Source organism: Allobosea sp. (assembly GCF_017308015.1).
In the GTDB taxonomy this organism is placed as follows: Bacteria; Pseudomonadota; Alphaproteobacteria; order Rhizobiales; family Beijerinckiaceae; genus Allobosea.
In genome coordinates this window covers 57672-113306 of the sequence record NZ_JAFKFW010000012.1, presented here as the reverse complement: position 1 = coordinate 113306, position 55635 = coordinate 57672, and the positions used below count along the sequence as shown (strand labels likewise).

Annotated in this window: 56 protein-coding genes and 1 tRNA gene (1 of these 57 cut by a window edge); 18 read left to right on the top strand and 39 right to left on the bottom strand. The window is 65.6% G+C overall.

Features of this window, described 5'->3' with window-relative positions:
• Both J0I42_RS12210 and J0I42_RS12205 read right to left on the bottom strand, forming a co-directional pair.
• Positions 1 to 1210: the 5' portion of a tyrosine-type recombinase/integrase gene (locus tag J0I42_RS12210; protein ID WP_291655105.1), read on the bottom strand. It extends 158 nt beyond the left edge of the window; only the first 1210 of its 1368 coding nucleotides appear in the window; it begins with the start codon at positions 1208 to 1210; its stop codon lies off the left edge, out of view.
• Between the two features lie 120 nt (positions 1211 to 1330).
• Entirely contained in the window at positions 1331 to 1624 is a 294-nt protein-coding gene (locus J0I42_RS12205) for a hypothetical protein (RefSeq protein WP_291655104.1), read from the bottom strand.
• A 394-nt stretch (positions 1625 to 2018) separates the two neighbouring features.
• Between J0I42_RS12205 and J0I42_RS12200 the strand changes: the two genes are divergently transcribed.
• From J0I42_RS12200 to J0I42_RS12190, 3 genes are all read left to right on the top strand, one after another.
• Positions 2019 to 3806: a peptide ABC transporter substrate-binding protein gene (locus J0I42_RS12200; protein WP_291655103.1), complete on the top strand. Its 1788-nt coding sequence runs from the start codon at positions 2019 to 2021 to the stop codon at positions 3804 to 3806.
• Positions 3807 to 4029: 223 nt separating this feature from the next.
• Positions 4030 to 5004 carry a Bug family tripartite tricarboxylate transporter substrate binding protein gene (locus tag J0I42_RS12195; RefSeq protein WP_291655102.1) on the top strand — a complete coding sequence of 325 codons (975 nt, stop codon included), beginning with the start codon at positions 4030 to 4032 and terminating at the stop codon, positions 5002 to 5004.
• A 53-nt stretch (positions 5005 to 5057) separates the two neighbouring features.
• The gene (locus tag J0I42_RS12190) at positions 5058 to 5222 is read left to right on the top strand and encodes a hypothetical protein (protein ID WP_291655101.1); all 165 of its coding nucleotides are present in this window, start codon (positions 5058 to 5060) and stop codon (positions 5220 to 5222) included.
• 17 nt (positions 5223 to 5239) lie between these two features.
• Here the strand turns inward: J0I42_RS12190 and J0I42_RS12185 are convergent, their stop codons facing one another.
• Together J0I42_RS12185 and arfB are read right to left on the bottom strand one after the other, a co-directional pair.
• On the bottom strand, positions 5240 to 5620 hold the full coding sequence (locus J0I42_RS12185) for a regulatory protein RecX (RefSeq protein WP_291655100.1): 381 nt from the start codon (positions 5618 to 5620) through the stop codon (positions 5240 to 5242).
• 193 nt (positions 5621 to 5813) lie between these two features.
• The gene (gene arfB / locus J0I42_RS12180) at positions 5814 to 6233 is read right to left on the bottom strand and encodes an alternative ribosome rescue aminoacyl-tRNA hydrolase ArfB (protein WP_291655099.1); all 420 of its coding nucleotides are present in this window, start codon (positions 6231 to 6233) and stop codon (positions 5814 to 5816) included.
• Positions 6234 to 6332: 99 nt separating this feature from the next.
• On the opposite strand from arfB, the gene mazG reads away from it, so the two are divergent.
• The gene (gene mazG / locus J0I42_RS12175; protein WP_291655098.1) at positions 6333 to 7169 is read left to right on the top strand and encodes a nucleoside triphosphate pyrophosphohydrolase; all 837 of its coding nucleotides are present in this window, start codon (positions 6333 to 6335) and stop codon (positions 7167 to 7169) included.
• A 12-nt stretch (positions 7170 to 7181) separates the two neighbouring features.
• On the opposite strand, the gene hflX is transcribed toward mazG, so the two are convergent.
• From hflX to dusB, 7 genes are all read right to left on the bottom strand, one after another.
• Complete coding sequence (gene hflX / locus J0I42_RS12170) at positions 7182 to 8510, bottom strand: GTPase HflX (RefSeq protein ID WP_465247677.1); 1329 nt, start codon at positions 8508 to 8510, stop codon at positions 7182 to 7184.
• Positions 8511 to 8583: 73 nt separating this feature from the next.
• The gene (gene hfq / locus J0I42_RS12165) at positions 8584 to 8832 is read right to left on the bottom strand and encodes an RNA chaperone Hfq (RefSeq protein ID WP_038365847.1); all 249 of its coding nucleotides are present in this window, start codon (positions 8830 to 8832) and stop codon (positions 8584 to 8586) included.
• 328 nt (positions 8833 to 9160) lie between these two features.
• The gene (gene ntrX, locus J0I42_RS12160) at positions 9161 to 10528 is read right to left on the bottom strand and encodes a nitrogen assimilation response regulator NtrX (RefSeq protein WP_291655097.1); all 1368 of its coding nucleotides are present in this window, start codon (positions 10526 to 10528) and stop codon (positions 9161 to 9163) included.
• Positions 10525 to 12816, bottom strand: a complete 2292-nt coding sequence (locus J0I42_RS12155) for a sensor histidine kinase NtrY-like (protein WP_291655096.1) — start codon at positions 12814 to 12816, stop codon at positions 10525 to 10527. The genes ntrX and J0I42_RS12155 overlap by 4 nt, the downstream gene beginning before the upstream one ends.
• A gap of 122 nt (positions 12817 to 12938) precedes the next feature.
• Positions 12939 to 14390: a nitrogen regulation protein NR(I) gene (gene ntrC / locus J0I42_RS12150; RefSeq protein WP_291655095.1), complete on the bottom strand. Its 1452-nt coding sequence runs from the start codon at positions 14388 to 14390 to the stop codon at positions 12939 to 12941.
• Positions 14391 to 14406: 16 nt separating this feature from the next.
• On the bottom strand, positions 14407 to 15549 hold the full coding sequence (locus tag J0I42_RS12145; RefSeq protein WP_291655094.1) for a two-component system sensor histidine kinase NtrB: 1143 nt from the start codon (positions 15547 to 15549) through the stop codon (positions 14407 to 14409).
• A gap of 18 nt (positions 15550 to 15567) precedes the next feature.
• Positions 15568 to 16557 (bottom strand): tRNA dihydrouridine synthase DusB, encoded by a 990-nt coding sequence (gene dusB / locus J0I42_RS12140; RefSeq protein WP_291655093.1) that lies wholly within the window; start codon positions 16555 to 16557, stop codon positions 15568 to 15570.
• Between the two features lie 176 nt (positions 16558 to 16733).
• Here dusB and J0I42_RS12135 point away from each other — a divergent pair, with 176 nt between their 5' ends.
• Positions 16734 to 17939: a bifunctional 2-C-methyl-D-erythritol 4-phosphate cytidylyltransferase/2-C-methyl-D-erythritol 2,4-cyclodiphosphate synthase gene (locus J0I42_RS12135; protein ID WP_291655092.1), complete on the top strand. Its 1206-nt coding sequence runs from the start codon at positions 16734 to 16736 to the stop codon at positions 17937 to 17939.
• Positions 17940 to 17941: 2 nt separating this feature from the next.
• A complete protein-coding gene (locus J0I42_RS12130; protein WP_291655091.1) occupies positions 17942 to 18439 on the top strand; it encodes a CinA family protein in 498 nt (165 codons plus the stop codon).
• Here the strand turns inward: J0I42_RS12130 and J0I42_RS12125 are convergent, their stop codons facing one another.
• The 11 genes from J0I42_RS12125 to J0I42_RS12075 form a co-directional block, all read right to left on the bottom strand.
• Complete coding sequence (locus J0I42_RS12125; protein ID WP_291655090.1) at positions 18440 to 18913, bottom strand: type II toxin-antitoxin system RatA family toxin; 474 nt, start codon at positions 18911 to 18913, stop codon at positions 18440 to 18442.
• A 91-nt stretch (positions 18914 to 19004) separates the two neighbouring features.
• Entirely contained in the window at positions 19005 to 20018 is a 1014-nt protein-coding gene (gene lipA / locus J0I42_RS12120) for a lipoyl synthase (RefSeq protein ID WP_291655089.1), read from the bottom strand.
• Positions 20019 to 20119: 101 nt separating this feature from the next.
• Positions 20120 to 20398: a GlsB/YeaQ/YmgE family stress response membrane protein gene (locus J0I42_RS12115; RefSeq protein WP_291655088.1), complete on the bottom strand. Its 279-nt coding sequence runs from the start codon at positions 20396 to 20398 to the stop codon at positions 20120 to 20122.
• 81 nt (positions 20399 to 20479) lie between these two features.
• Positions 20480 to 20818: a GlsB/YeaQ/YmgE family stress response membrane protein gene (locus J0I42_RS12110; protein WP_291655087.1), complete on the bottom strand. Its 339-nt coding sequence runs from the start codon at positions 20816 to 20818 to the stop codon at positions 20480 to 20482.
• 60 nt (positions 20819 to 20878) lie between these two features.
• Complete coding sequence (locus tag J0I42_RS12105) at positions 20879 to 21652, bottom strand: alpha/beta hydrolase family protein (protein ID WP_291655086.1); 774 nt, start codon at positions 21650 to 21652, stop codon at positions 20879 to 20881.
• A 67-nt stretch (positions 21653 to 21719) separates the two neighbouring features.
• On the bottom strand, positions 21720 to 23159 hold the full coding sequence (lpdA, locus tag J0I42_RS12100) for a dihydrolipoyl dehydrogenase (protein ID WP_291655085.1): 1440 nt from the start codon (positions 23157 to 23159) through the stop codon (positions 21720 to 21722).
• A 9-nt stretch (positions 23160 to 23168) separates the two neighbouring features.
• Positions 23169 to 23870 carry a hypothetical protein gene (locus tag J0I42_RS12095; protein WP_291655084.1) on the bottom strand — a complete coding sequence of 234 codons (702 nt, stop codon included), beginning with the start codon at positions 23868 to 23870 and terminating at the stop codon, positions 23169 to 23171.
• A 32-nt stretch (positions 23871 to 23902) separates the two neighbouring features.
• Positions 23903 to 25243: a pyruvate dehydrogenase complex dihydrolipoamide acetyltransferase gene (locus J0I42_RS12090; RefSeq protein WP_291655083.1), complete on the bottom strand. Its 1341-nt coding sequence runs from the start codon at positions 25241 to 25243 to the stop codon at positions 23903 to 23905.
• A 15-nt stretch (positions 25244 to 25258) separates the two neighbouring features.
• Positions 25259 to 26668 (bottom strand): pyruvate dehydrogenase complex E1 component subunit beta, encoded by a 1410-nt coding sequence (locus J0I42_RS12085; protein ID WP_291655082.1) that lies wholly within the window; start codon positions 26666 to 26668, stop codon positions 25259 to 25261.
• A gap of 59 nt (positions 26669 to 26727) precedes the next feature.
• Entirely contained in the window at positions 26728 to 27810 is a 1083-nt protein-coding gene (gene pdhA, locus J0I42_RS12080; protein WP_291655081.1) for a pyruvate dehydrogenase (acetyl-transferring) E1 component subunit alpha, read from the bottom strand.
• A gap of 173 nt (positions 27811 to 27983) precedes the next feature.
• On the bottom strand, positions 27984 to 28262 hold the full coding sequence (locus J0I42_RS12075; protein ID WP_291655080.1) for an FtsB family cell division protein: 279 nt from the start codon (positions 28260 to 28262) through the stop codon (positions 27984 to 27986).
• A 174-nt stretch (positions 28263 to 28436) separates the two neighbouring features.
• On the opposite strand from J0I42_RS12075, the gene J0I42_RS12070 reads away from it, so the two are divergent.
• A tRNA-Lys gene (locus J0I42_RS12070) sits at positions 28437 to 28511 on the top strand.
• A 55-nt stretch (positions 28512 to 28566) separates the two neighbouring features.
• Here J0I42_RS12070 and J0I42_RS12065 read toward each other — a convergent pair.
• Positions 28567 to 28845 carry a hypothetical protein gene (locus J0I42_RS12065; RefSeq protein WP_291655079.1) on the bottom strand — a complete coding sequence of 93 codons (279 nt, stop codon included), beginning with the start codon at positions 28843 to 28845 and terminating at the stop codon, positions 28567 to 28569.
• 216 nt (positions 28846 to 29061) lie between these two features.
• Here J0I42_RS12065 and J0I42_RS12060 point away from each other — a divergent pair, with 216 nt between their 5' ends.
• Positions 29062 to 29229: a hypothetical protein gene (locus J0I42_RS12060; RefSeq protein WP_291655078.1), complete on the top strand. Its 168-nt coding sequence runs from the start codon at positions 29062 to 29064 to the stop codon at positions 29227 to 29229.
• A gap of 24 nt (positions 29230 to 29253) precedes the next feature.
• Here J0I42_RS12060 and J0I42_RS12055 read toward each other — a convergent pair whose 3' ends face one another.
• Positions 29254 to 29457: a hypothetical protein gene (locus J0I42_RS12055; protein ID WP_291655077.1), complete on the bottom strand. Its 204-nt coding sequence runs from the start codon at positions 29455 to 29457 to the stop codon at positions 29254 to 29256.
• Between the two features lie 271 nt (positions 29458 to 29728).
• On the opposite strand from J0I42_RS12055, the gene J0I42_RS12050 reads away from it, so the two are divergent.
• Complete coding sequence (locus J0I42_RS12050) at positions 29729 to 30265, top strand: PRC-barrel domain-containing protein (RefSeq protein WP_291655076.1); 537 nt, start codon at positions 29729 to 29731, stop codon at positions 30263 to 30265.
• 94 nt (positions 30266 to 30359) lie between these two features.
• Here J0I42_RS12050 and J0I42_RS12045 read toward each other — a convergent pair whose 3' ends face one another.
• Positions 30360 to 31889: an NAD(P)H-hydrate dehydratase gene (locus J0I42_RS12045; protein WP_291655075.1), complete on the bottom strand. Its 1530-nt coding sequence runs from the start codon at positions 31887 to 31889 to the stop codon at positions 30360 to 30362.
• A 279-nt stretch (positions 31890 to 32168) separates the two neighbouring features.
• On the opposite strand from J0I42_RS12045, the gene J0I42_RS12040 reads away from it, so the two are divergent.
• On the top strand, positions 32169 to 32507 hold the full coding sequence (locus J0I42_RS12040; RefSeq protein WP_291655074.1) for a P-II family nitrogen regulator: 339 nt from the start codon (positions 32169 to 32171) through the stop codon (positions 32505 to 32507).
• A 94-nt stretch (positions 32508 to 32601) separates the two neighbouring features.
• Positions 32602 to 34011: a type I glutamate--ammonia ligase gene (gene glnA, locus J0I42_RS12035; RefSeq protein WP_291655073.1), complete on the top strand. Its 1410-nt coding sequence runs from the start codon at positions 32602 to 32604 to the stop codon at positions 34009 to 34011.
• A gap of 137 nt (positions 34012 to 34148) precedes the next feature.
• On the opposite strand, the gene J0I42_RS12030 is transcribed toward glnA, so the two are convergent.
• The 4 genes from J0I42_RS12030 to J0I42_RS12015 form a co-directional block, all read right to left on the bottom strand.
• Positions 34149 to 35366 carry a glycosyltransferase family 4 protein gene (locus J0I42_RS12030; protein WP_291655072.1) on the bottom strand — a complete coding sequence of 406 codons (1218 nt, stop codon included), beginning with the start codon at positions 35364 to 35366 and terminating at the stop codon, positions 34149 to 34151.
• Positions 35367 to 35378: 12 nt separating this feature from the next.
• Positions 35379 to 36284, bottom strand: coding sequence for a glycosyltransferase family 2 protein (locus J0I42_RS12025; RefSeq protein WP_291655071.1), 906 nt, complete (start codon positions 36282 to 36284; stop codon positions 35379 to 35381).
• Between the two features lie 6 nt (positions 36285 to 36290).
• Positions 36291 to 37670 (bottom strand): polysaccharide biosynthesis protein, encoded by a 1380-nt coding sequence (locus tag J0I42_RS12020; RefSeq protein WP_291655070.1) that lies wholly within the window; start codon positions 37668 to 37670, stop codon positions 36291 to 36293.
• Between the two features lie 245 nt (positions 37671 to 37915).
• On the bottom strand, positions 37916 to 38185 hold the full coding sequence (locus tag J0I42_RS12015) for a hypothetical protein (RefSeq protein ID WP_291655069.1): 270 nt from the start codon (positions 38183 to 38185) through the stop codon (positions 37916 to 37918).
• Between the two features lie 209 nt (positions 38186 to 38394).
• On the opposite strand from J0I42_RS12015, the gene parE reads away from it, so the two are divergent.
• The 3 genes from parE to J0I42_RS12000 all read left to right on the top strand — a co-directional run bounded on the left by parE (position 38395) and on the right by J0I42_RS12000 (position 41936).
• On the top strand, positions 38395 to 40476 hold the full coding sequence (gene parE, locus J0I42_RS12010; protein ID WP_291655068.1) for a DNA topoisomerase IV subunit B: 2082 nt from the start codon (positions 38395 to 38397) through the stop codon (positions 40474 to 40476).
• Between the two features lie 156 nt (positions 40477 to 40632).
• Positions 40633 to 41574 carry a LysR family transcriptional regulator gene (locus J0I42_RS12005; RefSeq protein WP_291655067.1) on the top strand — a complete coding sequence of 314 codons (942 nt, stop codon included), beginning with the start codon at positions 40633 to 40635 and terminating at the stop codon, positions 41572 to 41574.
• A gap of 101 nt (positions 41575 to 41675) precedes the next feature.
• Positions 41676 to 41936, top strand: coding sequence for a hypothetical protein (locus J0I42_RS12000; protein ID WP_291655066.1), 261 nt, complete (start codon positions 41676 to 41678; stop codon positions 41934 to 41936).
• Positions 41937 to 41942: 6 nt separating this feature from the next.
• Here J0I42_RS12000 and J0I42_RS11995 read toward each other — a convergent pair whose 3' ends face one another.
• Positions 41943 to 42638: an alpha/beta fold hydrolase gene (locus tag J0I42_RS11995; RefSeq protein WP_291655065.1), complete on the bottom strand. Its 696-nt coding sequence runs from the start codon at positions 42636 to 42638 to the stop codon at positions 41943 to 41945.
• A 162-nt stretch (positions 42639 to 42800) separates the two neighbouring features.
• Here J0I42_RS11995 and J0I42_RS11990 point away from each other — a divergent pair, with 162 nt between their 5' ends.
• Positions 42801 to 44276, top strand: coding sequence for a DEAD/DEAH box helicase (locus J0I42_RS11990; RefSeq protein ID WP_291655064.1), 1476 nt, complete (start codon positions 42801 to 42803; stop codon positions 44274 to 44276).
• Between the two features lie 186 nt (positions 44277 to 44462).
• Positions 44463 to 45521, top strand: coding sequence for a GGDEF domain-containing protein (locus J0I42_RS11985; RefSeq protein WP_291655063.1), 1059 nt, complete (start codon positions 44463 to 44465; stop codon positions 45519 to 45521).
• Positions 45522 to 45536: 15 nt separating this feature from the next.
• Here the strand turns inward: J0I42_RS11985 and J0I42_RS11980 are convergent, their stop codons facing one another.
• Positions 45537 to 45926 carry a HesB/IscA family protein gene (locus J0I42_RS11980; RefSeq protein ID WP_291655062.1) on the bottom strand — a complete coding sequence of 130 codons (390 nt, stop codon included), beginning with the start codon at positions 45924 to 45926 and terminating at the stop codon, positions 45537 to 45539.
• A 230-nt stretch (positions 45927 to 46156) separates the two neighbouring features.
• On the opposite strand from J0I42_RS11980, the gene J0I42_RS11975 reads away from it, so the two are divergent.
• Both J0I42_RS11975 and J0I42_RS11970 read left to right on the top strand, forming a co-directional pair.
• Positions 46157 to 47224 carry a malate/lactate/ureidoglycolate dehydrogenase gene (locus tag J0I42_RS11975; RefSeq protein WP_291655061.1) on the top strand — a complete coding sequence of 356 codons (1068 nt, stop codon included), beginning with the start codon at positions 46157 to 46159 and terminating at the stop codon, positions 47222 to 47224.
• Between the two features lie 3 nt (positions 47225 to 47227).
• Positions 47228 to 47584, top strand: a complete 357-nt coding sequence (locus J0I42_RS11970) for an MmcQ/YjbR family DNA-binding protein (RefSeq protein WP_291655060.1) — start codon at positions 47228 to 47230, stop codon at positions 47582 to 47584.
• Here J0I42_RS11970 and J0I42_RS11965 read toward each other — a convergent pair.
• The 8 genes from J0I42_RS11965 to J0I42_RS11930 form a co-directional block, all read right to left on the bottom strand.
• Positions 47579 to 48466 (bottom strand): PhzF family phenazine biosynthesis protein, encoded by an 888-nt coding sequence (locus tag J0I42_RS11965; RefSeq protein ID WP_291655059.1) that lies wholly within the window; start codon positions 48464 to 48466, stop codon positions 47579 to 47581. The genes J0I42_RS11970 and J0I42_RS11965 overlap by 6 nt on opposite strands.
• Before the next feature lie 101 nt (positions 48467 to 48567).
• Positions 48568 to 48951, bottom strand: a complete 384-nt coding sequence (locus J0I42_RS11960) for an SUF system Fe-S cluster assembly protein (protein ID WP_291655058.1) — start codon at positions 48949 to 48951, stop codon at positions 48568 to 48570.
• Between the two features lie 15 nt (positions 48952 to 48966).
• Positions 48967 to 50205: a cysteine desulfurase gene (locus J0I42_RS11955; protein ID WP_291655057.1), complete on the bottom strand. Its 1239-nt coding sequence runs from the start codon at positions 50203 to 50205 to the stop codon at positions 48967 to 48969.
• A 4-nt stretch (positions 50206 to 50209) separates the two neighbouring features.
• The gene (locus J0I42_RS11950) at positions 50210 to 50419 is read right to left on the bottom strand and encodes a tautomerase family protein (RefSeq protein WP_291655056.1); all 210 of its coding nucleotides are present in this window, start codon (positions 50417 to 50419) and stop codon (positions 50210 to 50212) included.
• On the bottom strand, positions 50419 to 51768 hold the full coding sequence (sufD, locus tag J0I42_RS11945) for a Fe-S cluster assembly protein SufD (RefSeq protein WP_291655055.1): 1350 nt from the start codon (positions 51766 to 51768) through the stop codon (positions 50419 to 50421). Before sufD ends, J0I42_RS11950 begins: the two co-directional genes overlap by 1 nt.
• The gene (sufC, locus tag J0I42_RS11940) at positions 51768 to 52520 is read right to left on the bottom strand and encodes a Fe-S cluster assembly ATPase SufC (RefSeq protein ID WP_291655054.1); all 753 of its coding nucleotides are present in this window, start codon (positions 52518 to 52520) and stop codon (positions 51768 to 51770) included. The genes sufD and sufC overlap by 1 nt, the downstream gene beginning before the upstream one ends.
• Positions 52521 to 52666: 146 nt before the next feature.
• Complete coding sequence (gene sufB / locus J0I42_RS11935) at positions 52667 to 54139, bottom strand: Fe-S cluster assembly protein SufB (protein WP_291655053.1); 1473 nt, start codon at positions 54137 to 54139, stop codon at positions 52667 to 52669.
• A 61-nt stretch (positions 54140 to 54200) separates the two neighbouring features.
• A complete protein-coding gene (locus tag J0I42_RS11930; protein WP_291655118.1) occupies positions 54201 to 55406 on the bottom strand; it encodes a cysteine desulfurase family protein in 1206 nt (401 codons plus the stop codon).
• Between the last annotated feature and the right edge of the window lie 229 nt (positions 55407 to 55635).

The window sequence follows — 55635 nt, the reverse complement described above, 5'->3', positions numbered from 1 at the left end:
GCTTCGATAAGGCATCACCGCGGCGATAGGCGCGCTCCGTTTCGTCGCCGACGATGTGCGCAAGGGCCGCCTCTGCCACCTCGCGCGGAAAAGCCGTCTCCTCGCCTGCCCAATCTCGGAAGCTCGATCGGAAGCCATGCACAGTGGCGTCATGCTGCCCCATGCGTCGGAGCAGCATCGCCATGGCCATATTGGACTGCGGCTTGCCGCGCTTCATGCCCTGAAACACGAGCGCGGTTGGCCCGTCGACTTCTCGGATCTCACGCATATCGTTCAGGATAACGAGCGCGCGATCGCAAAGCGGGACACGATGGGGGCGCCCGCCTTTCATGCGCTCTCCGGGCACCGTCCAGACCTTCGCCTGCAGGTCGATCTCCGCCCATGTCGCACCGAGCGCCTCTCCCGACCGGGCGGCCGTCAGGATCGTGAACTCGAGGCAAGGCGCCGCCCTTCCCTCTTGCTCGCTGAGGCGCTTCAGGAAGGCCGGGACGTCCTTGTAGGGCATGGCCGCGTGATGCCCTGCCAAGGCCTTCCGGCGCCGCGAGAGTAGCGTATCGAGATGATTGCGCCACTGAGCCGGATTCGGGCCTGAGCGGTGCCCCTTGGCCGTTGCTGCGGCGAGGACGGCTTCGATCCGCCCGCGGAGGCGGGAGGCAGTTTCGGGTTTGAGCTGCCAGATGGGCGAGAGGACTTGCAGGACGTGATCCGTCCCGACCTCGCTGACAGAGGTTGCGCGTAAAGCCTTGAGCCCGACCAGGTGCTCGGCCTGCGCCTTTGCGTTGATCCTGATTTTGCTCTCGACTGCTTCCACGATCCCGAGCGTCGATTTCCATTGTGCGATGTGCTTCGGGTTTCGCCAGCCGGGAGACATCGTCTCGACGTAGCTCTCCGCGAATTCGCCAAACGTCGGGATTTCGGGGCTGATTGAGCCGGAGCGCCTTGCGTCCAACGGATTGATGCCGGCGGCAAGAAGCTTGCGGGCCGAATCAGCAGCCGCCCTGCCCCGCTCCAGTACCGCCTTGGGATCTTCGGCGGGCCTGATGCCGCCCAGGCCCATTTCCCTCTGCTTGCCCTGCCAACGGAACATAAAGAGCCAGCGACGGGCGCCGCTGGCGTCGACTACGAGATAGAGGTTTCCGCCGTCTGCGTGCCGACCCTGGCTCAGGCTAAACACGTTCTTGAGCGTGAGTCGCTTCAGGCTCTCAGCCATTTCTACCCCAGCGGTTACCCCAGCGAGAATGTTTGTAGGGCCCGATGCCGCGTTGAGCAATGGCGTATAACGACGGAATTTAAATAGCTGATATTACTCCAATAAATTGGATTATACCGTTCAATCGCGAATGACGGCGGAACGCAGATATGCGGACACCCCTTCCGCCAACGCGTCGGGTGCCGGCCGCCGTGGAAAGAAGGGTTTGCCGCGGAAGAGCCGCTGCCGGTCTTCCTGGGCCCGCGCGGTCCGCGTCATGCGGCCCTTCTGATTCCCGCTGCCGAACGACGCAGCATCGACCTTGCCGAGATCGACAGGTTCGACTTCCGCTTGTCCGTCATCAAGCCGGCGGAAGCGGCACCGGCCCCAGATCCGACGTCGTGACACTGTCGAGCGGATCTTTCCGGGCACCATCGCCCATCGGGGCAGAGCGCCCGCTGGTAAAGAACAGTGCGCTCAATCCGATGAGGAAGATGAACGTAATATATCGCGTGAACATAAAACCCCGCAGCCAGATGTTCGCGGGAAGATGATTGGGCCTGAATTCTCAAATTGCATTCAATCCAGAGCGTAAAATTGCGCTCATCCGGCCTTTTCCGCGTTCGATAGACGCTCCTTCCGGCCGTGTCACCGCGCTGCGATAGCGCCGGCCACTACGTGCTTAGTCGGGTGACGTAACGCATTGCCGGCATGGTCGCTCCACTCGCAGACTGGACGCCTGCGCCCGGCCATGCATTGCTGACGCGCCAACAACGACACGGCATCGAATGCCGGAGGCACCAATTCGCTGAAAAGGTGGAGGGAACCCATGAAGGAAGAGGAAATCCGCGGCCTGGTCGCAGGCGTGAAGGACGGTTCGCTATCGCGACGATCCTTCATCCAGAAGATGGCAGCGGTTGGCATCACGGCGCCGATCGCAACCCAGATTCTCGCCTGGAACGACGTCGCGATGGCCCAGCCGGCCGATACCTACAAGCCGACCAAGGCCGGCGGCGGAGGGCCGCTGAAGATCCTGCTCTGGCAGGCTCCGACCCTGCTCAACCCGCATTTCGCTTCGGGCACCAAGGACCAGATCGCGTCGCGCATCTTCTACGAGCCGCTCGCCGGCTGGGACAAGGAAGGCAACCTGATCCCGCAGCTCGCCGCGGAAATACCGAGCAAGACCAATGGCGGCCTCTCCGCCGACGGCAAGGAAGTGACCTGGAAGCTGAAGAAGGACGTGCAATGGCATGACGGCAAGCCGTTCACGGCCGACGACGCCGTCTTCACCTGGGAATATGCCGCGGACCCCGCGACTGCCGCCTACACCACCGGCTCCTATGCCAATATCAAGGTCGAGAAGATCGACAGCCACACCATCAAGGTGATCTTCAAGGAAGCCACGCCGTTCTGGGCCGATCCCTTCGTCGGCGTCGCCGGCATGATCATCCCGAAGCACCATTTCGGCGAGTACAAGGGTGCGAAGTCGCGCGAAGCTCCGGCCAACCTGAAGCCCGTCGGTACCGGCCCCTACAAATTCGTCGATTTCAAGCCCGGCGATATCGTGCTCGGCGCACGCAACGAAGGCTATCACGTCAAGAACAAGCCGCAGTTCGACACGCTCGAGGTCAAGGGCGGCGGTGACGCGGTCTCGGCGGCGCGCGCCGTGCTGCAGACCGGCGAATACGACTATGCCTGGAACCTGCAGGTCGAGGACGAGGTCCTCAAGCGCATGGAGGCCGGCGGCCGCGGCAAGGTCGTGGCGGTCAAGGGCGGCGACGTCGAGTTCATCATCCTGAACACGACCGATCCGTGGACCGAGGTCGATGGCGAGCGCTCCAGCGTCAAGACCAAGCATCCCTCGCTCAGCGACCCCGCCGTGCGCCAGGCGATGAACCTGCTGATCGACCGCGACTCGATCGAGAAATTCATCTACGGCCGCGGCGGCGTCGCGACGGCGAGCTTCGTCAACGAGCCCAAGCAGTTCAAGTCGACCAAGCTCAAATACGAGTTCAACATCGACAAGGCGAACAAGATCCTCGACGAGGCCGGCTGGAAGAAGGGCGCCGACGGCATTCGCGAGAAGGACGGCAAGAAGCTCAAATACGTCTTCCAGACCTCGATCAACGCCCCGCGCCAGAAGACCCAGGCCATCATCAAGCAGGCCTGCCAGCGCGCCGGCATCGACCTGGAACTGAAGTCGGTCACCGCTTCGGTGTATTTCTCGTCGGACGTTGCCAACCCCGACACCTACACCAAGCTGTACTGCGACATGGAGATGTATACCACGACGCAGCCGCAGCCCGATCCGGAGCGCTTCCTCAACCAGCTCGTCTCCTGGGAGATCGCCAACAAGGAGAACAAGTGGCTCGGTCGCAACGTCTCGCGCTGGTCCGATCCGGCTGCGGACGAGGCCTACAAGGCCGCGCAGAAGGAACTCGATCCGGCCAAGCGCGCCGCGCTGCTGATCAAGGTCAACGAGATCTTCTGCGAGGCCAACGTCATCCTGCCGATCCTGTCGCGCACGGTCGTCGGTGCCTCTGCCAACAACCTCACGCCCGACATCTCCGGCTGGGAGGTGACGACCTGGAACCTGGCGAGCTGGTATCGTAGCTGATCGCGGCCCAGGCCGGGGAGGCCGGGTTATCCGTCCGGCCTCCGTTCCAATCCTGCCCCCGGCCCGATGGGCCGGGGATGCTTCCAGGCATCCGGATGGCGTCAGCCAGACCCGGCATGAGTCCGTGCGACGATCCGCTCCGCATCCCTGCCCTCTGCTCCGGAACCCTGCCCGCCACGAAGGCAGGGCCGACACACGCCGCCTCAAGGGAGAAGCATCCACAATGACGACGAAACGGGACCTGATCCTCGCGACCGCCGCCTTTGCGCTGCTCGCGGCTGCGCCGGCGCTGGCCGATACCTGGCCGCAACGGCCGATCACCTTCATCGTGCCCTTCCCCGCCGGCGGCGGCACCGACACCTTTGCCAGACCTCTCGCCGCCCAGCTCGACCAGCAGCTTGGCCAGCGCATCGTCATCGAGAATCGCGGCGGCGCCGGCGGCACGGTCGGCGCATCCGCCGCGGCGAAGGCCAAACCGGACGGCTACACCTTCTTCGTCGGGGCGGCTCATCATGCCATCGCGCCGGCACTCTATCCGAAGCTCGACTACAACATCCGGACCGACTTCATCCCGATCGCGGTCATCGCCCAGCCGCCGCAGGTCATCGTGGTCCACCCCGGCAAGGTCCAGGCCAAGACGGTGGCGGAACTCGTCGAGTTCGCCCGGAAGAACCCGGAGAAGCTGAACTATGCCTCCGCCGGCAACGGCACGACGCATCACCTCGCCGGCGAGCTCTTCCAGATCTCGACAAAGACCAAGCTGACCCATGTGCCCTATCGCGGCGCCGGACCGGCGCTGCAGGACACCATTGCCGGTCAGGTCGACCTGCTGTTCGATGGCCTCGGCTCTTCGGCCGCGCAGATCCAGAGCGGCGCGTTGCGGGCACTGGCCGTCGCCGCCCCAACCCGCTCCGAAGCCGTACCGGACGTGCCGACAGCCAGGGAAGCCGGTCTGGAAGGCTTCGAAGTCTCGACCTGGTACGCGCTCTGGGCGCCCAAGACCACGCCCCCGGAGATCGTGACGAAGATGCGCGAAGAGGTGCAGAAAGCACTCAGGACGCCGACGATCGAGGCCGTCTGGAAGAAGAGCGGTTCGCCGATGCCCACCCTCTCCGGTGAGGATTTCGGCAAATTTGTCACGGCCGAGGTCGAGCGCTGGGGCAACGTCGTCAAGGAAGCGCAGGTCAAGCTGGAGTGAGGCTTGCGGTTGCGGGCCCCTTCCTTGTCGCATTGGCCTGAATGCGGAGCGCGATGCCTGAGGGCTGGAGCGTGGTGAGGCTGGCCGTGATCGGCATGCTGATTGCGCTCGCCGCTTTTGCCGCGCTGCTGGCGGTGGGGTTCCTCATCGACTTCGCGACAGTACCCTGTCAGGACGGTGTCTGGGATGCGACGAAGCAGCGTTGCATCCCGGCCTGACGCGACGCGCCAGACCTTCAGAGCAGCGCGCCGTTTGCATCTTCCTCCTCCCAGCCGTCGATCACGGCGCGGGCGACCGCGATCGTGAAGCCGGCTCGCGCCATCGCGGCGAGATCCTTCTGGCGGCTCGCGGCGCGGTCACCACGAGACCACGGACCGAGCCGCTTGCGCTTCGCGGCCTTGCGAGCCGCGGCCAGTTCCTCCTCCTCGCCGGTGCGGCTGGCCCGTTCGGCGAGTTCGCGGCCCACGCCTTTCGCGGCCAGCGTTGCGGCAACGGCGCGCGTCGAACGTCCCCGGCGCCTGAGTGTCGCCGCCCGCGCCTCGGCGAAACGGCGATCGTCCACAAGCCCGGAGGAGATGCACCGCGCCACCACATCGTCGAGAGCAGCAGCGTGCATGGCCGGCTCTTCGCCATGATGGCGACAGCTCAAGGCGATCTTGCGTGCCAGAACCCTGCGCAATTGCGCCGCCGGCGCGGAATAGCGCTCAAGATAATGCATCGCTGCGCGCTGGAGATATTCGGGTGTGATCCGCCGCGGCGTTCGGGCAGGGCGTGCGCCCTGCCCTCGCCGATCTTCCTGCTCCGGCATGCTAGTCGGATACCGGCTTCTGCCGGCCGGCCTTGACGCCGGAGCGCTTCTCCTTGGAGGCGAGCCGGCGTTCCTTCGAGGCTTTGGTCGGCTTCGTCGCGCGCCGGACCTGCGGGCGCACGGCGGCCGCCCGAATCAGTTCCAGCAGGCGCTCCACCGCCTCCTCGCGGTTGCGCTTCTGGCTGCGATGCGTCTGGGCGACGATGACGATCACGCCGTCCTGCGTCAGCTTGCTGCCGGCGAGCTTCATCAGCCGGATCGCGACATCGTTCGGCAGCGACGGAGAGCGGCGCGCGTCGAAGCGGATCTGCACCGCGCTCGACACCTTGTTGACGTGCTGCCCCCCCGGGCCGGAGGCGCGCACGAAGCTTTCCTCGATCTCGCTCTCATCGATCGCGATGGACGGGGTGGCTTGAATCATGGGAGGAGGATTATCAAAGTTTTGCGCATTGCCTCAGCGAAAAACCGGTCTCCGCCTTTTCGCGCAATGCTCCGCCTGATTTCACGGAGATATGCAGCGTTGAAGCCTTCTCGCGAGATCGATGGCCTGATCGCGATCATGGCCGCGCTGCGCACGCCGGGGACCGGCTGCCCCTGGGACCTTGAGCAGGATTTCGCCTCGGTCTCGCCCTATACGGTCGAGGAGGCCTATGAGGTCGCGGATGCGATCGCCCGCGGCGACAGGCTCGACCTCAAGGACGAACTCGGCGACCTCCTGCTGCAGGTGGTGTTCCATGCCCGCATGGCGCAGGAGGAGGGCTCCTTTGCCTTTCCCGACGTGGTCGAGGCTATCACCGGCAAACTGATCCGCCGGCATCCGCATGTGTTCGGCGACGCGCGCGATCTCTCCCCGGCCGAGGTGAAGACGCTCTGGCACCGGATCAAGGCCGAGGAGAAGGCCGCCAAGGCGGCGGCGCGGGCAGCCACCGGCCTGCCGCCGCAGACCGAGGAGCGCGGCGTGCTGGCCGGCGTGCCGCATACCCTGCCCGCCCTCACCCGCGCCTGGAAACTGCAGGCGAGGGCCTCCACCGTCGGCTTCGATTGGAACGATGCCCGTCTCGTGCTCGACAAGATCCGGGAAGAGACGGCCGAAATCGACGAGGCCCTGGCTGGAGGCGACAAGGCCGCGATCCATGAGGAGATCGGCGACCTGCTCTTCGTCGTCGCCAATCTTGCCCGCCATGCCGATGCCGATCCGGAAGGCTGCCTCGCCGCTGCCAACGCCAAGTTCGAACGCCGCTTCAGGGCGATCGAGGAGGCGCTGGAAGCCGAGGGTCGGACAGCGAAGGAGGCCCGCCTCGACGAGATGGAAGCGCTCTGGCAGGCGGTGAAGAAGCTGGAGAAGGCCGCCGGTTAGCCGCAGCAGGGCTTATCCCTGCCGCTCAGCCTCGGGAAACCGCGCTGTGAAGGCCCCTTCCCGCTCGAGCGGCAGGCGCACGACAAGCTTCAGCCCGCCCTCTTCGCCATCCTCGCGTTCGAGGATTTCGCCATTGGCATGCAGCCAGGCGAGCGACTTGCCGTCTCCGGGCTCGAGCTCCAGCCTGTAGACCGGTCGGCTCAGTGCGATCCGCGCCTCGATCGCGCGTGTCAGTCGCTCGATGCCTTCGCCGGTCAGCGCCGAGACGAGAACCGGGCGCGATCCGTCCGGCCGAAGCGTCGCGATGCCGAGCTGGCGCTCGCGCTCGGCCGGTTCGAGCAGGTCGGCCTTGTTCCAGACCTCGATGACGCGTTGGCCATCATCCGGATTGATGCCGAGATCGCGCAGGATCGCCTGCACGTCGGCAGCCTGAGCCTGGGTATCCTCATGCGCGACGTCGCGAACATGCAGAAGCACGTCGGCCTCGATCGCATCCTCCAGCGTGGCGCGAAAGGCCGCGACGAGCTGCGTCGGCAGGTCCGAGATGAAACCGACCGTGTCGGAGAGCATGATGCGGGCGCCGTGGGGCAGCTTGATCGCGCGTGCCGTCGGATCCAGCGTGGCGAAGAGCATGTCCTGCGCCAGCACCTCCGCGGAAGTCAGCCGGTTGAACAGCGTCGACTTGCCGGCATTGGTGTAGCCGACCAGTGCAACGATCGGATAAGGCACGCGTTTCCGGCTGGCGCGATGCAGCGAGCGGGTGCGCTTCACCTGCTCCAGATCGCGCTCGATCTTGGTCATCCGCTCCTGGATGATGCGCCGGTCGGCTTCGATCTGGGTTTCGCCGGGGCCGCCGAGGAAGCCGAAGCCGCCGCGCTGGCGCTCAAGGTGGGTCCAGGATCGCACGAGCCGGCTTTTCTGGTAGTTGAGATGCGCCAGCTCGACCTGAAGCGCGCCTTCCTTGGTGCGGGCGCGCCGCCCGAAGATTTCGAGGATCAGGCCGGTGCGATCGATGACCTTGCAGCCGAAGGCCTTTTCGAGATTGCGCTGCTGGACCGGCGACAGGGCGCAGTCCATGACGACGAGCCCGATATCCTCGATCTCGATCCGTTCGGCCAGCTCCTCGACCTTGCCCTTGCCGAGATAGGTCGCGGGGCGTAGCGCGGTCAGCAGCACCTGCACCGGTTCGACGACCGTCAGGTCGATCGCAGCCGCGAGGCCGACGGCCTCGTCGAGCCGCGCCGCGAAGGAACGCTGGTTGGCGTCGACGGAGACGCCCCGCTTCTGCATGTAGGGGCCTACGACGAAGGCGCGCGTATTCGCCGCGATGTCGCGTTCGATCTCGTCGAGCGGCTTCGCGCCTGTGACGCGCGTGGCCGCCCGATCCGTGTCGTCCTTGTGGCTTGCAGCCAAATCAGTTCTTGTCCGTTTCCTCGGGCTCGAACAATTGCACCGGATGGCCGGGCATGATGGTCGAGATCGCGTGCTTGTAGACGAGCTGCGAGTGACCGTCGCGGCGCAGCAGCACGCAGAAATTGTCGAACCAGGTGACGACGCCCTGCAGCTTGACGCCGTTCACGAGGAAGATCGTCAGCGGGATCTTCTGCTTGCGCACATGGTTGAGGAAAGTGTCCTGGAGGTTCTGTGCCCGCTCGGCGGCCATGGGTAGTCCCTGTTGTTGGGATCGCCGATCGGATTAAATCCGGCGATCCAGTTCGTTCCGTTTCGGGCCGGCGGCGCATTCCACCAGCGTCGGAACACCGATGTTCCATTAGATCGTCGTCTTCGCCCGCAACGCAAGTGCAGCAATGCTGACTTTAGATGCATGCTGCCTGCGTGGCATGCAGATGGACATGCACCGAGCGCCTAACGCCGCTTCTTGGCCAGGCCTTGTCCGGCACCACCCCGGTCATTCCCGGCCGTGCCACAGGCGCGAACCCGGAACGACGAGGATGTGGTTCCAAATGACCGTCGTCTGATATCGCGCCAGATCAGCCGACGCCCAGCGACTTCAGCTTCCGGTGCAGCGCCGAGCGCTCCATGCCGATGAACTCGGCCGTACGCGAGATGTTGCCGGAGAAGCGCGCGATCTGTGCGATCAGGTACTCGCGCTCAAAGATTTCGCGCGCGTCGCGCAGCGGCAGGCTCATCAGGCGCTCGCCGCCCGAGCCCGACGGAGTCGTCGGCACCATCGCGCCGACCTCGGCCGGCAGCATCTCGATCGTCACCTCGGCCGTCGGATCACCCTTGGTCAGGATCATCAGGCGTTCGACGTTGTTGCGCAGCTCGCGGATATTGCCCGGCCATTCGTGCGACTGCAGCACGGCCATCGCATCGCTGCCGATCTGGCGCTTGGGCAGGCCGCTCGCGACCGAAATCTGTTCCATGAAGAACTCGATCAGCTCGGGCACGTCCTCGCGCCGCTCCGATAGCGGTGGCACCTTGATCGGCACTACGCTGAGGCGGTGATAGAGGTCCTCGCGGAAATGCCCGTCGGCGATCAGTTGCGCGAGATCGAGGCTCGACGAGGAGATGACGCGGACATCGACATGGACACGCGTCGCGCCGCCGACACGCTGGAAATTCTGATCGACCAGCACGCGCAGGATGCGGTTCTGCGTCTCACGCGGCATGTCGCCGATCTCGTCGATATAGAGCGAGCCGCCATGCGCCTCCTCGAGCGCACCGATCCGGCGCGAGCGCCCGTCGCCGCCTTCGACGCCGAACAGCTCCTCCTCCATCGTCTCGGGCGTGATCGTCGCCGCATTGATGACGACGAAGGGCCCGCTCGAACGGGTCGAGGCGCTGTGCAGCGTGCGCGCCGCGAGCTCCTTTCCGCAGCCCGGCTCGCCGGTGATCAGCACGCGCGCATTGGTCGGCGCCACGCGCTCGATCGTCTGGCGGAGCTGATTGACCACCGTCGTGCGCCCGACGATACGGTCGGCCTGGACGGAGCGGGTCTTGAGCTCCCGCACCTCGCGGCGCAGTCGTGACGCCTCCAGCGCGCGCTCCGCGACCAGCACGAGCCGGTCGGCCTTGAAGGGCTTCTCGATGAAGTCGTAGGCGCCGCTCTTGATCGCCGAGACCGCCGTCTCGATGTTGCCATGGCCCGAGATCATCACCACCGCGAGATCGGGATGATTCTCCTTGATCAGCTCCAGGACCTGCAGACCGTCGAGCCGGCTGCCCTGCAGCCAGATGTCGAGGAAGACCAGATTCGGCCGGCGCGATGCGATCGCGGCCAGCGCCTCGTCTGCGGAACCGGCCTTGCGGGTCCGATATCCCTCGTCTTCCAGCAGGCCGGCGACCAGATCGCGGATATCGACTTCGTCGTCCACTACCAGGATGTCAGCGCTCATAGGCGTATCCCATTCTTCGAATCATCCGTGTTGCGCGCGCCGTCGTTCGGCCGGGCGGCCGCATCGTCGCCCTCTGTGTCCTGCGCGGGACCTGTTTCGGGGAACCACAGGCGAATGCGCGCACCCCGTGCTCCGCTGGCGGAATCCGGGCGGTCGAGCAGCTCGATGCCGCCGCCATGATCCTCCAGGATCTTGCCGACGATGGCGAGCCCCAGCCCCGTGCCGCCCTCGCGCGTCGTGATATAGGGCTCGAGCAGCTTCTGGCGCTGATCGGCCGGCAGGCCCTTGCCGTTGTCGATCACGTCGATGACGATCCGGCCATCGTCGAGCCGTGCCATATTGATGTCGATCCGGCCCTGCCCGCGCTCCTCCGCCGGCACCGCCTCGATCGCCTCGGTCGCGTTCTTGATGACGTTGGTCAGCGCCTGCGAGATCAGGCGCCGGTCGAAGCGCGCCGGAACGGCATCGGCCGGGAGCACCTCGGCGATCGTCGTCTGGGGATTGCCGACCCGCCAGAGGAAGACGATCTGCCGAACCGTTTCGACGATGTCCTCGCGGGCGAGCGAAGGCTTCGGCATGCGGGCGAAGGACGAGAATTCATCGACCATGCGCCGGATATCCTCGACCTGCCGCACGATCGTATCCGTGCATTGGTCGAAGACGTCCTTGCCCTCGACGATGACGCGCCCGAAGCGGCGCTTGATGCGCTCGGCCGAAAGCTGGATCGGCGTCAGCGGATTCTTGATCTCGTGAGCGATCCGGCGGGCGACATCGGCCCAGGCGGCGGTGCGTTGGGCAGAGACGAGATCGGTAATGTCGTCGAGCGTCACGACGAGGCCGCCCCCGCTCCCCTCGCCCTCCCGCACCGCGCGGATATTGACCATCCGGTCCTGTCCCGCACGCGTGAAGGCAACCTGGCCGGAACTCTGGCGTTGCCGGTTCTGCAGGGCTTCCGTAACGAAACCCGCCACCTCGGGCGCGACATCGCCGATCGGCTTCCCGAGCAGGCGCCCGCCGGTCCCGAGCAGGTTCTCGGCCGAGCGGTTGATCGTGGTCACGTGCCCGTCGCCGTCGAGACTGAGCACCCCTGAGGAGACACCGGAGAGAACCGTCTCGGTGAAGCGTCGCCGTCGGTCGATGACCTCGCTCGCCGTGACCAGGCTGTCGCGCTGGCGGCGCAGCTCCGCCGTCATCTTGTTGAAGGTCTCGCCGAGATGCGCGAGATCGCCCTCCGATCGTCGGATCGGCACCTGGACATAGAAATTTCCGCTCGACACCTGGTCGGTAGCATCGATCATCCGCCGGATCGGCGCGACGAGCCCGTTGGCGAAGCTCAGGCCCAACCAGATCGCCGAGAGCAGCAGGATCAGCGCGATCAGCCCGTACATCGAAGCGAAGGCGATCTGCACGCCTTTCCGGCGCGCATCGATCGACAGGTATTCGACGGCGGCTCCGCGCGCGACCGAAGGGAACTCGACCGCGAGCGGATCGACCTCGCGCGCGACGTGCAGGAAGCTGTTGTCGTAGCTCGGCAGCTTCATCACGGCACCGAACACCGTTCCCGCCCGCGGGATCACGCAGATCGGTTCCGGGGCGGCCTTCGCATCGTCGAAAGCGGCCTGGTCCGGCGTGGGGGGATTGCGCAGCACATTGATATTGGCGCGTGCAATCACCTTGTCCGGCGGCTGCATGATCGTGGCGACGGGCAGGCCGAGCGCCGTCGCGCGCGACGTCAGGAAATTCTCGAACCATTTGCGGTCGACGTCGAAGGCGGGCTTCGCCCGGCTCAGGTCGTCGGCGAGCACGCGGATTTCGCGGCCGAGCGAACGACATTGGCTGGCGGCATACGCATCCGCGACCTCGACCGACTTGAACACCGCATCGCGCATCCGATCTGAGAACCACGGTTCCAGCCCGCGCTCGATCGTGACGGTGGCGATGATGGCGACAAGCACAGCCGGCAGGGCGGCGATGATGCTGAACAGGCCGACGATGCGAACATGAAGACCTGCCGCCGCCGCTCCCGCCTTGCGGGCGCGGATCAGCACGGCGGCCTCGATCGCCACGATGACGATCAGCACCAGGATCAGCAGCGCGTTCAGCACGAACACGCCGACCACGACCTCGTGCACGGGCACGATCGGCGTCGCGCCCGACAGCACCAGGAAGGTGAGCAGCGCCGAGATCAAAGCCAGCGCGACGACGATCCCGCCGACCCAGCCCGATACGCGGCGGGACTTCTCCTCGCCGCGCGGCATTATTCTGGCTTCGTTGACCGACGCGGACACGTTTCCCGACAACTCCGAGATGGCAGGGATCGCGAACCGATCACGCCTGCAGGGCGCCACTGATGCGCCGCCGCAACGGTGTTGTCAAAATATGACATTCACAAGGCGGAAGCGGCTCTGCCTCAGCGCGGTGAGCGCACCACCTGCATGTCGAGTTCGCGAATCTTCTTGCGCAGCGTGTTGCGGTTGAGGCCGAGCAGCTCCGCGGCGCGGATCTGGTTGCCGCGCGTAGCGGCGAGCGCAGCGGCGATCAAGGGTGGCTCGATCTCGCGCAGGATGCGATGATAGAGGCCTGGCGGCGGGATATTGTCGCCGAAACCGCCGAAATACTGGCCGAGGTGGCGCTCGACGGAGCCGGACAGGGTTTCCGCCCGCTCTGGTGCCGCAGGGCTGCTCGTAAACCCTGCTCCCACCGCCGCCGGCTGCAGCTCGGCCTCGATGATCGGTGCAGTGATCGTTTCCTGCGGATAGAGCGCGGCCAGGCGCCGGACCAGATTCTCCAGTTCGCGGACATTCCCCGGCCAGCGATATTGCCGCATCACGTCCATCGCTTCCGAATCGACCTGCTTGCGCGGCAGCCCCTCCTTCTCGACCAGGGAGAAGAAATGGCGGACGAGATCCGGGATGTCCTCGATGCGCTCGCGCAGGGGCGGCAGGCGGATCGGCACGACATTGAGCCGGAAGAACAGATCTTCACGGAACAGCCCCTGTGCGATCGAGATGCGCAGGTCCTTGTTGGTCGCGGCGACGATGCGGACATTGGTCTTGATCGGCGTGCGTCCGCCGACCGTGGTGTATTCGCCCTGCTGGAGAACACGCAGCAGGCGCGTCTGCGCTTCCATCGGCATGTCGCCGATCTCGTCGAGGAAGAGCGTGCCGCCCTCCGCCTGCTCGAAGCGGCCGGACGAGCGCGTCAGCGCTCCGGTGAAGGCGCCCTTCTCATGGCCGAAGAGTTCGGATTCGATCAGGTCCTTCGGGATCGCGGCCATGTTGATCGCGACGAAGGGGCCGTTCTTGCGCTTGCCGTAATCGTGCAGCGCGCGCGCCACCAGCTCCTTGCCGGTGCCGGATTCGCCGTTGATCATCACGGTGAGATCGATCGGCATCAGGCGTGCTAGCGCGCGATAGACATCCTGCATCGCCGGCGAGCGGCCGATCAGCGGGATGTCCTCGGCCTCGGCCGCATGGCCACGGGCTGCCTCACCACGCGGGCGCGACATCGCCCGCCCGACGATGGCGACGAGCTCCTTCAGATCGAAGGGCTTCGGCAGGTATTCGTAAGCGCCTCGCTCCGACGCCTTGATCGCCGTCATGAAGGTGTTCTGCGCGCTCATCACGATGATCGGCAGTTCGGGCCGCACCCGCTTGATGCGCGGCAGCAGGTCGAAGGCATTGCCGTCCGGCATGACGACATCGGTGATGATCAGATCGCCCAGTCCCTGGGCGGCCCAGGTCCAGAGCGTGGCGGCCTGGCCCGTGGTCCTGACTTCGTAACCCGCTCGCGCGAGCGCCTGGTTGAGGACGGTGCGGATCGCGGCGTCGTCATCGGCGACGAGGATGTGACCGGTCGGCATGTGTTGCTTGATGCCCTTACGTTGCCTGCCCCGGCCTGAGCTGGTGCAGGGGCAGGAGGATCCTGAAATGCGTCCGGCGCGGGACGGACTCGCATTCGACGATGCCGCCGTGATCGCCGATCACCTTGGCGACGAGTGCAAGTCCAAGGCCACTCCCCTGGGCCTTGGTCGTGACGAAGGGATCGAACAGGTGCTGCACCAGATCGGCCGGCACACCGGGACCATTGTCGCGCACGGCAATCTCCAGCGGCAGAGCGATGCGCTCCGCGGATCCCGGAACTTGAAGTCGGATGCCGGGGCGATAGGCCGTCGTCAGAGTGATCTCGCCGTCGATCGCGTCCTCGCCGATGGCCTCGGCGGCATTCTTCACGAGGTTGAGCAGTACCTGGACAAGCTGGTCGCGATTGCCGGCGACCGGCGGCAGCGATGGGTCATACGCTTCCGTGAAGCGGATATGCCGGGCGAACCCGGACCGTGCGAGGCGCTTCACATGGTCGAGCACGTCATGGACATTCACCGCGTCGCGCTCGCTCGGCCGCTCGTCGCCGAACAATTCGACGCGCTCGACCAGCTTCACGATCCGGTCAGTCTCGTCGCAGATGAGCTGCGTCAGCATCCGGTCGTCGTCGGAGATCGAGCCCTCGAGCAGTTGCGCCGCGCCCCGGATGCCCGATAGCGGGTTCTTGATCTCATGGGCCAGCATCGCACCGAGGGCGGTGATCGAGCGGGCTGCCCCTCGATGCGTCAACTGCCTGTCCATTTTTTCGGCAATTGTCCGTTCCTGCAGCATCAGTACGACTGCATCGCCCTGATTGCGCAACGGGGAGGCAAAGACATCGACGATGTGATCGGTGCCCAGGCGCGGTGTGCCGAGATCGAGGCGGTACTCGCTGACGCTTGCGCCGCGGCGCTGCACCTCCTCGATCACACCCAGGACGGGCGAACCGAAGGCGACGAGATCGTCGATGCGCTGGCGCTTGAGCAGGGCGGCGCTGGACTGGAAGAAATCCTCGGCTGCCGTATTCGCATAGAGCACGGCATGGCTCTCGCCGATCACCAGCACCGGCATCGGCAGGACGTTCAGCGCCTGGACCTCGATCAGGTCGAGCAGATAGGTGCCGCCACTTCCCGCTCCCTTGTCGGCAAATACCGCCGTCATCGGCTGCTCCTTGCGGCTTCAGGCCGCTTCGCGATTGCGGTCGGTCGAGAACAGGCCGGTCAGCGCCGCCAGGACCTGCCTGGGCTCGTCGGACGTCAGGAGGCTGCGGCGCAGATCCGCATCGGGCTCGCAGCCATCGGCGATGGCATCGTCGGCATAGGCCGCCAGATGCTTGCGGGCATGGCGCACGCCATGCGCTACGCCGATCAGGGACAGGAGGCCCTCGTAATGCTCGCGCGCCAGCGCCAGCTTCTCGGCCAGCGTCGGCCGGCGGAACGCGCGCCCGTCGAGCGCCGCACCGATCTCGCCGACCAGCCAGGGCCGGCCGAGCGCGGCGCGGCCCACCATCACGAAATCGGCGCCGGACTGATCGAGGCAGGCCCGCGCATCTGCCACGTCGTGGATGTCGCCATTGGCCACCAGCGGGAAAACGCCGGCGGCACGCACGGCCGCGATCGCGCGCCAATCGGCCGTGCCCTTGTAGAATTGCTGGCGCGTGCGGCCATGGACCGTGATCATCCGCGCACCGGCCGCAACAGCCCTGCGGGCGAGCTCCGGCGCGTTTCGGGAGGTATCGTCCCAACCGAGGCGCATCTTGACCGTTACCGGCACGCTCGTGGCGGCAACAGCGGCCTCGACCAGGGCGACGGCATGATCGAGATCGCGCATCAGCGCCGAACCGGCCCAGCCTCCCGTCACCTTCTTGGCCGGGCAGCCCATATTGATATCGACGATATCGGCGCCGTTGGCTTCGGCCAGCCGTGCCGCCTCCCCCATCCAGTATGGATCGCAGCCGGCGAGCTGGACGACATGCGGCGAGACGCCCTCGCCCTCGGCGCGGATGCGCGCTTCCTCGCTGCCGCGCACGAACTCGTCGGACGCCACCATCTCCGACACGACGATTCCGGCATGGCTGCGGGCCGCGAGGCGGCGCATGACGATGTCGGTCACGCCGGACATCGGCGCCAGGAAGGCGCGGGACGTGATCGGGATACCTGCGATGTCCAAAGGGTCCGCCTGCTTTTAAGGCAATTGTCTCGATGCATATTTATTGGACAATGCTGCAGAAGCGCAAGCACTTGGAGAAATTGCTGCGACGCAACAGCGTCACACCCCCTGCCCCATTGCTGCAGAATTGGTTATGGCATGCGCCCATGACCCGCTTGCAGACAGAACCCAGCGCCATGCTCCATCAATCCGATGCGCTCCCGCCGGTTGCAGCGCTGCTCGTCGCGGCAGGCCGTGGCCTGCGGGCCGGCGATGGCGAGCCGAAGCAGTATCGGCTGGTCGAAGGCCGCCCCGTTCTCGCCCATGCCCTGACGCCATTCCTGGCGGAGCCTGCGATCGAACGTATCGCCGTCGTGATCGGAGAGGGCGACGAGGCACGCTATGCCGATGCGATGGCCGGCATCGACAGCGCGCGGCTCGCCGCCCCCACTTTGGGCGGTGCGACGCGACAGGCGTCGGTACGGCGCGGCCTGCTCGCGCTCTCGCGCGAAGGCTTCGACGGCATCGTGCTGGTTCATGATGCAGCGCGGCCTTTCGTCTCGCGCGCCCAGATCAGCGCCGCGATCCACCGCCTCGCCGCCGGCGGTATAGCGGCGATCCCGGCCTTGCCCGTGACCGATACCGTGAAGCGCACCAGTCCCGACGGTCATGTCGCCGAAACCCCGCCGCGCGACCAGCTCGTCACCGTCCAGACGCCGCAGGCCTTCCGCTTCGGGCCGCTGCTGGAGGCCCATGAAGCAGCGGAAGCGGCCCGGCTGCATGGCTTCACCGACGATGCCGCCCTGATGGAGTGGGCGGGCCATCCGGTCGCGACCTTCCATGGCGACCCGGCCAATGTGAAGCTGACCCATGCCGCGGATTTCCAGCGAGCCGCGGCCCGCCCGGGCAAGACACTCGTGACGCGCGTCTGCACCGGCTACGACGTCCATGCCTTCGGGCCCGGCGATCATATCTGGCTCGGTGGCGTCCGGATCGGGCACGATCAGGGCGTCGTCGCCCATTCCGATGGCGACGTCGCGCTTCATGCCTTGACCGATGCCCTGCTCGGCGCGCTCGCCGATGGCGATATCGGGACGCATTTCCCGCCGAGCGATCCGCAATGGCGCGGCGCGGCTTCAGCCCAGTTCCTGGCCTTCGCCGTCGAGCGGGTCCGCGACCGCGGCGGCCGGATCGACTTCCTCGATCTGACCGTGGTCTGCGAAGCTCCGAAGATCGGCCCGCATCGCGAGGCGATCCGCGCCGAGGTCGCGGCGATCGCGGGGATCCCGCTCGGCAAGGTCGCGATCAAGGCAACCACGTCGGAACGCATGGGCTTCATCGGGCGCAGCGAGGGCCTGGTCGCCTTTGCGACAGCGACGATCCGCCTGCCCGAGGAGGACTAGCCGTGTTCGATCTCGAGACCCGTTCGCTCGCGGCCGAGCTTCTCAACATGAGCCAGGAGCGCGGCTTCACGGTTGCGACGGTCGAATCCTGCACCGGCGGTCTGGTCTGCGGCGCCCTCACCGCCATCGCCGGCTCGTCCTCGATGGTTCAGGGCGGCCTGATCACCTATGCGAACGAAGCGAAGGCCGCGCTCGCCGGCGTACCCGGGGAACTGATCGAGCAACATGGTGCCGTCAGCGAACCCGTGGCGCGCGCCATGGCGGAAGGCGGGCGCGCACGCCTCCACGCCAGTTTTGCGGTCTCGATCACCGGCGTCGCCGGCCCAGGCGGCGGCAGCATCGAGAAGCCGGTCGGCCTGGTCCATTTCGCCTGCGCCGGCGCTTCCGCCACGCACCATCGCGAACGCCGCTTCGGCGAGTTGTCGCGCGACGAGATCCGCCGGCTCAGCGTGCTCGAAGCGCTCGACCTGCTGCGCGAGGCCGTGCTCGCCGGCCCCTGATCAGCCGCCGATCGCGGGCGCCGCACCCCGCCCATAGACCAGCTCGGCGCGCCTCTCGAAGGCTTCGGCGAATTTGCGGAAGGCCTTGTCGAACATTGCGCCCATCAACAGGCCGAGCATCCGGCTTGCGAATTCGTAGGAGATGAAGAACCCGACCTCGCAGCCCGCCTCATGCGGCTTGAAGGTCCAGCGGTTCTCCAGATAGCGGAACGGCCCGTCGACATATTCGACGAGGATCTTGAGATTGGCCGGATCGAGCGTGACGCGACTGGTGAAGGTCTCGCGGATCGCCTTGTAGCCGACGCTCATATCGGCCAGCAGCACCTCGCCGCCACCCTCGCGCGGCGTGCGCCGGCGCACCGTCAATCCCTCGCAGAGCGGCAAGAACTGTGGGTATGTCTCGACATCCGCCACGAGCGCGAACATCTGCTCGGGCGAGTGCCTCACCCGGCGGGTGCTGTTGAACATCGGCATCGAGGACGAGCCTTCCTAGATCATCGCGCGTCCAATCGGACGCGGTCACGATGATCTATCCTATGGGTTTGCATCGGATAGATCCGATGCTTTATGCGCGGCGGTTGTGGCCGATACCGATCTGGGCATCGCGCGCCGCCCGCAGCCGGGCGAAATCCTCGCCGGCATGATGCGAGGAACGGGTCAACGGCGTCGAAGATACCATCAGGAAGCCCTTGGCATAGGCGATGGTCTCGAAGCTCTTGAACTCGTCCGGCGTGACGAAGCGGATCACGGCGTGGTGCTTGCGCGAGGGCGCGAGATACTGGCCGATCGTCATGAAATCGACCTCGGCCGAGCGCAGGTCGTCCATCAACTGGAGCACCTCGTTCCGCTCCTCGCCGAGGCCGACCATGATGCCGGACTTGGTGAAGATGGTGGGGTCGAGTTCCTTCACCCGCTGCAGCAGGCGTAGCGAGTGGAAATAGCGCGCGCCCGGGCGGACCTTCAGATACTTGCCCGGCACGGTTTCGAGATTGTGGTTGAACACGTCCGGCTTGGCCGCCACGACCACTTCGAGCGCTCCGGGCTTGCGCAGGAAGTCGGGCGTCAGGATCTCGATGGTGGTGCCGGGCGACGCCTTGCGGATCGCCTGGATGACATTGGCAAAATGCTCGGCGCCGCCATCCTTGAGATCGTCGCGATCGACCGAGGTGATGACGACATGCTCGAGGCCGAGCTTGGTGACAGCCTCGGCGATCTTGCGGGGCTCTTCGAGATCAAGCGCCTGTGGCACGCCGGTCTTTACGTTGCAGAAGGCGCAGGCCCGCGTGCAGGTGTCGCCCATGATCATGAAAGTGGCGTGCTTCTTTTCCCAGCACTCGCCGATATTCGGGCAGCCGGCCTCCTCGCAGACCGTGACCAGCTTCTCGGCCTTCACGATCGCCTTGGTCTCGGCCCATTTCGGCGAGCCCGGCGCCTTGACGCGAATCCAGTCCGGCTTGCGCAGGACCGGGTTCTCCGGCCGCTTCTGCTTCTCGGGATGGCGGACTTCCGTGGCCTGCGCCTTCGGATTGCCGGCATTGGGCCGCGGATCGCGGTTCAGCAGGTCGAGAACAAGCGCCATAACAAGATCCGGGCTTCAGCAGCGGGAGCCGGCCCAAGCCGGCTTCCCCTAGCTAATCCCCAAAGCGCTCTGCCGCAACTGCTGCCCCCGGCAACAGAGCTTCACCTGCGACCGCGGGCCGCGTTCCAGATCACGATGACGATGATGGCGCCTGCGATGGCGGCGGTCAGTGTCCGCCAGAAACCGAAGACCGGAATCTCCAGGAGCTCCGCGACCTTGGCGCCGACGAAGGAGCCGGCGACGCCGACGAGCATATTGGTGAAGAGCCCGTGATCGGACGAGGTCAGACGCTCGGCGATCCAGCCGGCGAGGAGGCCGATCAGCAGCGTCATGAAGAAGCCATAGCCCGGCTGGGCCATGGTGGCGGCAAAACTTTCCATCGCGGATATCCCCCTGGCCATGCGCGGTTGCGCGGCAAAACAACGGAGACGGCGGCGGCCGGTTCCACCCGCGATCTTAGCTCAGGCGATGAAACGTGCCAGCAGGATGACGAGGATGGCGCCGAGCACCGCCATGCCGGCATCGTCGAGGAAGCTGTAGCCTGTGTTGAGGCGCCAGCCGGTCAGGCGCACGATGCCCTGCCCGACCAGCATGCCGAGTACGCCGACGACCGCATGGCGGATCACACCGCCACCGCCGACGACCAGGCTGGCAGCAAAGCCCGTAAACGTACCGAATGCCACGGTCGGCAGGATGACGCTCCAGTCGAGCGGCAACGTTCGGCGCGGCGGCAGGATCTCGATCTCCTCGTCGCGGACGACGCGATCGGGCTTGGCAGATTTGCGGGTGCGTGGCGGCATCGGCGCAATATGGAGCGCGGGTGGGCGGACGCCAAGCCGATCATGCCCTATCGTGGTGGATCAGCGCGCCATCGCGCCCAGCGCGGATATCGAGGTCGCCGCCAGCGCGCCGCTGAAACCATGTCCGCCGCCGACGATTTGCGCTCTCGCCGGCAGGCCTCGCGCCTGCGCCTTGGCGACATAGTCCGCTGCCAGTTCCGGGCGGGTGTTGTCATCGGCCTGGCCGGTGACGGCTATGACGGGCGTACCGCCGGGAATGCCCGACACATAGTCGACCGGCGACTGGGCCGAGCCGGGCCTCCGGCCGCGGCTGGCATACCAGGCGGTCACGTCGCAGGGGCAGGACACCAGCACGAGCCCGTTGATCAGGCCCGGGTTGTTGCCGGCCACCACGCCGATCGTGCCGGCACCGCCCGAATGCCCGAGAGCTACGACACTGCGGGCGCTATAGCGCTGTCGCAGCTCGCTGATCGCCCCGGCGACGGCGCGGTTGTTGCCGGAATGGAACGTATCGCGCCGGCCGTTGTCGGAACCGTCGCTGCGCTGGCCGGTGCGGTCGTAATAGCCGGGCCGCAGCAAAGCGACCGCCACCACATTCTTGCGCCCGGCGGCGAATTGCCGGGCGTAAGCGTACATGTAATCGGCCGGCCCACCGGCCGAGACGTCGCCATGGACGAAGATCGCGAGCACAGGACGCGAACCGGCCGACGCCGCGCCGAAAGTCTCATAGGCCAAGCCGTTGGCGCATTTGTCGCCTTCGCAGGCCAAGGCTCCGGCGCTGCCAAACAAGGCAGCAGCGAAAACCGCGAGAAACCTCACTGCCAAGCGCTTCATGACTTGCCCCCGCCCTGGCGCCTGCGGAGAGCCGGCTCCGCGGGCTCTCCGTCATCGTCGTTGCGCCTCAGGCGTTGAGGACCTTGCCGTAGGCGTCGAGCACGCTCTCCTTCATCACCTCCGACAGGGTCGGATGCGGGAAGATCGTGTGCATCAGTTCTTCCTCGGTCGTCTCCAGGTTCATGGCGACGACGAAGCCCTGGATCAGCTCGGTCACTTCCGGGCCGACGAGATGGGCGCCGAGCAGCTTGCCGGTCCTGGCGTCGAAGATCGTCTTGGCCATGCCGCTATCCTCGCCGAGCGCCACGGCCTTGCCATTGGCGACGAAGTTGAAGCGGCCGACCTTGATCTCGTGGCCGGCGGCCTTGGCCTTCGCCTCGGTCAGGCCGACGCTGGCGATCTGCGGGTGGCAATAGGTGCAACCCGGGATCATCAGCTTGTCCATCGGGTGCGGATGCAGGCCCTTGATAGCCTCGACGCAGATCACCGCCTCATGCTCGGCCTTGTGGGCCAGCATCGGCGGGCCGGCGACGTCGCCGATCGCATAGACGCCCTTGACGTTGGTCCGGCAGAGATCGTCGATGACGATGCAGCCGCGATCGGTCTTCACGCCGAGCGCATCGAGGCCGAGATTCTCGATATTGCCGACGACGCCGACGGCCGAGATCATCCGGTCCGCCGTGATCGTCTGCTTGCCGCCCTTATCGTCCTCGATATGGGCGGTGACGGAGTCCGCGCCCTTTTCGACCTTCGTCACCTTGGCGCCGGTGATGATCTTCATGCCCTGCTTCTCGAAGGCCTTGCGCGCAAAGGCGCCGATCTCGGCATCCTCGACCGGCACGACCTGCGGGAGCACCTCGACCACGGTCACCTCGACGCCCATCGTCCGGTAGAACGAGGCGAACTCGATGCCGATGGCGCCGGAGCCCATCACGAGCAGCGATTTCGGCATCTTGGCCGGCACCATCGACTCGAAATAGGTCCAGATCAGCTTGCCGTCCGGCTCGAGACCGGGCAGCGCGCGCGGCCTTGCGCCGGTCGCGACGATGATGTGGTCGGCGGTATAGGTGCCCTCGCCCTTGGCGTTCTTGGGCGGCGGCGTCTGCGGCTGCATCGCCGGCTTCTTGGTCGGCGCGACCACGATCGTGCCGGGCTTGGTCAGCTTGGCCTCGCCCCAGATCACGTCGACCTTGTTCTTCTTCATCAGGAACTGGACGCCGTTGTTCATCCGCGCGGCGATGCCGCGCGAACGTTTCACGATCGCATCCAGATCGGCCTTGAACGAGCCTTCCAGCGTCAGGCCGTAATCCTTGGCGTGCTGGCCGTAATGCAGGATCTCGGCCGAACGCAGCAGCGCCTTGGTCGGGATGCAGCCCCAGTTCGAGCAGATGCCGGCAAGGTGCTCGCGCTCGACGATCGCTGTCCTGAAGCCGAGCTGCGCGGCCCGGATCGCCGCGATGTAGCCGCCGGGGCCGGAGCCGATGACGATGATGTCGTAGTCAGCCATGATTTCACCCTACGGTATTGCCGGTAATCTGGCAGTTGCCAATTTTGCGATAAACGACCCAATAAAATAAGATAATACGATAAAAATAGACATTCCAAAGACTATCGAAACTAAAAACCCATCAACGTAAAAAGCATCGTTGCTTGAGATTATAATACGAGTGATTAGAAAATTTCCAAAATTTAAAGCCGACATAAGAGCGAATAGATAGATTAAACTTACCTTCACTTTAAAATAACTGCACCCAAGCGCAATGATGACGACAAATGGCAATGCACTGAAAAACCCCGCAATGCTCGCAATGAAAGCGCCGACCTTCTCTGCGTTGATGACGTTCAAGAGGTCACTTGCAGATAAATCTCGAAAAAGATTGTGTATATGATATGCTTTCGTCAGCGACGCGATCATGAATCCGAATATGAAGCAGTAAAATTGGTACAATAAGAATATCACTACCGTAATTATCATCGTTTCGGAATTAAAATCCAAGCGTCCCACATACTTAAGATTAAATCCATCGAATCTTTGTGAAATTTTTGAATAAATAAAAGCAGCCGCAATAAGAGTTGCGTTCTTCAAGCCGTCGATGAAGTGAAATAGCGGACTCTTGTCGGTAATCAAATTCTGAATAAGACCGACAAGAGCCCATGCGATCGAAACGATGGTCACTGCAAGGAAAATGCAGAGTGCCTTCCTGAGCGACAGATTCATCACCGACAGCCCAATTAGCGACCGAATTATACCTATACCAGCATCGCCATGGGCTTCTCGATATAGCCCTTGAACGCCGCGAGAAGCTCGGCGCCGAGCGCGCCGTCCACGGCGCGGTGGTCGGTCGAGAGCGTCACCGACATCACCGTCGCCACGGCCGGCTGGCCGCCCTTGACGATGACGCGCTGCTCGCCGGCGCCGACCGCCAGGATCGTCGCATGCGGCGGATTGACGATCGCCGCGAAGTCCTTGACCCCGAACATGCCGAGATTGGAGACCGCCGTCGTGCCGCCCTGATACTCCTCGGGCTTCAGCTTGCGGGCCTTGGCGCGGGCCGCCATGTCCTTCATCTCGTTGGAGATCTGCGACAGGCTCTTGTGGCAGGCGTCGCGGATGATCGGCGTGATCAGCCCGCCCGGGATCGAGACGGCGACGCCGACATCGGCATGCTTGTGCTTGAGCATGGCGTTGTCGGTCCAGGACACGTTGGCGTCCGGCACGGCCCTGAGCGCCAGCGCCAGCGCCTTGATCACCATGTCGTTGACCGAGAGCTTGTAGGCCGGCTTGCCGTCCTTCTCCGGCGCCGCGGCGTTGAGCTCCCCGCGCAGCTTCAGGAGCGCATCGAGCTCGCAATCCACGGTGACGTAGAAATGCGGAACCGTCTGCTTGGCCTCGGTCAGGCGGCGCGCGATCGTCTTGCGCATGCCGTCATGCGGGACTTCTTCGTAGGAGCCCGGCTCGAACAGCTTCTTGACCTGCTCGTCCGAGGGACCGCTCGCCAGCGGCGCAGCCGCAGGCTTGGCGGCCGGTGCCCCGGCGGGAGCGGCAGCCGGAGCAGCCTTGGCGCCACCACCGGCCTTGGCCGCCTCGACATCCTTCTCGACGATGCGGCCATGCGGGCCGGAGCCCTTGATCGCATTCAGGTCGAGCCCGGCATCCCTGGCGATGCGGCGAGCAAGCGGAGAGGCGAAAGCACGGCTGCCGCCAGCAGAAGCCGGAGCCGCCGCAGCCGGTGCGGGAGCCGCGGCAGCAGCCGGAGCCTCAGCCTTCGGCGCGTCGCTCTTGGGCGCCTCGGTCTTGGCAGGCGCAGCGCCACCGGCCGCCGGAGCGGAGATGCTCTTGGCGTCCTCGCCCTCGCCGGCGATCACGCCGATCACCTCGTTGACCGGGACATCGGCCGTGCCTTCGGGCACCACGATCTTGGCGAGCACGCCTTCGTCGACCGCCTCGACCTCCATCGTGGCCTTATCGGTCTCGATCTCGGCGATGATGTCGCCGGACTTGATGGTATCGCCTTCCTTCTTCAGCCACTTGGCGAGATTGCCCTTCTCCATGGTCGGAGAAAGCGCGGGCATCAGGATGTTGGTCGGCATCGGTCAGCCCCCCTCTCAGCGATAGCAGACGGCCTTGGCCGCCGCGATGACCTCACCGACATTCGGCAAAGCGAGCTTCTCGAGGTTCGCGGCGTAAGGCATCGGCACGTCCTTGCCGGTGACGCGGGCGACGGGGGCGTCGAGATAGTCGAAGGCCGCCTCCATGATCTTCATGCCGATCTCGGCGGTGACGCCGGACTGCGGGAAGCCTTCCTCGACCGCGACGCAGCGATTGGTCTTCTGCACCGAGGCGATGACGGTCTCGATATCCATCGGTCGGATCGTCCGGAGGTCGATGACCTCGGCCTCGATGCCCTCCTTGGCCAGCGCCTCGGCGGCGCCGAGCGCATAGGTCATGCCGATGCCGAAGGAGACGATCGTCACGTCCGTGCCCGGACGCACCACCTTCGCCTTGCCGATCGGAATCAGGAAGTCGTCGCCCTTCGGAACGTCGAAGGACTTGCCGTACATGATCTCATTCTCGAGGAAGATCACCGGGTTCGGATCGCGGATCGCGCTCTTCAGCAGCCCCTTCGCGTCGGAGGCGCTGTAGGGCATCACCAGCTTGAGGCCCGGCACGTTCGAGTACCAGGCCGCATAGTCATGGCTGTGCTGGGCGCCGACGCGGGCGGCCGCGCCGTTCGGACCGCGGAATACGATGGGGCAGCCCATCTGGCCGCCGGACATGTAGAGCGTCTTGGCGGCGGAGTTGATGATCTGGTCGATCGCCTGCATGGCGAAGTTGAAGGTCATGAACTCGACGATCGGCTTCAGGCCGGAGAGTGCCGCGCCGACGCCGATACCGGCGAAGCCATGCTCGGTAATCGGCGTGTCGATGACGCGCTTCGGACCGAATTCCTGCAACAGGCCTTGCGTGACCTTGTAGGCGCCCTGGTACTCGGCGACCTCCTCGCCCATGACGAACACGTCCTTGTCGCGGCGCATCTCCTCGGCCATCGCGTCGCGCAGGGCTTCGCGGACCGTGGTGCTGACGAGCTCGGCGCCGGCCGGAAATTCCGAAGAGGAATCGTAGGCCTTGGCCTGGGCGGGAATGCTGTCCGGCTTGCTGGCAGCCGGGGCATCCTCGGCCTTGGCCGGGGCCTTTTCCTCGGCCTTGGGCTCCGCCTTGGCTTCGGGAGCGGCAGCCTTGCCGCCACTGCTGGCGGCGGCGGAGACATCCTCACCCTCGGCCGCAATCACGCCGATCGGCGTGTTTACGGCAACGTTCTCGGTGCCGTCCGCGACCAGGATCTTGGCAAGCACGCCTTCGTCAACCGCCTCGACCTCCATCGTGGCCTTGTCGGTCTCGATCTCGGCGATGATGTCGCCGGCCTTGACCTGATCGCCCTCCTTCTTCAGCCACTTGGCCAGTTTTCCTTCCTCCATGGTGGGAGAAAGCGCAGGCATGAGAATGTCGATCGGCATGAACGCACCCGGATTCTAAGACGCGGGGAAAAGGATGAAGGCCGGCAGGCGCAGGGCGATCAGCCCCGCGCGGTCTCCAGCAGGATATCGGTGAAGAGTTCCGACGGATCCGGCTCGGGATCATGCGTTGCGAACTCGGCGGCATCGTTGACGATCTCGCGCACCTTGGCGTCGATTGCCTTGAGTTCGTCCTCGCCCACCTTGAAGTCGCGAACCAGACGGGCGCGAACCTGCTCGATCGGATCATGCTCCTCGCGCATGCGCTGGACTTCGTCCTTGGAGCGATATTTCGCCGGATCGGACATGGAATGCCCGCGATAGCGGTAGGTCTGCATCTCGAGGATATACGGGCCCTTGCCGGAGCGTGCGTGCTCGATGGCGCGGAACGCCGCCTCGCGCACGGCGCGGACATCCATGCCGTCGACCTGCTCGCCTGGAATACCGAAGGAGACGCCGCGCCGGGAGAAATCGGTCTGCGCCGAGGCGCGGCTGACCGCCGTGCCCATGGCGTAACGGTTGTTCTCGATGATGAACACGACCGGCAGCTTCCAGAGCTGGGCCATGTTGAAGCTCTCGTAGACCTGGCCCTGATTGGCCGCACCATCGCCGAAATAGGTCAGCGAGACCGTCTTGTCGTCGCGATACCAGTCGGCGAAGGCGAGGCCGGTGCCGAGCGAGACCTGCGCGCCGACGATGCCGTGGCCGCCATAGAAATTCTTCTCGCGGCTGAACATGTGCATCGAGCCGCCCTTGCCGCGCGAGTAGCCGCCGCGCCGGCCGGTCAGCTCGGCCATCACACCGCGCGATTCCATGCCGCAGGCCAGCATGTGACCGTGGTCGCGATAGCCGGTGATGACCTGGTCGCCATCCTTGGAGGCCATCTGCATGCCGATGACGACGGCTTCCTGGCCGATATAGAGGTGGCAGAAGCCGCCGATCAGGCCCATGCCATACATCTGACCGGCTTTCTCCTCGAAGCGCCGGATCAGCAGCATCTCGCGATAGGCGTGGAGGTCTTCGTCCTTCGTGAAGGTCGGGATGTTGCTGAGGGCTCCCGCGTCCTTGCCGGCCCTGGCCTTTGCCGGCTTCGCGGCGGCTTTGGGTTGAGCGGGAGCTTTCGACTTACGCGCAGCAACAGCCATAGGCGGTCCTCCAAGGTCATTCGATCCAAGTTGTAGAGGATCAAAAAAACCTTGGCGAGGACGCTATCTCGCAGTGCAGCATGGCCCAACCTCTTGAAAAACAAGAGGCGCATCAATTTAACCGAATTCAAGTTAATCGATACGTCTGGAACTAAGCGGGAGGCATTTTTGCCTCAGCGCCCCATGATGACGACATCGTTCTTATGGGTCCTGCCGAGGATTTCGCGGGCATTTTCTTCGAGGAGGTCGCGATCGACAGCTTCGCTTCGCACCAGGGCCAGCTTCTGCTCCCAGGATTTGCGCTCGGCCGTCAGGGTGGCGAGCTCGCCTTCCATATCGCGCAGCGACTCCCGGATGGCGCCGCGTGCTTCGAGGCCACGCGCGCCGTGCTGGGCGTGGAACATGAAATAGGCCACGGCCGCCCCCGACACGACGTAGAGGGCCAATGTCACGAAGATCGACCGGAGACCGCGGCGAATAACCATGTCGAAAACGCTAGGGCGGTTTGGTTTCCGCCGAGTTAACGCAACCTGCAGGAACCGGCTCGCCTCCACCGCAAAATCGCGCGACCTGCACGGAACGAGTTGACCGCCGCCCTTCCGCTCCGTATGTCAGCGGCCCGGTGAGGGCGGGTAGCTCAGTGGTAGAGCACGTGACTTTTAATCATGTGGTCGAGGGTTCGATCCCCTCCCCGCTCACCACGTCCGGATCGCGATTGCGCCGGCAGCAGCAGGCGCGCGCTCTCGATATCGTTCCTCAGCCGAGCCGCCGGGTCACGCCCCCGCCCTTGTGCCCATGATCGGGGCGGATCGCCGGCGCGGGCAGCAGATACGCGCCGCCGCTCCTTCCCAATGCAGGCCAGCCGGGATCGGCATAGGCATTGAGCTCCCAGCAGCGCAGGCGCTGACGTTCCGCGTCGGTCGTGGCATCCGAACAGGCCGCGACTTGCGATCGCTGCCAGAAGGCCGCTGCAGGCTTGCCTGTCGCCGCCAGCCCTGCTGCCGCCAGGCAGGCCGGAATCAGAAAACCTCGCATCGCCCGCCCTTTCGGCACCTTGCTCCCAACCGGGAACGCTCACCATGCCCCGCTCGCCTTGCCGAAGGCTTAAGCCGAGGAGACGGCGCCGCGGGTGGAACCCATGCTGCCCGAAGACCGTTCGGATCGGCGGGGCGAAACCTTCGCTATCGTCGACATGCCGCGCCCCTCACCGCTGGCGGGCAACTCCGCCTCGCAGCCCAGGAGAACAAGCCCGTGAAGCTGCCCATCGTGATTCACACCGACGAAGACTACGATCGCGCCCAGCAGCGCGTGAAAGAGCTGAACGCAATGCCGGACAGCGCGGACAAGGAGCGCGAGCTGCATGCGCTGGCCGAAGCCATGCTCGCCTTCGAATTGCGGCGCGATGACGCCGATGACTGATCGCAACGCGCCAGGCCCGAAAACTCAGCAATCGTTGCTCGCGTTGAGATCTTCGGGGCGCAGCCCTTCGTCCGGTTCCACCGCATGCTCCGGACTGGCCGCCCAGACGGCGAGAATCTCCGTGATGACCTCGGCACGCGAGTGCCCCGGCCGATGGAGATCGATATGACGATCGAGCACGGCGAGCGTGCGCTCGTCGACGGAAAGCGTGACAGGAACGGCCGGCATCGGAGCACCTTGTAGCACCGCGTGCGGAACAGCACCCGCGGCTGCGACGTTTCCACGGATGCGGCATTGGAACATAGCTCCAGCCAGCAAGCAATCACCCGGCGACAACAAGTTTAAGACGCCAGGTCAATGAATTTTGTCATTATTCCGACCATACTCTCGCAGCATTCGAACAGAAATCGAAATCAACCGAATTATCATCTGAACAATCCTGCTTCTCGTTTGTTGTCGACTCGACCCGCCTGAAAGCGGAAACAATCGGGAGAAAGATATGATCAGGCATCATCACTTCATGTTGTCGACCGTTGGTGTCGCGATGCTCGCCACTGCCGCCATGGCCCAGACCAGCGCGCCGACGCCGCCCTCTTCAGCCCCCGTAGCACCGACCGCAACGCAGTCGACCGCCAGCACCACGCCCGAAACCAATCTGGCCGGCCAGGGCAAGTGGCGCGCCAGCAAGCTGATCGGCGTCGACATCTACGGCCCGGACGACAAGAAGGTCGGCGACGTCACCGAGGTGATCGTCGACAAGACCGGAAAGGTCGAGATGGTCACGATCGGCGTCGGCGGCTTCCTCGGAATCGGCTCGAAGGACGTCGCAGTTCCGTTCGATCAGGTAAACTGGAGCGACCAGCCGATCGCCCCGCCGGCTCCGGCCCCGGCTGCATCCGGGAGCGCCGGCGGCACGGCCTCTGCGCCCGCCGCGACCGCCCCGAAGGCGCCGGCCATGTATCCGGATCACGGCAAGATCACGATGACCAAGGATCAGCTCAAGGCCGCCCCGGGCGTGACCTATTCCGGCACCTGACCGCGCTCCGCGCCGCGGATGGATCCAGAGCAAGGCCCGCTCCATAAAACGGAGCGGGCCTCTTTTCGGCCTGCCCATTACTGCCGGCGCTGCGTCAAGCGGTGAGGATGCCGCGCAGCAGCAACGGGACCGCCTCCGGAAGGTCGTCGGCGATCAGCCCTGCTCCGAGCCGCTCCCCTGCGAGGCCATGCAGCCAGGCGGCCGCGCAGCCGGCCTCGAATGCCGGCATGCCCTGCGCCAGGAGACCGGCGATCAGCCCGGCCAGCACATCACCGGCCCCCGCCGTCGCCAGTGCCGCCGAGCCCGTCGTATTGATGGCAGCACATCCTCCAGGTCCCGCGATGACCGTGTCCGGTCCCTTGTAGACGACGACCGCTCCGGACAACGCCGCGGCCTTCCGCGCCCGGGCGAGTTTTGAAGGCTCCCCGGCGATCGCCGGCTCCTTCCCGAACAGGCGCTGGAACTCACCTTCATGCGGCGTCAGCACGGTCTCGGTGCTGCGCCCGCGGAGAAGGCAGGCGCCGCCCTCGGCAGACCCGGCCAGCACAGTCAGCGCATCGGCATCGAGCACGGCCGGCCTGTCGCTCCGGATCACGGTCCGCACCAGGTCTTCCGAACGCCGGCCGAGCCCCAGAGCCGGTCCTGCCAGCATCGCTGATATCCGATGGCTCTCCAGAAATGCCTCCAAAGCCCGGCGATCACTCACCGCTCTCTGCATCAACGCATCCGGGCCACGCGCCGCATGCACCGGCAAGGCCGCGGGCTCGCACAGAATCGTTGCCAGCCCGGCCCCGATCCGCAGTGCCGCGCGTGCACCCAGCCGCGGCGCTCCTACGCCTGCGATCCCGCCGGCGAGCACGGCAACGGCGCCGCGGCGGAACTTGTGCGTATCGACTTCGTGCCTTGGCCAGGCACTCCGCCAGAGGGCCGGATCGTTGCGGAAGGCTGTCGGCCCGACCGCCTCAAGCGCCACCCCGGCGGGAATCCCGATATCCGCGACCGTCACCGGGCCGCAGAGCGATCGCCCCGGCTGGAGCAGATGCCCCGGCTTCAACCGGAAGAAGGTGACGGTTTCGCTGGCCCGGACGGCCACGCCCTCTCCTTGCCCGGTATCGCCGGATACGCCGCTCGGCATGTCGACGGCGATGACCGGACGCCCGGTATTGTTGAGAAAGGCCGCCGCTTCGGCGAAAGCTCCGGATAACGGGCGCACCAGGCCCGCGCCGAACAAGGCATCGACGAAGACGTCGCCCTGTGCTGAGCCCAGCGCGCTTAGCGGCTCCGCCGGGCCGCCCCAGCGCTGCAGAGCGATCGCGGCATCGCCCCTGAAACCCTCCGCGCCTCCTGGGGTTACCACACAGACCCTCAGTCCCCGCTCGCGCAGCAGGCGCGCCGCGACGAAGCCGTCACCGCCGTTATTGCCGGGACCACAGAGCAGCGTAACGGCGCTTCCGGCCCCGGCCCGCCGGAAGGCGGCGTCGGCCACCGCGCGGCCCGCACGCTCCATCAGTTCGATGCCGGGCGTGCCGGCCGCGATCGCGACGCGATCGGCCATCGCCATCTGCTGCGTGGTCAGCAAGGCGAGTTCCGCCCTGCCGACGGTATCCATGCCTGTCTCGTTCATGCCGCATCTTCGGGCGGTACCTTGCGGGCCGCAAGTTGCGGCGGAATGCCGCCTATGATCAACGGATGCGCAGATGCTCAATTTTTGTGCTGTTTTTTGCTCGTTCGCCGGGCGTCCGGGCGGGCGCTGCCGCATGGCGGGGCGTCGGCGCCAATGCTATGAGCAAAGCCAAGGCTGCACACGCCCGACGGCGCGGACCTGTTTCCGACGCCCGAGGGAGCTGCCAGCCACGATCCGGCCCCAGCCGGAGCCCGAGATGCAATGGAGGCCGGTCGGCGCATGAAGAAGATCGAAGCGATCATCAAGCCCTTCAAGCTGGACGAGGTGAAGGAGGCCCTTCAGGAAATCGGCCTGCAGGGCATCACGGTCCTGGAAGCCAAGGGCTTCGGCCGCCAGAAGGGCCATACGGAACTCTATCGCGGCGCCGAATACGTCGTCGACTTCCTGCCGAAGGTGAAGATCGAGATCGTGCTCGCCGACGACATGCTGGATCGTGCCATCGAGGCCATCATGAAGGCCGCCCAGACCGGCCGCATCGGAGATGGCAAGATTTTTGTATCGAGCATCGAGGGGGTGATCCGCATCCGCACCGGCGAGACCGGCGCGGATGCGATCTGAGGGTTTCCCCGTCATCGGATAACGAACCGCAGGCCGGCGGGAGCCGGCTGCGGCAGCGTCAATGTGAACATGGCTGGCAAGAGGAATTGCTGAAATGAAAAGCGCCAAGGATGTCCTCAAGGCGATCAAGGACAACGACGTCAAATACGTCGACTTCCGCTTCACCGACCCGCGCGGCAAGTGGCAGCACTGGACCTTCGACGTCAGCATCATCGACGAGGACATCTTCGCCGAGGGCACGATGTTCGACGGCTCGTCGATCGCCGGCTGGAAGGCCATCAACGAGTCCGACATGCTGCTGATGCCGGACCCGACCACCGCCGTGATGGACCCGTTCTTCTCGGCCGCGACCATGGTCATCAACTGCGACGTGCTCGAGCCCGGCACCGGCGAGCCGTATAGCCGCGATCCGCGCGGCATCGCCAAGAAGGCCGAGGCCTATCTGAAGTCGACCGGCATCGGCGACACCGTCTATGTCGGCCCCGAGGCCGAATTCTTCATCTTCGACGACGTCAAGATCGCGGCCGATCCGTACAATACCGGCTTCCGCCTCGACGCAGCCGAACTGCCGACCAACGGCATGACCGACTACGAGGGCGGCAATCTCGGCCACCGCATCGCCACCAAGGGCGGCTACTTCCCGGTCCCGCCCCAGGATTCGGCGCAGGACATGCGCGGCGAGATGCTCGCGGCCATGGCCTCGATGGGCGTCGCCGTCGAGAAGCATCACCACGAGGTCGCCTCGGCCCAGCACGAGCTCGGCATGAAGTTCGACACGCTGGTGAAGACCGCCGACCTGATGCAGACCTACAAGTACTGCATCCACAACGTCGCCCAGAGCTACGGCAAGACCGCGACCTTCATGCCGAAGCCGGTCTATGGCGACAACGGCTCGGGCATGCACGTCCACCAGTCGATCTGGAAGAACGGCAAGCCGCTCTTCGCAGGCAACAAATACGCCGATCTGTCGCAGGAGTGCCTCTGGTACATCGGCGGCATCATCAAGCACGCCAAGGCGCTGAACGCCTTCACCAACCCCTCGACCAACTCCTACAAGCGCCTCGTCCCGGGCTATGAGGCTCCGGTGCTGCTCGCCTATTCGGCGCGCAACCGCTCGGCCTCCTGCCGTATTCCGTGGACGACTTCGCCGAAGGCCAAGCGCGTCGAGGTCCGCTTCCCCGATCCGATGGCGAACCCCTATCTCGCCTTCTCGGCCCTGATGATGGCCGGCCTCGACGGCATCGTGAACAAGATCGATCCCGGCCCGGCGATGGACAAGGACCTCTACGACCTGCCGCCGCGCGAGCTGAAGAAGATCCCGACCGTCTGCGGCTCGCTGCGCGAGGCGCTGGAGGCGCTCAAGAAGGACAACGCCTTCCTCAAGGCCGGCGGCGTCTTCACCGAGGACTTCATCGAGAGCTACATCGAGCTCAAGATGCAGGATGTGGCTCGCTTCGAGATGACGCCGCACCCGGTCGAGTTCGCGATGTACTATTCGTACTGAGCAGGGTTCCGCCCGGACAGGATTTCCTCCTGACCGTGGCGCCCCTCAGCCCACTTCGAACCGGGGCGGCAACGCCCCGGTTTTTTGTCGGCCTCGCGGCGCGGATTCTTACAGATCGGCGGTTCTCGGCCTCGCCGTCATCGCTCTCGTCCGAGCAGGCCGCGATAGCTCTCGACCGTGCGCTGGACATGCCGGGCCGTCGTCAGGGGATCGGCCCAATAACGGCGATAGGCCAAGGCCCCCATAGCCCGCGCGCGGGCATCGTCCGTCAGCGAGCCCAGAGCGGCCGACAGCCCCTCGACATCCCCGCCCTCGACGAGGATGCCGTCCTCGCCGTCGACGACCCAGCTCGCCGGCCCCGTGGTTCGCGCCAGCACGACCGGTACGCCGAGAGCGCGCGCCTCGGCGATCACCAGCGGCCCGGGCTCGTACCAGAGCGAAGGCAGCACCAGGCAGCGCGCCTGCGCGATCTCGTCGAAGACGTGTTCCGCCGGTACCCAGCCGCGGATCTCGGCTTGCGGGTTGATCTGCGCGATCTCGCCGGCAAGAGGCCCTTCGCCGACGAAGCGAACGGGCATGCCGCTCGCCGCCGCGGCCCGCGCCAGCACGTCGCCAGCCTTCTCCTGGGTGAAGCGTCCGAGGAACAGAGCGTGTCGATTGGCCGCGACGTCGACGGGAGCGCGCTTGGGCGCTTCCATCATGTTTTCGACGACGGCATGGCGCGCCTGCTTCGGCAGGAACGGCTCGGCGAAGCGGCGAGCGAAATCGCTGACATGAATGAAGAGCGGCGTGGCGAGATCGGTCATTGCCATGTCGGAGCGCCATTGCCGCGCCACCCGAACGAGCTTGTGGACATAAGAAGTCCGGTCGCAGTTGCGGGCTATACAGCCGGCGGACATCGGCTTCTTCCGGCAGGGCCTGTTGGCGTTGAAGTCGAAATAGCCGCCGACCGGACAGAAAGAGAAATAGTCGTGCATCGTGATCGCGACCGGCAGCCCGCTTTTGCCGGCAGCCGCGATCGCCGCCGGGCTAAAAGCCTTGGTCCACTGATGCAGATGCACGAGCGTGTCACGGCGCGGCTGCCGAGCCAGAAGCTCCGTCAGGAAGCGATGGGCGGGGGCGTTCCAGATGCCTTGGCGCACCGCGGCGATCCTGCTGCCGACCTGCCAGATCTCCTCCCCGGCGAATTGTTCGACGCTGATCAGCGGATGGTTGAGCCGATCGGAAATCGGGCCGATTGCGCAGGCAAAGACGATCTCGACCCCGGCTTCGGCCAGCCCGCGCGCGCTCTCGATCGCGACCTTCGCGGCACCGCCGTTCACAGAGCCGAAATCGCTGATGATGACTGCGCGCATGAGATCCTGTCCTCAGCCCAGAGTCAGAATGCGCTGCGGAGCGAGCCGCCCGCGAACCAGATCCCAAAGCGCAAGCAGATTGCCCTTCAGCCGGCCGCGCCGGTCGATGAAACCCTGCGGCCACAGGCTGCCGAGAAGATTGGCCGCGAGATTGCCGACCACGAAACGAACGGCCCGCGACCGGCGCATCGTACCCTTGCGCACAACATAGATCGGGTTGGCGATCTGCGAATAGCCGAAGCGCAGGCCCGAGGTGCGGCCGCGCTTGACGCCGCGGTGCACGCCGCGCAGCGCGGTGGACAGAACGATCCGGCCCTGCCCCCTGAACTGGCCGGAGAAATCGACATCCTCGCACCACGCATAAAGCGGCAGGTTCTCGTCGAAACGCGCGCCAGCCTGCCTGATCGCTGCGATCCGGAACGCCGAATCCCCGCTCGGAGCGACGTCTACGGGCGATAAATGCCCCATTTCGGGCGGCTGATCTTTCGCCAGGATCGCAAGCACCTCCGGCATGTCGATCCCCGGGCCGCGAACGCCGTCAACGACTGTGTGCGCCGTCACGGCGGCGATATCGGGGTATTGCAGGAACAAGCGCTCGACCTCGGCGATGAAGCCATCGGCCAGGACATAGTCGTCGTCCAGGAACAGAATCGCATCCGCATCGCCGACGGCGTCGAGAATGGCGTTACGCTGGGCACACGAGCCTTGCGGACCTTCGATCCGCTCCACCGGGATCGCGAGAGCGCCGGCATGTTCCCAATCGACGTCATCGCCGCGAACCGGGCAGATCAGAATGCGGTCCGGGCGCCGCTCCTGCTTTTCGAGTTGCGACAGCGTCTCCCGCAGGACCTCGCGACGGCCGAGGGTCGGTATGCCGACGACGATGGTGAAGGGCTTATTGGCAGGGGTATCGATCATAAGGCCTCAACGCGCGATCCAGCGGACGAGGGTAAGGGCCGGGCGAGCGCTGAGGAGCAGAGCTGCGGCAAGCGCCGTACCCGTCGCCAGCCATAGATTGCCGGCGAACCAGCGGACGCTCAGCCATGACAGCGCCAGCGCCGCGCCCGAGAGCAGAACCGGCGGCCAAGGCATCGCAAAGGAATGCCGACGAAGAACCACCAGTCCGAGCGCCAGGGCGGCGGCAGCACCCGCGGCCGTTCCCGCGGCGATCGCCCTGTCGGAGCCGGGGATGAGCAGCGCCGCGACGAGGGCGCCGGCACATGTCAGGATGCAGTCGAGGGCCGCGAGCCCGAGAATGGCGGGCAGGCGCCGCTGGAGATGCGCTGGCGTCGGCAGCATGTTCTGAACGAGGGCGCGCAACAGCGCCAGCAACATGACGAAAGGTGCCGTCCGCAGGAAGGATTCCTGCAGCCCCGTCGGGATGACCACCCGGGCGGCGAGGTCCAGCAGCGCGACCATTCCGGCGGCGCCGATGAGGGAGAATCCGACGACAAGCGCATAAAACCGGCCGAGTTCGGTCCGGAACGCCTCGGAATCGCCCTGGCGATCAAACAATGCCACCAGCTCCGGAAAGCGGATCGCCTGGAGCGACGACATGATCATCACGAAGGGCCGCTGGAGCAGATCGAGAGCCAGCATCGGCCCCGCAGCAGCAGCCCCCAATGTGCTCAGGAAAATGGTCTTGAGAGCGAGCGGCACCAGCAAGGTCGCGACTCCGGCCCCGGCGGAAACCCCGCCATAGACCAGATTGCGCCTGGCGATATCGCTCTGCCAGCGGACCGAAAGCGGAAGCACCCGGCGCGACAGCGCCCAGGCGATGACGCAGTAGATCAGATTGCCCGCGAGCACGCCGGCCAGCACATGGGCGAGATCGGGCCGGATCGCAGCCCCGGTGATCGTCGCCGCCGCTAGGATCGTCGCGCGTGCGCCCTGGAGCCAGGAGAACAGCCTGAACTCCTGGCGGAAGCGCAGCATCGTCAGGTGCAATTCTCCCGCCCCCTGCAGGATCGCCGCCAGCGCGCCGATCAGCCCCAGCCAGACGGGGGCGCCGAAGAGCGGCGCGAGGAAGGCTCCGAGCAGGCAGATGCCGGCGCTGCCGGTGAGTTCGGCCATGATGACGCCGCGCTCGGCTTTTTCGCTCGCCTCGTCCGGTCCGGGATAGAACCGGGTGGAGGCTGCGCGTATCCATTGAAAGCAGACGATGTCCGCAAACTGGACGATGGCGACGAAAAGGGAATAGGCGACGTAGTCCGAAGCCGGCAGCAGATGGGAAACGACGATGAGCAGGCCGAAGGCGAGGAGCGACTGATAGAGATAGGCCCCCAAAGCGGCGATCTTGGCCATCAGGCGGCCGCTCCGCCTACGACGGCAGAACCACGCAACCTACCTGCGGCCAGATGGCCGCCCATCTCCTCGTTCGAGCACCGGATGAGATCGAAACGGGGTTTCCACGTTTCGGCCCCGAATTTTGATCCGTCAGGCCTGAGGCCGGTTGCGTCGAAACCGATGCCGGGATGCATTCAACCTCTCCCTTCAGCCATCGGCCCTAGGGCATAAAGGTTGATATTTCTGCGCGGCCGAGGGATTCGTCAGGAGAAGTGCAGGACCGCCAGCCCGGCCGAAGCGGCAATTGCCGCCAGCCACCAGAGCCAGCGCGAACCATGCGGATCGCTCATCGCCAGGGGCGCGCCAATGACATCCTCATGACCGAAAGATTCGCCGGCGAGGCGCGCAGTACGCTGCAAGCCCGCGATACCCGCAATCGGCACTGACTGACGCGACGCCACGGCCTTCTCCCCCCCAGTGGGCCGATCATAGCGCATTGCGGAAATCCGCATAGGCCAGATCGCACCGATCATCCTCGGCACCGATGGTTAACGTGGCCTGAACGGCTCTGTTCCCCTTCGTTCTCGGTCACGCCGGCGACAGTGATGCGACATGCGTGACGCCGCGGGCGACGCGGCGGTTCCGATATGCGGATGAGGTGTCTATAAGCGCTCCTGACAGGGCATTGCGGCCCGCGATGCGCTAGAGTTCACAGTCGCGAATCAGGAAGCATTTGGTAGCAATGGCGGATAACGGCGATCTTTTCGGTTCGGAGCCGGAGCGGCCGGCCACGGCGAGCCCGCGGCCGGACGCGCGACCGCCCGCCGCGAGCCCCAAGGCAACGCCCTCCTCCGCAGCGCCGGCACGCAACGGCACGCTCTCCGAAGCCGGCTACGACGCCTCGGCGATCGAGGTTCTCGAGGGACTGGAACCGGTCCGCCGCCGGCCGGGCATGTATATCGGCGGGACCGACGAGCGTGCCCTGCATCACCTCTTCGCCGAGGTGATCGACAACGCCATGGACGAGGCGGTGGCCGGCCATGCCACCTTCATCGACGTCGAGGCGTTCGAGGACGGCTCGATCGCGGTCACCGATAACGGTCGCGGCATCCCGATCGATCCGCATCCGAAATTCCCCGGCAAATCGGCGCTCGAAGTCATCATGACGACGCTGCACGCCGGCGGAAAATTCGACTCCAAGGCCTACGAGACCTCGGGCGGCCTGCACGGCGTCGGCGTCTCCGTCGTGAACGCCCTGTCGGACCGGCTCGAGGTCGAGGTCGCGCGCGGCAAGACGCTCTACCGCCAGGTCTTCTCGCGCGGCCTGCCGCAGGGACCGCTGGAGACGGTCGGGGCCGTCGCCAACCGACGCGGCACCAGGGTGCGCTTTCACCCGGATGCGCAGATCTTCGGCGAGGGCGCGCATTTCTCCCCGGCCCGCCTGTTCCGGATGGCGCGCTCCAAGGCCTATCTCTTCGGCGGGGTCGAGATCCGCTGGACCTGCGCGCCCGCGCTGCTGAAGCCGGAGGGCGACGTCGCGGCGGAAGCCGTGTTCCGTTTCCCGGGCGGCCTGCGCGACTATCTCGGCCGCGAGATCGAAGGCAAGGATCTCGTCGCCGAGCCGATCTTCTCCGGCAAGATCACCAGGGAAGGCGGCCACGGCTCGCTGGAATGGGCGGTCGCCTGGCTGGCAACCGGTGAGGACGGCTTCTCCTCCTCCTATTGCAACACGATCCCGACGCCCGAGGGCGGCACCCATGAGCAGGGCCTGCGCATCGCCCTGCTGCGTGGTTTGCGCGACCATGCCGAGCGCATCGGTCAGTCCAAGCGCGTGGCGCAGGTCACCTCCGACGACGTGATGGCGACCTGTGCCGCGATGCTCTCGGTCTTCATCCGCGAGCCGGAATTCCAGGGCCAGACCAAGGACAAGCTCGCGACGCAGGAAGCCCATCGCATCGTCGAGGGCGCGGTGCGCGACGCCTTCGACCATTGGCTCGCCGCGGCCCCGCAGCAGGCCTTGCGCCTGCTCGACTGGTCGGTCGACCGGGCCGAGGAGCGCTTGCGCCGGCGCCTCGAAAAGGAGGTCTCGCGCAAGACCGCGACGCGGAAGCTGCGCCTGCCCGGCAAGCTTGCCGATTGCTCGAATGCCGGCGCGGCCGGGTCCGAGCTCTTCATCGTCGAGGGCGACTCGGCCGGCGGCTCTGCCAAGCAGGCACGCAACCGCGCCAACCAGGCGATCCTCCCCTTGCGCGGCAAGATCCTCAACGTCGCCAACGCGACGCGCGAGAAGCTGAACCAGAACCAGCAGCTCGCCGATCTCATCCTGGCGCTCGGTTGCGGCATCGGCACGCAGTTCCGCGAGGATGATCTGCGCTACGAGAAGGTCATCGTCATGACCGACGCCGATGTCGACGGCGCTCATATCGCTTCGCTGCTGGTCACCTTCTTCTGGCGTCAGATGCCGCGCCTGATCGAGAAGGGACATCTCTATCTCGCCGTACCGCCGCTCTATCGGCTCCAGCACGGCGGCAAGAGCGTCTATGCCCGCAACGACGCTCATAAGGACGAACTGATCGAGACCGTCTTCAAGGGTAAGAAGCCGGAAATCTCGCGCTTCAAGGGCCTCGGCGAAATGATGCCGGCCCAGCTCAAGGAAACCACCATGGACCCGGGGAAGCGCATCCTGCTCAAGGTCATGGTCGATCATGAGGCCAAGGAAGAAACCTCCGACACGGTCGAGCGCCTGATGGGCAACAAGCCGGAAGCGCGCTTCGTCTTCATCCAGGAACGCGCCGCCTTTGCCGGCGAACTGATCGACCTGTGAGCGTCGAGCCCTGCATGTTTGCAGGGCTGGGGCCCAGGCCGGGCGGGCTGCCCGGCGCAACGTTTCCCGGCAGGGTTCGCACATGTCGAACCCTCCCCACATCCCGGACCGCCATGACCGTCGACACCGCTCCACCTGGGACTGGCCGCTGACGGCATGGGCGAGCCTGCTTCCCCTTCATCTCGACGCGACGGTGAGCTGGCATCGCCGGCCGGACAGGCGTCCTGGGACGACATCCGGATCTTCAACGCCATCGCCGTCGGCGGGTCGATGGCCATGGCGGCGGCGCAGCTAGGCCTGAGCGAAGCGACCGTCGCGCGCCGGCTGAAGGGCCTTGAATCCGAACTCGGTCTGCAGCTTTTCACGCGCGAGGCCAACCGGCTCGTGCCGACCTTGATCGGCACCGAACTCGCCGCGGAGGCCGCCCTCGTCGAGACCGCCGCGAGGCGCTTCGCGATCCGCGCCGACGCAGCCCGCCCGCAGGCCAATGCGCCGGTCCGCATCACCGCAACAACCTCGATCAGCCTGCTCCTGACGATGAACGCGACCGCGATCTCGCAAGCGGCCGGCGGGGTCGAAATCGTCATCATCAGCACACGCAACCGGCTCGACCTGACCCGCGGCGAGGCCGATATCGCGCTCCGCATGACCAGGGTTCCGGGCGAGCCCGGCCATTACGCCCAGAAGGTCGGTCGCCTGATGCAGGCGCTCTATGTCCGCCACGACGTCGACCCTGCGACCGCACCGATCATCTCGGTCAACCGCGAAACCTCCTCGCGGATTGACGACTATATCATGACCTATGCCGCCGGCCGGCCGATCGCGGCGCGCGTGGGCGATTCCGCGGCTCGCTACGAGAGCATCCGCTCGGCCGGGGCGCTGTCGATGGCGCCCTGCTTCATGGGCGACGCCGATGCGAGCCTGCGCCGGCTCCTGCCGCCGCCCGAGGAGACGGGCGACGACATCTTCCTGGTCTCGCATGAGGTATCGCGCCGCAGACCCGGCGTCGCCGCGGTGCTCACCGCCCTGCGCAAGCTGTTCAAGGAGCGTCAGGCCCTTCTGGCAGGGCGGACCGCCGAGAAGACAGGCAATCCTTAAAGTCGTCGGCATTCCCGCAAGACTTGGCTAACCATCCTTTTACTGCTCTGGGCGCATGCTGCCGCAAAGCTCGTGATGTCACGGGCCGCGGAGAGTGCGCCATGCGCCTGATCGAGATGTTCTGGAAGAACAATCGCGGCACCATCGCCGCGGATATCGCCAAGGCCGGCGCGGCCATCGCCTTCCTGTCGGTGATCGCCGCGAACTTCCTTTCGAGCCAGACCGCCTCGCTCGACAAGGAGCGCATGGCCGCAGTCAGCCTCGCGGCCTCGAAGCGCCAGCCGACCGATCCGATGGTCACGGGTTCAATCGGCCAGTCGGCCAACCTGACGAAGCTCGACCCCTGCGCCCTGCCCCGCTGAGCGCGATCAGCCAAGCCAGCGCAGCAATTCCGCCGTCACAGCTTCGGGCGCTTCGAGCGTCGACAAATGCCCGCAATCGGGCACGATCGCGAGCCGCGCCGCGCTGCCGGCAAGGCCGGCCATCTCCTGCGCCTCCGCGACGGGCGTGATTTCGTCCTCCTGCCCGACCAGCACCAGAACCGGGATCGACAGCCCTTTCAGAACCGGCCGCGAATCCGGCCGCTTCATGATCGCCTTCTGCTGGCGAACGAAACCATCCGCCCCAACCTCGTCGGCCATCCGCCGCACCAGCAGGCGCAAGGGCTCGTCGGTCAGGCGCGCCGGCGCGACCAGCTTCTGCCAGAGCAGTGTCGTGACGTTGTCAAAGGCACCCTTCCCGGCCAACCCGATCATCTGCTCGCGCGGCCCATTGGTCTCCACCGTCGCCGGCTTGGCGCTGGTATCGAGCAGGGCGAGCCGCGTCACGCGCTCCGGAGCCTGCCGCAAGACCTCGAACGCGACATAGCCGCCCATCGACAGGCCGCAGAGCGCGAAGCGTGATGGCGCGGCCGCCAAGAGGCGCTGGGCGACGGCGAAAAGCGTGTCGTCGCGGGCGTGATCGGCGACGAGGATCGGGCGCCCATCGGCCAGCGCAGGCCATTGCGGAGCATAGAGTTCGGCGTTGCAACTGAGGCCGGGAACGAGAACGAGCGGCTCCTTCATGAGGTTAAAGCAGTCCTTTCGAGGCTAGATGATTGACTTTGCCGCGTTTTCTTTGCATTCCACACGGGTCCGAAGGCGCGCAGGAACTGTCGTCGCGCCAACGTGGTGGTTGAGCAGGTCATCCCGCCGCGTTTCACCGACCCAGAAGAAGCACCATACGCGATGTCATTTGCCGAACTCGGCTTGAGTGAAAAGGTTCTGACGGCCGTCACGGCCGCGGGCTATAGCACGCCGACCCCCATCCAGGCCCAGGCCATTCCGCATGTTCTTGCCCGCAAGGACGTTCTGGGCATCGCCCAGACCGGCACCGGCAAGACCGCGGCCTTCACCCTCCCGATGCTCACCATCCTGGAAACCGGCCGCGCCCGGGCCCGGATGCCGCGCACCCTGATCCTTGAGCCGACGCGTGAGCTCGCCGCCCAGGTCGAGGAGAACTTCACCCGCTACGGCGTCAATCAGAAGCTTTCGGTCGCGCTGCTGATCGGCGGCGTCTCCTTCGGTGACCAGGACGCCAAGATCACCCGCGGCGTCGACGTGCTGATCGCGACACCAGGCCGCCTGCTCGACCATGTCGAGCGCGGCAAGCTGCTGCTGACCGGCGTCGAGCTCCTCGTCATCGACGAGGCCGACCGCATGCTCGACATGGGCTTCATCCCGGACATCGAGCGCATCTGCAAGCTGGTGCCCTTCACGCGGCAGACGCTGTTCTTCACCGCGACGATGCCGCCGGAGATCACCCGCATCTCCGAGCAGTTCCTGCACAACCCGGTCCGCGTCGAGGTTTCCCGGCCCGCTACGGCCGCCGCGACGATCACCCAGCGCCTGATCGCCTCGAATGCGCAGGATTTCGAGAAGCGCGAGACGCTGCGCAAGCTGATCAAAGGCGCGACCGATCTCCAGAACGCGATCGTCTTCTGCAACCGCAAGCGCGATGTCGCGACGCTGCACAAATCACTGCAGCGCCACGGCTTCCCGGCGGTGGCACTGCATGGCGACATGGACCAGTATGCCCGTATGGCAGCGCTGGAATCCTTCCGCACCGGCGAGAACCCCATCCTCGTCGCTTCCGATGTCGCGGCGCGCGGCCTCGATATCCCCGCCGTCAGCCATGTCTTCAATTTCGACGTGCCGACCCATGCCGAGGACTATGTCCACCGCATTGGCCGTACCGGCCGCGCCGGCCGCCTCGGCACCGCCTTCACCATCGTTACGCGCCATGACGACAAGCTGGTTTCGGCCGTCGAGAAGCTGACCGGCCAGACCATCGCCTTCGAGGGGCCCGGTCTCGACGCCCTGCCTCCGGGCGAGCCGCGCGAAGAACGTCGCGGCGGCCGCCGGGACGACAAGCGCTCCTCCTCGCGCGGCGGTCGTGGCCGTCCCGAGCGTGGCGCGCGCGCAGAGTCCGGAAACGTGCGGCCGGATGCCGACGAGACCGTGGCAGACACCCAACGCAAGCCGCGCCGCGTGCCGATCCGGCCCGATTCCGAAACGGCAGCCCCCTCGCCCGTCGCGCACGGTCACGACGAGCCCCGGCGCTCCCGCCCGCACCGGACGCGCGACGACGATGACGGCCCGCAAGTGAAGGGTTTGGGCGATCACGTCCCGGCCTTCCTGCTGCGCCCGGCACGCGTCGGATAACGTTGCGGCATCAACCCGTTCTTAACGACATCAACCTAGATTGCCTCTCGCTGCGACGGGACGACCTTCGCGGCGGACGGGCGCATGCCGCCGTATATACGGACAGGATGTCCCGCTTCGATTGTGTCGATCGAAGCTGTCGTGGCCGAAGGCCGCGAGCCGGCTTCATACCGGAATGGCGATGGCATGGACGACCTGGTTTCGGTTCCCGCCCGCACTGACGATCTCGCTGAGCGTGTCGTCGCGGCGATGCGCCAGCATGGGTCGCCGAGCTATCCCCGCGCCTTCGAAGTCTGGTACGCGCATCTCAGTGGCGAGATGCCGGCCGTCAGCGTGGCGATGAGCGCGATCCTCACCGGCAGCGACGGCCAGGTCAGCGCGGCCGATATCGACAATCTCTACGAACGCTTCATCAGCACGGAACGCTTCTCCCGCCAGGCCGAACGCACCAGCCTGCAGGTGCTCAGCGAGATCGACGCGATGATGGGGCTGGTCGACAAGGCCCTCGGCTCCAGCGAAATCTATCACGGCCGCCTCTGCGCCATGTCAGAGGACGTGCCGCCGGCAACGGACCGCCACAAGCTGCGCGAATGGGTCGAGGCGCTGGTCATGTCGACCCGCGAGGAAGTCTCGCGCAAGGCGCAGCTCGAAGCGGAACTGCGCAACAGCTCCAACGAGATCCGCAACCTGCGCGAGGCGCTCGAGGCGACGCGCGCCGAGGCTCTCACCGATCCGCTGACCGGGCTCGCCAACCGCCGCCATTTCGAGGAGATGCTGCAGAAATCGATCGATCAGGCGACTTTGCGCCGCGAGCCCTTCGCGCTGGTGATGGCCGATATCGACTTCTTCAAGCGTTTCAACGATGCCCATGGCCACCTGACGGGCGATCAGGTGCTGCGTCTCGTCGCGCGCACCATGAAGGACAAGTTCAAGGACAAGGCGATCATCACCCGCTTCGGCGGCGAGGAATTCGCCATCATCCTGCCGGAAGCCGATCTGATAGCCGGCAAGTTCGGCGCCGAGACCGTGCGCCAGGCATTGCTGACCCGCGAATTGATCAAGCGCTCGACCAACGAGAATCTCGGCCGCATCACTATCTCGCTCGGCGTCTCCAGCTATCGCCGCGGCGATACGGCAGGCTCGCTGGTGGACCGGGCCGACCAGGCGCTGATGCAGGCAAAGCGCGACGGCCGCAACCGTACCGTCACCGAGGATGTCGTGGAGACAGCAAGCCGCGTCGCCTGAGGCCGGCAGCGAGGCTCAGGGCGCCGTCAGCACGCTCTCGCTGCGCGGCTTGATCTCGACGGACTCGCCGCAGCCACAGGCCGAAACCTGATTGGGGTTGTTGAAGACGAAGGTCGACGAGAACCGGTCCGTCTTGAAGTCGAGTTCGGTGCCGAGCAGAAACAGTACGGCCTTGGCATCGACGACCACCGTCGCATCCTTGTCGGTCACGACCTCGTCGCCCTTGTTGACCGCGCGCGCGATCTCGAACGTGTACTCCATGCCGGCGCAGCCGCCCTTCTTGACGCCGACCTTGAGGCCGAGCGCCAGCGCATCCCCCTCGGAGGATTGCGCCATGATCTCGCGGATGCGGGCCGCCGCGGCGTCGGTCAGCGAAATGACCTTGAGGCCCGGTATCGAAAACATCGGTGTCCCTCCTCGACCGGGTTCAAGGCCCGGTGAAGCAAGATTGTTCCCGCCAACATAGGGATCGGGAGGGCTTTCGTCGAGATGCCGACGCCGTGCCATGCGCCCGCGATCCGGCCCCTGCCCATCCAGCGCATTGCGGAACGGACCGGCTCATGCACTCTGGCGGCTCGACATCCTCGAGGTTCCAGGACCTCACCGACAAACCTCGTCCAACCGGCAGGAAACCTATGGCGCATCGTCTGCATCGCCCCGAATCGCTGCACGCCCTCGTCCGCGACATGGTCGTGAAGGCCGGCTGGTCAGATGCGGAAGCGCAGGAGACGGCCGACCATCTCGTCCTCGCCAATCTCAGCGGCCATGACAGCCACGGCGTCGGCATGCTGCCGCTCTATTTCCAGTCGCTGGCGGACGGCAATCTCGATCCGCAGTCCCGCCCCGAAACCAGGGTCGATGCCGCTCCCTTCCTGATCATCGATGCCAAGGTCTCCCTCGGCCAACCGACCGCCCGCACCGCCGTCGACAGGGCAGTTGCGATGGCGCAGAGCGGCGGCGTCGCCATCGTCAACCTGCTCGATTCCCATCATATAGGCCGGATCGGCCATTATGCCGAGGTCGCGGCCGAAGCCGGGATGATCTCCTTCTTCTGGGTCAATGTCGCCGGCCGCCCGCCGATCGTGGCACCCTATGCGGCGAAGGAAGCCCGCTTCGGCACCAATCCCCATGCGGTCGGCATCCCCGTCCCCGGCGGTGATCCGCTGATCCTCGACTTCGCCACCAGCCGCATGGCCCATGGCAAGGCCCGCGTCGCGCTCAACAAGGGCGAGGCGGTCGCCCCCGGCTACATCATCGACGGCGAGGGCCGCCCGACCACCGACCCCGCCCATGTCTTCGCCAGCCCCGATCATCCGCTCGGCGCGCTATTGCCCTTCGGCGACCACAAGGGCGCCGGCCTCTCGCTGATCGCGGAACTGCTCTCGGCCGGCCTGATGGGCGCCGCGCGCATCGACCAGAAGCCGCAGAAGACCTGGGTGATCAACTCGCTCTTCGGGATCATCATCGATCCGGCCCGGCTGGAGCCCGACGCGGAGCTGCGCCGCAGCCGTACCGAGAGCTATCTCGCCTTCGTCCGTGCCGCAAAGCCGATGGACCCGGCCAATCCCGTGCTGGCACCCGGCGACAAGGAGCGCAGGGTCAGGATCGAGCGCCAGGCCGCCGGCATCCCGCTCGACGACGAGACCTGGTCGCAGATCACGGCCGCCGCGAAGCAGCACGGACTCGACGCCGAAAGCTACTGAGCCATGTCGCCCGAAGCCTACAACGCCTTCTGCGCGAACCTCCCCGCCACCAGCCATGTCGTGCAATGGGGCGGCGCCGATGTGTGGAAGGTCGGCGGCAAGGTTTTCGCGCTCGGCCGGCAGCAGGAGGATGGCGAGATGGCCGTCTCCTTCAAATGCTCGCCGATGGCCTTCGATATCCTCGGCGAGCAGCCGGGCCTGAGGCCCGCGCCCTATCTCGCCTCACGCGGCATGAAGTGGATCCAGTGGCTCACCGGCGAAAGCATGCCGGACGATGCCTTGCGCGACTATATCGCCGAGAGCCACCGCCTCGTCGTCGCCGGGCTGACGAAGCGGGTGCGGGCCGAACTCGGCCTATAGCAGCGCCTCGCCCCGGAACATCGGCACGCAGTTGCCGCCGACCCGCGAGCGAACCCCGTCCGCGGCGCGCCGTGACATGACGTTCAACCGGCTGGGGCGCCCCATCTCGACGCCCTGTGTGATGCTGTAGGCGGCTTCGTCGCCGCCATCGAGCGACAGGAGCAGCGCTCCCAGCGTGGCGCTGGCGCTGCCGGTGGCGGGATCTTCCCAGGTACCGGCCAGCGGCGCGAACATCCGCGCACTAATGGCATTACCGTCGCGGGCATAGAGGAACAACGACAACCGTCCCTGCAATTCAGGATTCTCGCTTTCAAGCTTCCGGAACGCGGCGATGTCGGGCATCGCCCCGGCGAGCGCAGCGGGCGCAACCTGCACCAGCACGAACTTCACGCCGAGCGAGGCCTGCACAGGCCTGTGGGCGCTGGTGACGATATCGGGTGAAGCCACGCCCGCGCAGGCGGCGATACCCACGACCGGCAACTCGATGCCGAGCGACAGGGCCTGCGGCGCGGCGATGACGGCGCCGGTCACAGCACCGGCCGCATCGCGCTCGACCGCGATCTCGACCAGTCCGGCCATCTGCTCGAAGCGCAGCACGCCGTTGCGGTCACGGCCGTGGCGGGCCAGCACGCAGGCTGTGCCGACATTGGGATGGCCGGCGAAGGGCATCTCGGCGGTGCGGTGGAAGATGCGTACCCGCGCATCGTTGGCCGGATCGTCCGGCGGCAAGACGAAGGTCGTCTCGCTATAGTTCATCTCGGCCGCGAGCGACTGCATCTGGACGTCCGAAAGCCCGCGCGCATCCGTGAAGACGGCGAGCTGGTTGCCGCCGAACGGGCGGTCGGTAAAGACGTCGAGGGTCTCGTAGGGAAAGCTCGGCATGACAGGCTCCGGCGGCGGATGGCGCCCCTATTCCTGCCAGTCGAGCGTGCTCAGCACCAATGAAGCGATGAGATGCGATCCATCAACGGGAGCGCAGCCACTCACCACATATCGAGCGCGACGCGGGCCTCATCGGACATGCGCGACTGATCCCAGGGCGGATCGAAGGTCATGTTGACGGTGACGCCAGCGACGCCCGGCACCGTGCTCACGGCATTCTCGACCCAGCCCGGCATCTCGCCCGCCACCGGGCAGCCCGGCGCAGTCAGCGTCATGTCGATCGTGATCTGCCGGTCGTCCGCGATATCGACACGGTAAATCAGGCCGAGTTCGTAGATATCCGAGGGAATCTCGGGATCGTAGACCGTCTTCAGCGCGGCCACGATATCGTCCGTGAGCCGGTCGATCTCTTCCGGCGGCAGCCCGGCACCTTTGCCCATGGCAGGGGCGTTCGGCTTCAGGTCGTCAGTGACGCTGTCGGTCATCTCTTCAAATCCCGGTCAGGCGAACAGGCTCTCGGCCTTCCGCAGGGCATCGACCAGAGCGTCGACTTCTTCGAGCGTGTTGTAGAGCCCGAAGGAGGCGCGGCAGGTCGATGTCACCCCATATCGTGCCAAAAGCGGCATGGCGCAATGGGTGCCGGCCCTGACTGCGACACCGGCGCGGTCGATCACGGTCGCGACGTCATGGGCATGGGCGCCCTTCATCTCGAAAGCGACGATCGCGCCCTTCTCCCGGGCCTTGCCGAAGATGCGGATCGAATTCATCTCGCCGAGCCGCTCCATGGCATAGGCGCCGATCTTGGCCTCGTGCGCCGCGATGTTCTCGCGGCCAAGCGCCATCATGTAATCGAGCGCGGCGCCGAGGCCGACCGCCTCGACGATCGCCGGCGTGCCGGATTCGAAGCGATGCGGCGGGTCGTTATAGGTCACGCTGTCTTCCGAGACGGTGACGATCATCTCGCCGCCACCCTCGTAAGGCGGCAGCTTGTCGAGCCATTCGTTCTTGCCCCAGAGGACGCCGGAGCCGGTCGGCCCATAGGTCTTGTGGCCGGTGAAGGCGTAGAAATCGCAGCCCAGCGCCTGCACGTCGACCGGCAGGTGCACGGCGCCCTGGCTGCCGTCGACCACCAGCGGAATGCCGTAGGAACGGCAGATCGCGGCGACCTCGGCGATCGGGATGATCGTGCCGATCGCATTCGACATCTGGGTCAGCGACACCACCTTGGTGCGCGGCGAGATCAACTTCTCGAATTCATCGACGAGGAAATTGCCGTCCTCGTCGACCGGCGACCATTTGATCACAGCGCCATGGCGCTCGCGCCAGTAGTGCCACGGCACGATGTTGGAATGGTGCTCCAGGATCGAGAGGATGATCTCGTCGCCTTCCTGGATCTGCAGGTGACGCCCAAGCGAGGAAGCCACGGTATTGAGCGCGCCGGTGGAGGAGCGCGTGAACACGATCTCCTCCAGATGCGCCGCGTTCAGGAAGCGGCGCGCGCTTTCGCGAGCCGCCTCATAGGCTTCCGTCGACGCGTTGGCGAGATAGTGCAGGCCGCGATGGACATTGGCGTAGTCCTCCCGCATCAGCCGCGTCATCGCCTCGATCACCGCCTCCGGTTTCTGGGCCGAGGCCGCGTTGTCGAGATAGACCAGCGGCTTGCCATAAACCTCCCTGCTCAGGATCGGAAAATCCTTGCGGATCGCCGAAACATCGTAGGGCTTCGCCAGCGCGTTCATCGGTTCAGGCCTTTCCGGGCGTAGCCGGGGCCTTGTCGGCAACCAGTTCGCCGCCATGGCCCCAATCCTCGCGCTCGATCTCCTGGATCACGATATGGGTGTTGTGCGGGTTCTTGCCGAGCACCTTGACCAGCGTTTCCGTGAATTCCTTCACGATCTGCGCCTTCTGCTGGCGCGACGCGCCCTTGGTGATCTGGAGATTGATATAGGGCATCAGACGGTGCTCACCTCGGAAGCGGCCTCGCGGGCCTTCAGCCACGACTCGACCTCGCCGATCACGAGATCGCGCACATCCTCGTCGGCGATGAACTCGACCGCCTCGCCGGCGAAGGCCTGCAGCACCAGCGCCTCGGCCTGCGGCCGCGGCAAGCCGCGCGCCATCAGGTAGAAGAGCTGCTCGCCGTCGATCTGCGCGACCGTCGCGCCATGACCGCAGACCACGTCATCAGCGAAGATCTCAAGCTCGGGCTTGTTGTACATCGAGGCGCCGTCGTTGAGCAGCAGCGCGTTGCTCTTCATGCCGCCATCTGTCTTCTGCGCATATTTGCGCACGATGACCTTGCCCTGGAAGACGCCGGTGGCCTCGCCGCCTGCGATCGTCTTGAACAGCTCACGGCTGATGCCATGCGGCACCTCATGGTCGACGATCAGCGTGACATCGGAATGCTGCGCCTTGTTGATCAGGTTGACGCCGCGCAGGCCGATTTCGGTGTGCTCGCCGGCATAGCGGACGAAATGCTGCTGGCGCACCGTGCCGGCATTGCAGATCAACGCGAAGGAATCGAACTTCGCATGAGCGCCGACCGTCGCGAGCAGGCTCTGCACCTCGACCGTCGCCGCCTGCTGGCGGGTGACGATGCGGACATGCTGGATCTCGCTCTCGTCGCCGGTCTCGAAGACGATGGCGCCGTTGATCTGCTGAGCAGCCTCGCCAGCCGCCTCGCTGACCTCGACGATCGTGCCCTTCGCGCCCTTCCCGGCCAGCACGACGGAGCGGTGGAACACCGCCCGCTCCTCCCCGCCGGAAGCGAGCGCAACGATCACGATCCGCTGTTCCAGCTCGATGCCGTCGGCGATCTCGACGAAGACGCCGTCGCGCATCAGCGCGGTGTTGAGCGCCAGGCCCATGTCGTCATGGCCGACAGAAGGGCCGGCCAGGATGCGGGTCAGGTCCTCGCGCGGCGACACCAGCGCCTCGGCGAGCGACTGCACCGAGACACCCTCGGGGATCGCGTCGAGCGTCGAGAGTTCCGGCGCGAAGATGCCGTCCACCAGCACGAGGCGCAGGCCATCGAGCTTCAGCGCGGCAAGGCGAGCCTTGACCGCCGTCGTGACGGCAGCGTCGCCGGCAAGCGGGCGCGCCTCGCGCAGCAGCGTGCGCAGGTCGGTATAGCGCCAGGATTCAAGCCGGCGATGCGGCAGGCCCTCGGCCTCGAAACGGGCGAAGGCGTCTTCGCGCAGCTTGCGCACGGCCGGGGCGCCGGGCAGCCCGGCCTTGCCGTCAGCGTATTGCTGGGCGAGTTGCTGTTCGGCCGCCGTCTTCAGCGGGGTGACGATGGCCATTATGCCGCCTCCCCATAGGACGCATAGCCGCTCTTCTCGAGTTCCAGTGCCAGCTCCTTGCCACCGGTCCTCACGATCCGGCCGTTCGACATGACGTGGACGGTGTCCGGCACGATATGGTCGAGCAGGCGCTGATAGTGCGTGATGACAAGGAAGCCGCGGTTCTTGTCGCGGAGCGCATTGACGCCCTCGGCAACGATGCGCAGAGCATCGATGTCGAGGCCGGAATCGGTCTCGTCGAGGATGCACATGGACGGCGAAAGCAGAGCCATCTGAAGGATTTCCATGCGCTTCTTCTCACCACCGGAGAAGCCGACATTGAGCGGGCGGCGCAGCATGTCCTTGGCGATGCCGAGCTTGTCGGCGGCGGCATTGACCTGCTTGATGAAGTCCGGCGTCAGCAGTTCGTCCTGTCCGCGCGCCTTGCGCTGCGCATTCATCGCGGCCTTCAGGAAGGTCATGGTGGCAACGCCCGGGATTTCCAGCGGGTACTGGAAGGCGAGGAAGATGCCGGCGGCGGCGCGGGCATCGGCCTCCATCTCCAGCACGTTCTCGCCGTTGAGCAGGATCTCGCCGTCGAGAACCTCATAGTCCTCCTTGCCGGCGATGACATAGCTCAGCGTCGACTTGCCGGAGCCGTTCGGCCCCATGATGGCGGCGACCTCGCCATCGTTCACGGTGAGGTTGAGGCCATTGAGGATCTGCTTGTCCTCGTCGGCGATCTTGACGACCAGATTGCGAATTTCGAGCATCGTTTCGTTCCTGTGTCATCCCGTGCGCGGTGCAGCGCGAAGCGGTGCGCCGCTGATGCGGGATCGTTTTGTCCAGTGGTTATTCCGATGGCGGTCTCGCACGCGCCGCAGCACCCTGCGCCGCGACGCGTGCGGGAGGACCGCCGTTATCCAACCGAGCCTTCGAGCGAGATCGTGATCAGCTTCTGCGCCTCGACCGCGAATTCCATCGGAAGCTGCTGCAGCACCTCCTTGACGAAGCCGTTGACGATCAGCGCCACCGCCTCTTCCTCGGAAAGGCCGCGCTGCTGGCAATAGAACATCTGGTCCTCGCCGATCTTCGACGTGGTCGCCTCATGCTCGAAGATCGCGGTCGCGGTCTTGGCCTCGATATAGGGGATCGTGTGCGCGCCGCACTGATCGCCGATCAGCAGCGAGTCGCAATTGGTGAAATTGCGCGCGCCCGTCGCCTTGCGATGGGCCGAGACGATGCCGCGATAGGTCGAATCCGATTTCCCGGCCGCGATGCCCTTGGCGATGATCTTCGAGGTCGTGTTCTTGCCGAGATGCAGCATCTTGGTGCCGCTATCGACCTGCTGCATGCCGTTCGACACCGCAATCGAGTAGAACTCGCCGCGCGAGCCGTCGCCACGCAGGATGCAGGACGGATACTTCCATGTGATCGCCGAACCGGTCTCCACCTGCGTCCACGAGATCTTCGAGCGCTTGCCGCGACAGTCGCCGCGCTTGGTCACGAAGTTGTAGATGCCGCCCTTGCCCTCTGCATCGCCGGGGAACCAGTTCTGCACGGTCGAGTACTTGATCTCGGCATCGTCCAGCGCGATCAGCTCGACGACCGCGGCGTGGAGCTGGTTCTCATCGCGCTTGGGCGCCGTGCAGCCTTCGAGATAGCTGACATAGGCGCCTTCCTCGGCGATGATCAACGTGCGCTCGAACTGGCCGGTATTCTGCTCGTTGATACGGAAATAGGTCGACAATTCCATCGGGCAGCGCACGCCCTTGGGGATGTAGACGAAGGAACCATCGGTGAAGACAGCGCTGTTCAGGGTCGCGAAATAGTTGTCCGTCACCGGCACGACCGTCGCGAGGTACTTCTTCACCAGCTCCGGGTGCTCCTGGATCGCCTCGGAGATCGAGCAGAAGATCACGCCGGCCTTGGCGAGCTCTTCCTTGAAGGTCGTGACCACCGAGACGGAATCGAACACGGCATCGACCGCGACGCGGTTCTCCGGCGCCACACCGGCCAGAATCTCCTGCTCGCGCAGCGGGATGCCGAGCTTCTTGTAGGTTTCCAGGATCGCCGGATCGACCTCGTCGAGCGATTTCGGCGAGGCGCCCATCTTCGGCGCGGCGTAGTAGTAGAGGTCCTGATAGTCGATCGGCGGATAGTTCACGCGCGACCAGGTCGGCTCGGTCATGGTCTTCCAGCGGCGGAAGGCGTCGAGACGCCATTCCAGCATCCATTCCGGCTCGTTCTTGCGCGCCGAGATATAGCGGACCGTATCCTCGGTGAGGCCCTTGGCCGGCTTCTCGACTTCCAGCTCCGTGACGAAGCCGTATTTGTACTCGGTCACGTCGATCGACTTGACCTGATCGATGGTCTCCTGGACCGCTGCCATGTCTACTCTCCAGTCGCGGGTTCAAGGGCCCGCCGGTTCAGTCTTCATATTGCGGAACGCTTCAGGCGGCAGCCTTGGCGCTCCGATCGGATTGCGCGGCCACGAGCTTGGCATAGGCCGCAAGAAAGAGATCGATATCAGCCTCGCAGGTGGTCCATCCGAGCGACGCCCGCAAGGCCCCTGCGCTCAAGGCGGGGTCGATTTTCATCGCATCGAGCACATGCGAGCGCTTGACCTTGCCCGAGGAGCAGGCAGAACCGGACGAAAGCGCGGCGCCGGCAAGATCGAGCTTGATCAGAACGGTTTCGGCCTTCAGGCCCGGCGTCGCGAAGGCACTGGTATTGGGCAGACGCGACGCGGCCCGAGCGAAGATCGCCGTCTCTGGCGACAGCGCGGCAAGCCCCGCTTCCAAACGGTCGCGCAAGCTCGAAAGCCGGACAGTTTCGTCGGCCATGAGCTTATCTGAAGCCTCAGCCGCCGCGCCGAAACCAATGATTCCCGGCAGGTTTTCGGTCCCGGCTCGCCAGCCGCGCTCCTGCCCGCCGCCGCGCATCGGCTTGTCGGCCAATTCGAGAGCGCCCGTGCGAAACACGATGGCGCCGATACCCTTCGGCCCGCCGATCTTGTGCGCCGAGAGCGTCAGCACATCAGCGCCGAGCGCGGCGATATCGATGACGACCTTGCCGGCCGCCTGCACGGCGTCGCTATGCAGCAGGCCGTCATGACGATGCACGATCGTGGCCGCCTCGGCGATCGGCTGGATGACGCCGGTTTCGTTATTGGCGAGATGAATCGAGACGAGCGCGCGAGCGCCGGGGTTGTCGGCGACGAAGCGCGCCAGCCGCTCATCGAGCCAGACGAGGTCGACGAGGCCATTGCCGTCGACCGGGATCGCCTCGACGGCGCCAACCGGGAAACGATGACCGTCGCGCACGCAGGCATGCTCTGTCGCGCTGTGAAGCAGCAATGTCGCGGGCGTCCGCACGCAGTCGCGGCCGCCATCGCAATCCATCAAGCCGGGCGAGAGCACGGCGACATTCGCCTCCGTGCCGCCGCTGGTGAAGACGACGTTCGAGGCCTTGGCGCCGACGAGTCGGGCGACCTGCTCGCGCGCCCGCTCCATCGCAGCGCGCGCTGCGCGCCCTTCGCCATGAACGGAGGACGGATTGCCAGGCAGCGTCAGCGCATGCGCGACCGCTTCCAACGCCTCCGGCCGCACCGGGGTCGTGGCATTGTGGTCGAGATAGGCGCGTCCCGCCGTCACGATCCTGCCTGCTCCATCCTCGTCATTGCCGCACCTCGATACGAAATGCTTGAAATCGCACCTGTCCGCCGTGCTATAGCCGCCCATCCGAACCGGCCGGAACGGTCGAAACGCGGTTCGCCTGAGCGATCCACCGTTTTGTTCTCGACTTGTTCACGGCTGTTAGAACTATTCTAAGCGCTCTTCATCTAGGGCGCGCATGGTGGCGCCGTCAAGGGTGGCCGGGTTTCGA

Coding starts and splice junctions, on each gene's coding strand:
- J0I42_RS12005 (WP_291655067.1), top strand. CDS start 40,633: ATGGGCGAGCCTGCTTCCCCTTCATCTCGACGCGACGGTGAGCTGGCA.
- J0I42_RS11985 (WP_291655063.1), top strand. CDS start 44,463: ATGGACGACCTGGTTTCGGTTCCCGCCCGCACTGACGATCTCGCTGAG.
- ntrX (WP_291655097.1), bottom strand. CDS start 10,528: ATGAGCGCTGACATCCTGGTAGTGGACGACGAAGTCGATATCCGCGAT.
- J0I42_RS12085 (WP_291655082.1), bottom strand. CDS start 26,668: ATGCCGATCGACATTCTCATGCCTGCGCTTTCTCCCACCATGGAGGAA.
- sufD (WP_291655055.1), bottom strand. CDS start 51,768: ATGGCCATCGTCACCCCGCTGAAGACGGCGGCCGAACAGCAACTCGCC.
- J0I42_RS12040 (WP_291655074.1), top strand. CDS start 32,169: ATGAAGAAGATCGAAGCGATCATCAAGCCCTTCAAGCTGGACGAGGTG.
- J0I42_RS12090 (WP_291655083.1), bottom strand. CDS start 25,243: ATGCCGACCAACATCCTGATGCCCGCGCTTTCTCCGACCATGGAGAAG.
- arfB (WP_291655099.1), bottom strand. CDS start 6,233: ATGATTCAAGCCACCCCGTCCATCGCGATCGATGAGAGCGAGATCGAG.
- lipA (WP_291655089.1), bottom strand. CDS start 20,018: ATGGCGCTTGTTCTCGACCTGCTGAACCGCGATCCGCGGCCCAATGCC.
- J0I42_RS12135 (WP_291655092.1), top strand. CDS start 16,734: ATGCTCCATCAATCCGATGCGCTCCCGCCGGTTGCAGCGCTGCTCGTC.
- parE (WP_291655068.1), top strand. CDS start 38,395: ATGGCGGATAACGGCGATCTTTTCGGTTCGGAGCCGGAGCGGCCGGCC.
- J0I42_RS12065 (WP_291655079.1), bottom strand. CDS start 28,845: ATGCGAGGTTTTCTGATTCCGGCCTGCCTGGCGGCAGCAGGGCTGGCG.
- J0I42_RS11980 (WP_291655062.1), bottom strand. CDS start 45,926: ATGTTTTCGATACCGGGCCTCAAGGTCATTTCGCTGACCGACGCCGCG.
- J0I42_RS12195 (WP_291655102.1), top strand. CDS start 4,030: ATGACGACGAAACGGGACCTGATCCTCGCGACCGCCGCCTTTGCGCTG.
- glnA (WP_291655073.1), top strand. CDS start 32,602: ATGAAAAGCGCCAAGGATGTCCTCAAGGCGATCAAGGACAACGACGTC.
- J0I42_RS11950 (WP_291655056.1), bottom strand. CDS start 50,419: ATGCCCTATATCAATCTCCAGATCACCAAGGGCGCGTCGCGCCAGCAG.
- J0I42_RS11955 (WP_291655057.1), bottom strand. CDS start 50,205: ATGAACGCGCTGGCGAAGCCCTACGATGTTTCGGCGATCCGCAAGGAT.
- J0I42_RS12105 (WP_291655086.1), bottom strand. CDS start 21,652: ATGAAGCGCTTGGCAGTGAGGTTTCTCGCGGTTTTCGCTGCTGCCTTG.
- J0I42_RS11960 (WP_291655058.1), bottom strand. CDS start 48,951: ATGACCGACAGCGTCACTGACGACCTGAAGCCGAACGCCCCTGCCATG.
- J0I42_RS12025 (WP_291655071.1), bottom strand. CDS start 36,284: ATGATCGATACCCCTGCCAATAAGCCCTTCACCATCGTCGTCGGCATA.
- sufB (WP_291655053.1), bottom strand. CDS start 54,139: ATGGCAGCGGTCCAGGAGACCATCGATCAGGTCAAGTCGATCGACGTG.
- J0I42_RS12145 (WP_291655094.1), bottom strand. CDS start 15,549: ATGACGGCGGTATTTGCCGACAAGGGAGCGGGAAGTGGCGGCACCTAT.
- lpdA (WP_291655085.1), bottom strand. CDS start 23,159: ATGGCTGACTACGACATCATCGTCATCGGCTCCGGCCCCGGCGGCTAC.
- J0I42_RS11965 (WP_291655059.1), bottom strand. CDS start 48,466: ATGCCGAGCTTTCCCTACGAGACCCTCGACGTCTTTACCGACCGCCCG.
- hfq (WP_038365847.1), bottom strand. CDS start 8,832: ATGGCCGCCGAGCGGGCACAGAACCTCCAGGACACTTTCCTCAACCAT.
- J0I42_RS12205 (WP_291655104.1), bottom strand. CDS start 1,624: ATGGTGCCCGGAAAGATCCGCTCGACAGTGTCACGACGTCGGATCTGG.
- pdhA (WP_291655081.1), bottom strand. CDS start 27,810: ATGGCTGTTGCTGCGCGTAAGTCGAAAGCTCCCGCTCAACCCAAAGCC.
- J0I42_RS12125 (WP_291655090.1), bottom strand. CDS start 18,913: ATGCCGATGTTCAACAGCACCCGCCGGGTGAGGCACTCGCCCGAGCAG.
- J0I42_RS12045 (WP_291655075.1), bottom strand. CDS start 31,889: ATGAACGAGACAGGCATGGATACCGTCGGCAGGGCGGAACTCGCCTTG.
- J0I42_RS12020 (WP_291655070.1), bottom strand. CDS start 37,670: ATGGCCAAGATCGCCGCTTTGGGGGCCTATCTCTATCAGTCGCTCCTC.
- J0I42_RS12110 (WP_291655087.1), bottom strand. CDS start 20,818: ATGCCGCCACGCACCCGCAAATCTGCCAAGCCCGATCGCGTCGTCCGC.
- J0I42_RS11990 (WP_291655064.1), top strand. CDS start 42,801: ATGTCATTTGCCGAACTCGGCTTGAGTGAAAAGGTTCTGACGGCCGTC.
- J0I42_RS11970 (WP_291655060.1), top strand. CDS start 47,228: ATGTCGCCCGAAGCCTACAACGCCTTCTGCGCGAACCTCCCCGCCACC.
- J0I42_RS12185 (WP_291655100.1), bottom strand. CDS start 5,620: ATGCACGCTGCTGCTCTCGACGATGTGGTGGCGCGGTGCATCTCCTCC.
- ntrC (WP_291655095.1), bottom strand. CDS start 14,390: ATGCCGACCGGTCACATCCTCGTCGCCGATGACGACGCCGCGATCCGC.
- J0I42_RS12095 (WP_291655084.1), bottom strand. CDS start 23,870: ATGAATCTGTCGCTCAGGAAGGCACTCTGCATTTTCCTTGCAGTGACC.
- J0I42_RS12050 (WP_291655076.1), top strand. CDS start 29,729: ATGATCAGGCATCATCACTTCATGTTGTCGACCGTTGGTGTCGCGATG.
- J0I42_RS11975 (WP_291655061.1), top strand. CDS start 46,157: ATGGCGCATCGTCTGCATCGCCCCGAATCGCTGCACGCCCTCGTCCGC.
- J0I42_RS12015 (WP_291655069.1), bottom strand. CDS start 38,185: ATGATCGGTGCGATCTGGCCTATGCGGATTTCCGCAATGCGCTATGAT.
- J0I42_RS11995 (WP_291655065.1), bottom strand. CDS start 42,638: ATGAAGGAGCCGCTCGTTCTCGTTCCCGGCCTCAGTTGCAACGCCGAA.
- J0I42_RS12200 (WP_291655103.1), top strand. CDS start 2,019: ATGAAGGAAGAGGAAATCCGCGGCCTGGTCGCAGGCGTGAAGGACGGT.
- J0I42_RS12055 (WP_291655077.1), bottom strand. CDS start 29,457: ATGCCGGCCGTTCCTGTCACGCTTTCCGTCGACGAGCGCACGCTCGCC.
- J0I42_RS12190 (WP_291655101.1), top strand. CDS start 5,058: ATGCCTGAGGGCTGGAGCGTGGTGAGGCTGGCCGTGATCGGCATGCTG.
- J0I42_RS12115 (WP_291655088.1), bottom strand. CDS start 20,398: ATGGAAAGTTTTGCCGCCACCATGGCCCAGCCGGGCTATGGCTTCTTC.
- sufC (WP_291655054.1), bottom strand. CDS start 52,520: ATGCTCGAAATTCGCAATCTGGTCGTCAAGATCGCCGACGAGGACAAG.
- J0I42_RS12030 (WP_291655072.1), bottom strand. CDS start 35,366: ATGCGCGCAGTCATCATCAGCGATTTCGGCTCTGTGAACGGCGGTGCC.
- J0I42_RS12000 (WP_291655066.1), top strand. CDS start 41,676: ATGCGCCTGATCGAGATGTTCTGGAAGAACAATCGCGGCACCATCGCC.